Source organism: Bacillus salacetis (genome assembly GCF_049177075.1).
Classification (GTDB): Bacteria; Bacillota; Bacilli; order Bacillales; family Bacillaceae_B; genus Rossellomorea; species Rossellomorea salacetis_A.
In genome coordinates this window covers 330,001-387,671 of the sequence record NZ_CP185377.1, presented here as the reverse complement: position 1 = coordinate 387,671, position 57,671 = coordinate 330,001, and the positions used below count along the sequence as shown (strand labels likewise).

Sequence of the window (57,671 nt, the reverse complement as noted above, 5' to 3'; positions counted from 1 at the left end):
AACGACTTCATTCAGCGTTCCGTCGCCGCCTGCTGCCACCACAAGGTCGTATTTACGTTGAACGGCTGTACGGGCAGCTTCTGTTGCATCGCCTTCGCAAACAGTCGCATGACAGGAAGTTTCATAACCAGCCTGTTCCAATTTAATCAGTACTTCCGGCAGATGCTTTTTGAAAAGCTCGCGGCCTGAAGTCGGATTATAAATGATTCTTGCTCTTTTCATTCCCCATCATCCTATCTTAATATTTCAAAAGCCTTGAACAGCTCAACAATCGATTTTAATAACTATACTACTACCCCCGAGGCGGTACTACAAACCCGTCCTCTTTTCAATGAAAATAGATGCCTTAATATATTAACGCATCCACCGAAAATATCATACCTCTTTTTAACAAAAAAAGCTAATAGCGAATGACAACCCTTTACCCCTCTAAAGCAATGGGGGACAGTCCCCCGCCGCTTTAACGCGTTACCTCGCGATAGGGGACTGTCCCTTTTAGTGATTTAGTGTGCGAAAGTGACGGTAAGCCATCATAAGAAAAGAGGAACCCGCTTGTGCCGGGTTCCCCTCCTTCTCTCTTTTATTCTGCTGCTTTATTGTTTTTGGTTAACACTTTAAGGCCTTGGCCCATGTCGGATGCCAGGACATAGTTTTTGTCAACGAACACTCCCCAAACATAGCCCCGGTCAGGTGTGTACTGCCCGATTTGCACAGGCTTGCTTGGATTCGTGATGTCTACCATGTAAACACCGCCTGCATAATGTGACAGGTAAAGTGTATTGCCTCTTACTTTCGGATCGTGAACAGTGTTTGCAAATGTCACTCCGTCTTCAACATTGTCTACTAAGTCGGTCTTGAACTCGCTTAATAGTTTTGGGTTCGCCTTATCCTTGATATCGAAAATGCGAGTGTATCCATAAGATTGTTCATAACCAGGTTTTACAGGTACATACACCTCACGAGTTTCAATCAGGAGGTTGCCTCCTTGAGCCAGTGTCGAAGAGTGTGCAGAGCCCTGCTGGTCAGATGCAAATTCCGTACGTCCAAGATACACAGGATTTTCAGGATCTTTAATATCCAAGATGACCGTCCCCAGGTCCCACATGGATACATATGCGTATTGAGCATTGTCATCCACCATCACACTATGGTTGAACACAGCTCTTGATTTTCCTTGAGGATCTTTCCAATTGTAGCCGTTGAAGTCATCAGGAACTCCCTCTACCATTCTCGGATCGAACTCCCACAGCGTTTCCGGTTCTGCCGGGTTGGATACATCAACGATTTGGAAGTCCTTCTCCTCCCCGTGGCTGTAATAGTCAGCATAAGGATTGGATGCGAATACTAAAGCTTTGTCTCCCTGTGTTTCCAGATATAGCTCATGGGTACCCGGTGTTTCACTGTATACTTCCCAGAAGCCGAGCTTTTTCGGGCTATATGGATCTGTCACATCATAAAGAAGGAAACCTCCTGAAGTATCTGCTGTACGGCTCAACTGCTGGACACTTACAACCGCCAGATCCCCTTTAAAATGTGGTGTATTGACTGTTTTCACAATGACTTTTTCCTGCCAGGTCCCCGGCACATCGTCATTCGCAAAAACAGACACCTCAACAGGATTGGATGGATCTTTCAAATCAAACACACGAACTCCGCCATTGCCTCCGTTTGCGGTATGTGTCCCCATGTAGGCGAACCCTTTGTGCGCATAGACATCTGCCGTATTATTCTGCACACCTTCACGAATCTGCTTGATCTGAACCTGGGCTGCTTCCGTCAGGTTGCTGACATTTTTCGAACCTTCCACTTTCGGAAGGGCAAGCGACTCCAGCTGTTCATTCGTGAAGACGGTCACCTCTCCTTTTTCAAGTCCGGAAGTATCTAAATCATCATGGGCAAAGCCGGTTGGTGCAAACGCAGAAAAAACAAGGGCACTGACTAGTGTCGTTGTAACGAACAGATTCTTTTTTTTCAAAATAAAGATCCCTCCAATTTTTTTATAACAAAGCTTTTATGGCAACTTGACGTGAAGGTATTATTCTTCTCCCATCCACTCTTGTTCAGGAAGTGTGTCCCAGAAGCTGGTATCTGCGGTTTCAACGGATCCGTCCGCAAGTGCTTCAACCGTTGCGCTCAATGTTTCAACCGTCTGCTTGATCAGGTAGCCATTGCTCTTCTGACCAAGAATATACGGCTCGTAATAATGGTCGGACATTCCTCTCATTTCAAAAAGAAGAGTCGAGATATCATATCGAACAGCTGCACCATTCCGGCCGATATTTTCACCTGTGCCGCCGCCATATTTTCCAATCAAGCCCCAGCCTTTTGAATTGACAGCATCATAAACGATGGACCCTAATTTTTTCGAGCCTTCGAGAACTTCAGGATTTACATTAGGGTTTGTCGGATATAGCATGGAACCTGACACCAACTCACCGTTGATTCCGCTTAAAGTCCCCTGGTGATGAAGGTCAATCATATAATCAATGTCATATTTCATGAACACCTGCTCATGAAGCGCTCTGGCTTCCGGCTCCATCTCGGAAGTCTCTTTGGCATGCTCCCGGTTCAAATCCACTTCATTGGCGTTATAGCGTGTAAGATGTCTATCCCCATCTGCAAGGTAATCCTCCAGCGAGAAGTTCACGTCTCCCATCGCACCATCTGCGTTAAGCATCGGGATGACAAGAATATTCACATTGTCGAGGACACCTTTTAACTTGTTCGTCCCAAGATGTTTGATGAATTCCAGAGCCCCTTCAGTTGTCAGCTGCTCATTGCCATGCTGCTGGGTCAGGAACAAAATGGTCGGGTTGTCCGGGTTGGACATATACTTTGCCATATGAATGTCCTTGCCTTTAACCGTCTGGCCGATGACTTCGAGTTCCATTGCCTCTTGCTTTGCATCCTGGACCTTCAGGAATTCAGTAAGTTCCGCATATGTAGTTAAGATGGAAGTCTGAACAGAACCGTCTCCTGGGTTAGGCCCGTTCCCCACTGCACCTGCAGGAATTGCCGTCGCTGCAAAACCACCCAAAGCAAGCATGCCTGAGAGTGAAACACTAATTAGCTTTTTCTTCATCTTCTTCCTCCTCCAATGTTTTTAATAGTAAGAATTTTTGTACATGTCCAATATAAATGGTTTTAAAATGGAAGTTAATAGGAGGAATGATTGAATATTTCGGCTGTCTAAATAAGCAAGGGAGCAAATAGTTAGATTGACTCAGCGAAAAACTGTTGTCATAAATCAGGAGAAATGAAGAGGAATCGTGGATATTTCCGGGGAAATTTGTCTTTTATTGTTCTATTATCAGGAATTAATGAACTCTATTTTTTCACTTCCAATTCGGCATCAGTAAAAATTACCTAATTACGTATTGAGAAATAATTACCATTATATTCCTAAAAGAATATTTGATTTGAAGCCTCTTCAAACAAAAAAACACCGGGAGTCCCGGTGTTAGTCTGTAATTCTATCTGCTCTCCATGACAGAGAGTCCAAAGGCATTGCTGACAATGAGTTTATACGTCCCCTTGCCGATGGAATAGCTTCCGTTTTCATTGTACTCCTTAACGTAACCTTCATCGCCGGATTCTGTTACTTCTTTTTGATTCAGCTTCCAATTCTCGTTATCTTTTATATCTCCAACATTCTGTGCCAAAAGGTTAATATCACTTCCTTGTGACAACATGACATTCACCTCGGAGCTTTCTGTCACTGACCAATCACTCAGCAATTGTCTCGGTTTCATTGTAATCGACCCATTGTTCCCTAAAACCTCCAGACCCACTTTTGTCGGAACTACCAGCGTTGCGTTCATTTCGGTATATCTGCTGCCAAATGGATTAGAATCCACAGGAAGCTGCTTAAGCGTGATATACAGACTGTCGCCTTTCACTTCGTAGTGCAGGTAATCTTGCGGGGAATTCAATTTATTTTCTCCTTTTATAAAAGTGGAGCGATAGGTTCCGAACATACTTACTTCATCGCCGGTCCCTCCTTCAATGGTCAGATCCTGCTGGCCGGTATCCAAAACGACCCGCTTGATGCCTTCCTCAATACTTTGATTAAATGTCGGAATCTCCACTGTTTTTTCTTCAGCTGTCATCCAGTTCTGCATAGCTCCCATCACACCGGTCGCCTGCAGAATGGTAAGCCCAATCCCGGCAGTACCGATTACTGCAACAAAGAGGATACTTAACAGGTCGTATTTCACCCTTCCATTCTCTTGATTGGTAAAAAATATAAAGAATAGCATTTCTCCGCCCAATACCACTAGTATGAACGGCCACCACCCTGTCAAAATATATGCTGCATCCCATTCCATAATCTGTGTCAGAAGGGCATTACTCCGAGGAAAATCAATGCCGCCCCCATTGAAATCGATCCTACTCTCCATACTCTCATTGAGAAGCCTCCCCCTTCTTCTTGCTTCCTGTCAACAGCTTGATTCCGCCTCCTATTAGCACAATGCAGACAATAGCCGTCTGAATGTACCGTTCGAACCAGAAGTAAGCATCGACATTCATATATTCATAAATGATGGGCTGAAGGACCGGCAGCGCAATATTGGTCAGCAAGTAATAGACTCCCAACACAACCAGGCCGATTCCGACCCACTTTTGGTGATTCACGAGATAGGAAATGAGGGGTACATCTTCTACCGGTTCCTTTCCATAACGGGATGCCTTTTGCAGGCCATCAAAAAAGCTGTAAAACCAAATGATTGGAACTAGGAAAAGGAAGATTCCCAACCGCATCACATCCATAATGTAAATCGAGAACAGGAAGGCTGCCATCAATTGAATCCCTCTGCGCTGGTACCCCAGGTATAGATGTCCCGCTCCTGGAAAAATGGAAAGCATCGTTGCCAATGATTTTGACTTTTTTCCATCTTCCCGACGGTTCTCGAACTCTTCCAGAATCGATTGATCGACCAGCGTTTCTCCGCGCTGTTTCTTCGCAAGCTGCTGCATGCTGTCAAAAAAGCTGTATACCCACAAGACTGGAAGGAAAGCCAAAAAGACGAGAAATTCTCCGCGGGATGATAGGACCGTCACAAAAATGATCATGACTGCCATGCCCAGGAAGGCCGCCAGTAACGTCACTCCTCTGTTCATCAGTCCTAGCTGGAAGTGTCCGAGTCCAGGGACTGTTGATAGAATGATGGTAAAGAACCTTTCTGATTCGGGAGTACTTGTATCTTCCCTGTCGGTATCTGACTTATTATATAATTTCGATGCTGTGACAGATGTATCAATGATGTTTATAAGATATAAAAGGAAGCCGCCCGCCACGATTAGCATGGCCATTTCATCTCCATTGTGTGTTATTAATATTAGCCATGCTGTAACAATGGCACCTAAGGTACTCCCAGAATAAAACAATCCCCTCAGCACCTTCCCAAGATAAATAAGGCCCCCTCCCGGAAAAAATGCTAATAGAAACGCAATAATTGGATTCTTTTTCATCAGTTTTGTTCCTCCCTAGTTTCTTTTTCGACGTTCTCTATAAAGTTAGTCGTTTTGTTCATCAATTCGTTTGTAATGGACGGGCGTGAGGAACGTTCGAACTCCTCTGTAAACCCGATCAGCTGCTGAAATACACCAGTGTACATCAGTAAAATCGTCATGGCAGCAGCTATTAAATAATGGAAAGCCGCCCGTTGATAAAATTTTTGTTTTTTTCCGGCATCCGGTTCAACAGGCTCTTTGTAACGCTGAATGTCAGCTATTATGCTATCGGTAAAGTGATCCTCAGAAAATCCCGGGAAGGAGGTTTCGCTCGCCTCAAGGGCTGTCAGATAGATTTCCATGCAATCATCACAAGAGTATAAGTGCTCTTCGTACTTTTCGCGGACTTTTTCACTAAGTTCATTCTCAACGTATTTCAGCCATTCTTCATAAGAAACATGCTTCATCGAAACTCTTCCTCCTTCCAGTGTTTTTTCATCCAGAGCCTGGCCCTATAGAGCTTGGTTTCTATCGTCTTCACTCCGACCTGCTGTTCTTCCGCCATTTGTTGATATGATTTCTCTTCTATGTAGTAGTCTTGAATGACTCTGCGATAATTCTCCGGCATCTCGCCAAGCCTCCTCCTGACTAGGAGCCTCAGCTGCTTTTCCTCGAATTTGGCTTCTACCGATTCATAGTCCTCCAACTGTATATCTGCTTTGGGAAGGGCAGCAGGATTATCAGCCATTTCTTCATTACGGCGGGCAGTCTTTCGCTTGGAGTCTATCGCATGATTGACTGCAATTCTGGTAATCCAGGTTTTCAACCCTTGATCCTCGTACTGAGGGAGAGAGGTATAAATTTTCACAAAAACCTCCTGCGACGCGTCTTCAGCATCCTTTTGATTGCGAAGGATGCTGAAGACTGTACGGAAAACATGGTGCTTATATTTTTCAATGAGGACACGGAACGCGTGGTCGCTTCCGTTTCTCACCTTTTCAACAAGCGCTTGCTCCAATACTCTCTCCCCCCCTTTCACCTGGCTCTATATTAATAGACGAACGAACTCCCCCTTTCCCCTACACTTTTTCCGAAAAAATTTTTTCACCCTAATAAAGCCTTGGATTTCTGCATTTTCCAAACAAAAAAACCTGCCAAAGGCGAAAATCCTTTTGACAGGTCTATGTAAATATCTTTATATCCCTTTGTTCCAGGAAGTCGACACTCTCCTGAATGGATTCTTTATCAAAGTGATAAATCTCATTAACGGTATTGATCCATTTATCCATATCCCGCATTTGATACTCGCGGATGTTACGGTAGGTCATGGCTTTAATCGTACCGTTGCGCAAAAAGTAACAAGTGTTGCCGTGAAAACGCACAGCCGTGATTCTCCTCATAACAACATTATTTTCACTGTCCTGATAGGAAGAACTGATGTCTTCCGCCAAGTCCTCTTCTTCAAGCGGGACCCAGACTATTTCTTTTTTCACAAAGGACTTACCGTTGGCTTTGCGGTCAATTTCATACAGTGCCTGATCTTTCTGGGTGAACGTTATTTCCTCGCCAAACCCGTGCAGGATATGCTTCCTGCGGGTTTCAAGTTCCACCGGTTTCATGATCGGGGATCCGTAGCCGACATCAACGTAAAGCTTCCTGTCCTGGATGTTCACCATGATGCCCAAGTGTCCGGGTTTCACACGTACAAATTTGATGTCAAAGCCCAGTTCCCGGAGCAGGCGTCCAAAATTGATGTTCAGGGTGTAACAGGTTCCGCCCCATCCCCTGTTTTGGAGATTATGTACAAATTGCTCCAGGCTTGGAACAAACTCTTTATTCTGGTTAAAGTAATGAAACTTGCTGAATGTTTCATATGGAATCCTAATTAGATGATGCTGGATGAGCCGCTGCAAGTAGTTGATGCTCGGCCGTTCAAGGGTCAGGTTTAAATACGAAAGATATTGCTCTTTGATTTCTCCCACATTATCACTCTTTCATTATTTCCTTATTGAATGCCATAAGGAGGTTACGTACTCTTGTTTCCCTTTATAACTCAGGTTCAATCCTTTGATGTCCTATCTCGGTTATTTTCCTGCTATTTTACCATCTATTTTTAACAGATTCATTGCCTATGCTTTAAATTCTGGATGCAGAGGCCCATTTCCTTTATTTCTTTTTACTTTATCCTGTAAAAAAGAAAAAACGGCCATCAGCGGGCCGTTTACATATATGAGTATTGTTATTGATTCATACGCTCGAAGTTTGTCTCTAAGGTCTTCTTCATGTCTGATGTGAAGCCGTCTTTCATCTGCTGGCGTTCACTGCGGAAATAATCTACCACTTCTTCATCAAACTCGATTTCAATCAGTTCGCGAAGGTCCCAAATTCTCAGGGCAGCCATGATAGATATCAAGTGAGCGACTGTTAATGATTTCTTTTTGAAGTTTACAAGTTCATTGATTGTCGCAACACGCAGGCCGGTGAGGCGGTGCAGGTCACCTTGAGTCATTCCGCGTTCTTTCAGGATCTTCCCCAGCTTGATATTGACTTTGTGAGGAAACTTTTCGAGGGTTTCAATAACAATGGTGTTTGTCTTTTGATGGATCATGCTGTTGCCCCCTAACAGTATTCCTTAATAGAATACCGTGATTTCCGTAATTCGTGAAGAGGGAAACAGTTCCATTTACACACGCACTTTACCCCTTTAAAGCAGCGGGGGACTGTCCCCCACCGCTTTAAAGCACTAAAAGGGACAGTCCCTCTTAGCGCGGTGATGCGTTAATGCATAAAAAGGACCGTCGCCAGATTGGGAACGGTCCTCGCCAATATTACATTTGGACTTGGTTCATAAGGGTGGTCTTGATACTTTGGAAGACTTCGTACCAGATTGTTTCATTTTCTTTGTACTGTGCAGTAAGTCTGCCAATCATCTCTTTTTGTGCTTCCGGGAATGATTCATGATCGCGAGGCGGCAGTTTCGCTTTTTCTTCATCCACCAGCTGCTGAACAACCGGAGCTCTCGGACCCCACACGGCTTCTTCGTTGAAATCATTGTCCAGGAAAATGAAGATCGGGATTGCACGGGATGTACCATTCGTTAAGTACTGATCCATCAACTCCAGGTTTTCATCCCTGTTCAGAGTCCGCACTTCCATGTCGGCTGCTTCGGCCATCTTCAACAAAATCGGAAGGTTCACCATGGCATCGCCGCACCAATCCTCTGTCAATACAATGACTTTCAGCTTCTGTGCTGCAAGCTGCTTCAGGTTTTCCTTCTCATTTTCAGGTATGGAAAAGCCCTCATAGACTCTCTTTAAATTATCTTGGTGGGTGTCCATCGAATTTATATACTCTTCAGGGGTCTGCCCCTTTTCAAACCATTGCTTCAGTTCCATTGATTTCCTCCTTGTGGCTGATCCTGCTGCGAGCGTACTCTTAGCTTATTTCTCTTTTGTCTATTTAACAAGAAATTATACTTTATTTTAAAGTATTGTTTGTAAAAAATATGCCTAGAGGCATATAATTAATTAAAGACCGATTTACATATCCATTGCAACTAAAAACATCCGCGAAAGAACCATACACAAAAAAAGAGACTGCTGCTGCTGCGACAGCCTCCTTGCTATTAACATTTCTGGGAGCTCTCAATTATACTCTTGAATTTCGCGTAATAGTACTTCAGCTCGGTTACGCTATCTGCCTCCTTTATTTTTCCCAAATAGTTCTCTGCTTTGGAATATTGCTCGGGGGGCAATTTAACCGTTGTTTTCTTCTCTTTCTTGGACTTCGCCAACAGGTTTCACCTCATTATTCATTGAAGATCCTCCTACAGAAGAGGTCGTCTCGAGCTGATATTTTGAAAGCTCTTGAAGGTATTCCCATTTTGTTCTTTCCAGGTTTTGCTCGATTTTTCTCGTGATTACCGAACTTCCACCAATGCCAGATAATAAACTGATATAAATCACATACCAGACGGGTACAGTTTCCACGACAGGCAACACTGACAAATAACCGGCCAACACCCCAATAATGATATCTTTTGAGGATCCAAAGACATAGTGCTTCTCTCCATCTTCATCAACGAAAATACGGGGAAATGTAAAGCGGCCACCTTTGAAAACCAAAATATGTCCTAAGCCACCAATACCTCCCATTAACATCGGTAACAGTATCAATTCAATTAAGGACATTACATTCACCCTCTGGAATGATTTACTAATAGTATACATTATTTACAGAATTTTCTGAATAGAGAATTGGACGCAATTTTGTCCCGTACCGAGGAGTGTGCCCTATGCGTAAAATTGTGCTGAAAGTCTCGTCAGTCGACAAGCTTCGATTTCAAAATTACCTCGTCTTAATGCAAAAGGCGGAGAGCAAGGCCGAAGCGGACATGTATTTTCGCCTAGCCAAAAAAATCATCCAAAAAGGCAGGATGAAAAAAAATTAAAATGATTTTTGTACAAAGAAGCCTCTATAAGACATCAAATAGGGTTGTTGTCGCTCTGTTTCATGTACCATAGGAGCACTCTATAAGACATCCAAGCCTCAAATCCCCATGTTCATGCTCCATAGAAGCTTTTCATAAGAACCTCCCTGCGCTCCTTTACTCTCACGAATGATCCATGCCCAATCGAATGGGCAGCCACAATAGCAACCCTATAACCCAGTCACGCTACGGTCAATCGCTGCTTTTGCGCCAGTTCCTCAAGCTTGCGGATGATCGCTTCTTCACAGTCTCCCTGAAGTGCGATCGTTTCGGCCGCATACTCCGACAGCTCCTCATGATAGCCGATCATCACAGCATGGCTTGCATGTTGAAATAACGAAATATCATTGGCATCATTCCCAAACGCAATATACTCAGACTCCTGTACGCCAATTGCTTTCAGTGCGTTCCATTTATCAATGCCCTTCGGAGAAATATCAATCACTTTTTCATTTCTGTGGGTGTGCAGAGTGACATCCAGTTCAGCAAGCTCTTCAGCCATTTTGTCAATGTCCGCCGCTGTCAGGATCAGTACTTTTAGAATTGCGTACAGACTTTCAACCGATACTGAGTTGGCCAGGTTTGCCTGATCGAGGTTGCCAAGGATCGGATGATTCGCAGGGCCCGTATAACTGTAATCCCAGTCCCCATCGATTAAATAAGACGCTTCATGCTTTTCAATCAACTCTTTGATCCGTATAATGTGATCTTCGTGGAAAGCCTGGGAGAAAATCAGGTCTCCGTCTCGGTAGATCATCGAGCCATTCCCGCCAATCAGAATGTTGGTATGAAAACGCGGGTGAAGCACAGGAAGCATGTCGCGAATCGGTCTCGCGGAAGCAAAAATGACCTCATGTCCCTCCTCCGTCAATTTTTCAAGCATCTCCATAATCCGTTCTGACACCGGCTGACCTTTAAAACAAATCGTACCATCCAAATCAAACACGAATTTCATTGAGCAATCCCCTTTGTGCGATTATTATCTGTAAGTATTTTGAGCTTCGTCCGATGAAGTTTGAGCATCTCCAGGATTTCCGGTTTGCTTTTTTTCTCAAACTGATCATTCCATTGATACATTTTTTTCAGCATACTCCATGTCTGCTTGTAGTTCCCTTTCTGAAACCCGAGCTTTTGCACAGTGAATCGTTTAAGGATACGCCACTTCCTCACCGCCATTGGCGTATCCAGGAAAATGATGATATCCGCCTCCCGAAATCCCCGTTCAGTCCAGGTATGATGCACCCCTTCGATGATCCATTTCTCGTGGTCAATGATTCTATTAAACTCTTTGTCCCGGATTTCCGGGCTGTTCCGGATATCTCCATTTTCATGCCTATGCCAGACAACATTGTCCAATTCATATACGGGAATGTCCAATTCTGAGGACAACTTCCTTCCCAGCGTGGATTTCCCGCTGCCGACTGAGCCGATAATATGTATTTTCATTTTCTCACCTTTGAAAAATTCCTTCTCTTCTATTTCGTCTTTCGGTGAAAGAATTCCTTCTTTAATTTTATGTTAACCAATTTAGATAATTAGGTTGACACAAAATGCGATTTTAATATATTCTATTTTCAGAATACATTTAGGGGGATACATACTATGAAACTCAAAGCAATCGACATCACAATGGCTGCCATGTTTGCTGCTCTTATGGCAATCGGCGCCAATCTAACATCCATGCTTGTCATCGGCGGTGTTCCTATTACACTGCAAACATTTTTCTGTGTTTTGGCCGGATTGATCCTCGGCAGCAGACTGGGAGCCATTTCCATGACTGTTTATGCGCTGATCGGTTTAGTCGGTGCTCCTGTATTTGCAGGATTCTCAGGCGGTCCTGGCGTTCTATTGAAACCAACATTCGGATTCATTCTTTCTTATATTCTTGTAGCCTATATTGTCGGCAAAATGGCAGAGGCGAAGCCTGGAAAGAATACCTTCATTATCGCCGCTCTTGTCGGTATGGCTGTGAACTATATCCTGGGCACGAACTGGATGTACGCTGCTTATATCTTCTGGGCAGATGCACCTGAAGGATTTTCTTATGGCATGGCTTGGGCCTGGATGCTTGCTCCGCTGCCAAAAGATATCATTTTATCCGCTTTCGCGGGCGCAGTCGCCCCTCGATTCATGGCAGCCATCCGAAAAAATACCAATACGCTCAATAGAAAAGTTGCATAGTAACTTACATCCGGAAAGCTTGTTTCCGGATTTTTTTATCAAAAGAAGGAGTGGATAAATATGGTTAATTGGAATGAACTTGCCAAACGTGTGATCAATGGAGCTGAATTGACGGACGAGGAAGCCTTATCGATTCTGGACTGCCCAGATGATGATTTCTTGTTATTGCTTCACGGGGCGTTTCAAATCCGGAAACATTATTATGGTAAAAAAGTTAAGTTGAACATGATCATGAATGCAAAATCAGGACTTTGCCCGGAAAACTGCGGCTACTGTGCCCAGTCATCAATTTCCAATGCCCCGATCGAGTCCTACCGGATGGTCAATAAAGAGACATTGCTGCAAGGAGCCGAACAAGCCCATAAGATGAATGTCGGGACCTACTGCATCGTTGCAAGCGGACGGGGCCCAAGCAGCCGTGATGTCAATACGGTCATCAGCGCGGTTGAAGAAATCAAACAGAACTATGACCTGAAGATTTGCGCATGCCTTGGCATCTTGAAGCCTGAACAGGCCAGACGTTTGAAAGAGGCGGGGGTCGACCGCTATAACCATAATTTAAATACTTCTAAAGGACATCACGATAACATCACGACTTCCCATACATACGATGACCGGGTTACGACGGTCAATACGGCAAAAGAAGCAGGCATCTCCCCCTGCTCAGGCGTCATCATCGGGATGAAGGAAACGAAGGAAGACGTCATCGATATGGCGCGGAGCCTGAAAGCTTTGGATGCCGATTCCATCCCTGTGAACTTCCTTCATGCGATTGATGGGACCCCGCTTGAGGGAACCGATGAGCTGGATCCACGTTACTGCTTGAAAGCACTGGCGCTCTTCCGTTATATCAATCCTACAAAAGAAATCCGGATTTCAGGCGGCCGAGAAGTCAACCTGCGAAGCCTGCAGCCTCTTGGACTCTATGCTGCCAACTCCATCTTTGTCGGCGACTATCTCACAACCGCAGGCCAGGAAAGCACAAAAGACCATGAAATGCTTGAAGATTTAGGCTTTGAGATTGATTATGCCACAGAACCAGAAGGAGCACTTTAACACTCTAAAGCAGCGGGGGACAGTCCCCCGCTGCTTTAGAGCGTTAACGCAAAAAAATGCCTGGAGAAGACGAAAGCCCTCTCCAGGCATTTTTTTTAGTGCGGCAGTGTCAGCTGCCAGGATACGCCAAACTTATCATTGATCCATCCAAACTTTTTGCTGAAACCATAATCACCCATAGGCATCAACACGCCCCCGCCTTCTGATAACTTCTCATAAAGCCGGTCGATTTCCTCTTCTGTGTCGCATGTCAGAAATAAAGAAAATGAAGGTGTAAAGGTGAAGTCATGCTGGATGTTGCTGTCTATGCACATAATCTCCTGGCCGTTCAGATTAAAAACAGCCTGCATCACACTGCCTTCCTCGCCTGGTTCACCCGGACCATATCTGGTGATGCGGGTTACTTCAGACTTATCAATTAGTGAGGTGTAGTAATTCATTGCCTCTTCCGCATTTCCTTGGAACATTAAAAACGGTGTCACCTTTGCCATTCAGCTCAACTCCTTTATTTTTCCAGTTGGCGTTCATACCGTATGTAAGAGTACAGCCTGTATGCCACTGGCCAAGTAATAACAATGATACCATTCATAAAAGCAATTCGCCGAACCACACTGAGATTCCTGCCGGCCGGGGCTTTAACGCTTCACCGCGCGAAGAGGGACTGTCCCTCTTCGCGCGGTAGTGCATTAAAGGATATGGTGCGGTGTACAGACTTGGAGGTGTCTATCGTCGAGTTTTATGCTTCTATCGACGAGTTTGGTCTTTCTATCAACGAGTTCAACCAATCTATCGACGAGTTCTGGTATTCTATCAATCACTTTCCTTGTTCTATCGACCATTCGACAAATTTCGGGGCGTAACTGGCACAACCCGAATAGCATAACGCAAAGAGCACCATTCCCCTGAAGGGAATGGTGCTTCCTGCTATGAATATGAATTGCTTATTTCACGCCGACTGCGTCAAAGGCCGCGTTGACGCTTCCCACTTCCGCACTTCCAGCCCCGTATAGGTCAGTCGCGGATTGGACTGCCGCCGAACGAAGTTGGCTGAAGGTTGAAGATGGTGTCAGGTATTGTGTCAGGGCACGGTAATAGATTTTACCGACTTTATCAGTGCCGATTCCTGTTACTTTTACACCATAGTGAGTGCCGCCCTGACTTAACAGATAGGCCGCTTTGTTTCCGATACCACTGTTGATATGGACTCCGCCATTATCTCCGGTTCCAGTGTATCGGATGGAATAGTGGTCAGGATCCCCTTCTACTGTCGGATCTGACATGGATCTTAAGCCATCTCCATTTTTATTAGGAGTGTAGATGTCCTCACCCACCAGCCAGTCTGGATTATTGTTGGCATGGTGTTCCACCAGCGTTCCGAATACATCGGACATCGACTCGTTGATCGCGCCGGATTCGTTCTGATAGATCAAGTCAGCGGTTGTATCTGTCACGGCATGCGTCAGCTCATGGGCAACGACATCCAATGCTCCTGATAGCGGGATGAATGTGGATCCGTCCCCGTCACCATAGACCATTTGCTGGCCGTTCCAGAAGGCATTGTTATAGCTGCGGCTGTAATGGACAGTTGATTTCAAAGCTGCCCCATTCCCATCATAGCTGTTGCGGTTATGGACATTTTTATAGTAATCATAAGTCTCTCCCGCATAGGCATGAGCATCAACTGCCGCTCCGTCATAGGAAGCATTCAGCACATTGTCAGCATCGGCCCATAGATTCCCAGGGAGTCTTGTGCGAGTCTGCGCATCATACGTGAATACCCCGCTGCCCCTTGTATTATCCTGCAGATAATACGTTGAAGAAGAGAGATATGTGTTGATGGATTTCGTATCACCTAATACCCCTTTTCCTGTTCCAACGGTGTTAGAGCCGGCAGTTGGCTCTCCACCGCCTCCTGGCTTGCCTCCATTGCCTTTTCCAGTATGGATTTCATTTATTTTTGATAGAATTTCCCCTGTTGACGCATCAACAAAGTAGTTCCAATTTCCCGGCTCAGGCGCAAGGAAGTTATAGTTTACCAGATAGGCATAATTGGCTTTTCCACCTTCTACAAATACGACCATCTCACTTGTCGGTTCATATTCGTATGATGGCTGGCTGCCTACCGTATCGATAAGATCTTGTTCACCGATTGTGACAGCTTCTTTTTTCTTCAGTTTCTTTTCGCCTTTTACTTTTTTATCAAGCTCTGGAAGCGCTGCTCCGGAAAGCGCGGTCAGCACACCATCTTTATTGACATGGGCCGTTACTACTGAACCGTAAACAGGAGTCCCTTTATAAACCTGCTGCAGCTTAAGGTATGTAAACCCGAGGTTGTCCTTCTTTTTCTCTTTCACTTCAAAGGAAGTTTTGGCATCACCAGTAAACTTTAAATCTTTCTTTTTGGAATTGAGATAGTTATAGACAATAGTTTCTGCATCACTTTTAGAAGGGGCGGTCAATTTTCCGGAAATAAATTCAGGGGTACCTGCTTTCTCGCTCCAATTGATTTTTTCTGATAAATCAGGAGCACCAAAAGCTGTTGAGGAAAGGGCCGGACTCACCATCAGTCCTGCGGTCAAACCTAGAGCCATCATCTTTTTCTTCATTAATAACACCACTCCATTCTGATTTTTCTAAAAATTTAGATTACATATCAAATATAGGTGATATCCCTCGCATTTAATATAGGACAAAGTACCCTAAAACAAAGCCATTTCAGGTTTCCCAACTTTGGGCAGTAAGACTTATAAAGAATGGAGGTATTCAACGAAAATCAGTTCAAGTTGAACTGAAAATCAGCTGAAAACCGTAATTATTATTGGGCGCTGACACTTCTGGTTTGTTCTATCAACGAGTTTTGTTCTCCTATCGACGAGTTTGGCCTTTCTATCAACCACTTTGCCCATTCTATCAACGAATTCACCTGTTCTATCAACCACTTTCCTGGTTCTATCGACGATTCGACAAAAACCGGGGCGTGACTGTCACGATCACAAAAAACCCCCGCCGGCGTCAGCCGGTCGGGGGTCCAATTAGAAACCTTATTAACGCTTGTTCATTTCCTCGATCAGGAGTTTGTTGACCATTGGCGGGTTTGCTTGGCCTTTGGTCTTTTTCATGATCTGGCCGACAAGGAATCCAAGGGCACGGTCTTTACCGTTCTTGAAATCTTCGATGGATTGCGGGTTGTCATCCAGTGTTGCTGTGACGATTTTCAACAGCTCGCCTTCGTCAGAAATCTGGACAAGTCCTTTTTCCTTAACGATCTGTGCCGGGTCGCCGCCTTTTTCAACAAGCTCTTTGAAGACCTTCTTCGCCATCTTGGATGACAGTGTGCCGTCCTGGATCAGCTTGATCATGCCGGCAAGGCCGTCCGGTGTCATCGGCAGGTCATGAAGCTCCTTCTGCTCTGAATTCATGTAGGCAGACACTTCACCCATGAGCCAGTTGGATGCCTGTTTGATATCGGCACCGGCTGCAACCGTCTCTTCGAAGTAATCGGACATTTCCTTAGTGAGAGTCAGTACCATTGCGTCATACGCAGGCAGTCCCATATCTTCTACATAACGCTTTTTACGGGCGTCAGGAAGCTCTGGGATTTCCGCACGGACGCGTTCTTTCCACTCTTCATCAATGCGAAGAAGGACAAGATCCGGTTCAGGGAAGTAACGGTAATCATCTGAACCTTCTTTTACACGCATAAGGATCGTTTTGCCTGTCGCTTCATCAAAGCGGCGTGTTTCCTGCTCGATGATGCCTCCGGAAAGCAATACTTTTTCCTGGCGCACGATTTCATGCTCAAGGCCTTTGCGCACGAAGTTGAAGGAGTTCAGGTTCTTCAGTTCAGCTTTTGTACCGAATTTCTCCTGGCCGATCGGGCGAAGTGAGATATTCGCATCACAACGAAGGGATCCTTCTTCCATTTTACAGTCGGATACACCAGTGTATTGGATGATCGACTTTAATTTTTCCAGGTAAGCATAGGCTTCAGCCGGGGTACGCAGATCAGGCTCCGATACGATTTCAATCAACGGCGTACCTTGGCGGTTGTAGTCAACCAGTGAATAGCCGTCACCGGAGTGATTCAGTTTACCCGCATCTTCTTCAAGGTGAAGGCGTGTGATCCCGATGCGTTTCTTGTAACCATCAACCTCGATCTCGATCCAGCCGTTTTCGCCGATTGGCTGGTCAAACTGTGAAATCTGGTAGGCTTTAGGGTTATCAGGATAGAAATAGTTTTTACGGTCAAACTTCGTATCTGTGGCGATTTCACAGTTGAGGGCCATTGCCGCTTTCATACCGAAGTCGATCGCGCGTTTGTTGACCACTGGAAGAACGCCCGGATACCCAAGGTCGATGACGTTTGTGTTCGTGTTTGGCTCTGCGCCGAAATGGTTCGGGGCAGGCGAGAACATTTTCGAATCTGTTTTTAGCTCAACGTGGACTTCAAGTCCGATAATCGTTTCAAAGTTCATTGATTTCACCCCTTACAATTGTGGTTTCTGTTTATGGAAGTCTGTAGCTTGCTCATAAGCGTGTGCTACGCGGTAGATTGTGCTTTCATCAAAGTGCTTTCCGATGATTTGCAGCCCAAGAGGAAGACCCTCTTTTGAGAAGCCGCATGGAACTGAGATTCCCGGTACGCCCGCAAGGTTCACAGGTATTGTTAAAATATCATTCGCATACATTGTAAGCGGATCATCGATTTTTTCACCGATTTTGAACGCCGGAGTCGGAGTTGTCGGTCCGATGATGACATCATAATTTTCGAATACATCTTCAAAGTCTTTTTTGATCAGCGTACGGGCCTGCTGTCCTTTTTTATAATAAGCATCATAGAACCCGGAGCTCAGCGCAAATGTCCCAAGCATGATACGGCGCTTCACTTCATCCCCGAATCCTTCTGCACGGGTCTTTTTGTAAAGATCAAGAAGGTTTTCCGCATTAGGTGTACGGTAGCCGTAACGAATTCCGTCGAAACGGCTCAGGTTGGATGAAGCTTCGGAGGAAGCAAGGATATAGTAAGTAGCCACCCCGTATTTTGAGTGAGGCAGGGAAACTTCATCGACTGTTGCTCCCATGCTTTCAAGCAGCTTCAATGCCGCCATTACGGATTGACGGGCCTCTTCGCCGACACCTTCAGCAAGATATTCCTTCGGCACTGCGATTCTTAATCCTTTCACGTCACCAGTCAGAGCTGAAGCATAGTTTGGCACCTCAACGTTTGCTGATGTTGTATCATTTTCATCCACACCGGCAATGGCTTGTAAAAGGTAGGCATTGTCTTCAACATTGCGTGTGATCGGTCCGATCTGGTCAAGAGAAGAGCCGAAAGCCACTAGTCCAAAACGGGAAACACGTCCATATGTAGGTTTCAATCCGACTGTTCCTGTGAATGCTGCCGGCTGGCGGATGGAACCGCCTGTATCAGATCCTAGTGAAAATGGAACTTCGCCCGCCGCAACAGATGCTGCCGAACCGCCTGAAGAACCGCCTGGAACTGTTTCAAGATTCCATGGGTTGCTTGTTTTCTGGAAAGCGGAGTTTTCAGTAGAAGAACCCATTGCGAATTCATCCATGTTCAGTTTTCCGATTGTGATGGTTTCTGCATCGCGAAGCTTGTTTACAACGGTTGCGTCGTAAATCGGATTGAAGTTTTCAAGGATTTTACTCGCACAAGTGGTACGAAGGCCTTTTGTCACGATGTTATCCTTGACACCGATCGGCATTCCGAACAGAAGGCCTTTTGCTTCGTCCGTACCGATTTTGTTATCCAGTTCTTTTGCTTTTGCACGCGCATTCTCTTCATCCAGCGTCAAAAATGCTTTTACTTTCCCTTCAACCTCGCCGATTCTTTTATAAGACTCATCGACTAAGTCGCTGACAGATACTTCTTTCTTCTGCATCAGCTCATGAAGTTCTGCTAATTTATGGTCGAATAATGACATCGATTTTCCCTCCTATTCTAAAACAGATGGCACACGGACTTGTCCATCTTGGTGGTCTGGTGCGTTTTTCAAGACTTCTTCCTGCGGCAGACCTTTTACAGGCTTATCTTCACGCATGATATTTTTCATTTCCAGAACGTGTGATGTCGGGTTGACATTCTGTGTATCTAGTTCATTCAACTGTTCCGCAAAACCGATGATAGCATCCAGTTGAGTCGTGAACTTTTGTACTTCTTCTTCTGTTATCGCAAGACGGGCAAGGTGAGCCACATGCTTTACTTGATCTTCTGAGATTCTTGACATTCTCTTTCACCTCCGCAAAATTTCGAACACTAGCAATACTATTGATAATATCAAAATTTCAGCCAAAATGGCAACTAAGTCCCGCCATTTCGGTGTTAAATCTATTGGACAGTCTTGTTCTTCATTCTACCATGATGTTCTTTTTTGAAGAAAAGTATAAGTTGGTGATGAGTTTCTTCATTAATATAGAAAGATAAGCAGACGGTTTCTTTTTTCCATTCTTTATGTGGTAAGCTTAATTTCATCAAAGCGATGTTCACAAAGAAGGGATTTTATGTTTGTAAAACTTATATATACACTGCTGATCGGCATTGCCGGGGGCTGGGTCTTCAGCGCTCTCCATATTCCATTGGCATGGATGCTCGGTTCCATGACTGCCGTGTACACTGCAGAGAAACTGACGAAATTTCAGGTCTATTGGCCGCCGGTCTTCCGGAATATCGGCCTGATTATCGTCGGGTATACGATTGGACAGTCGTTTTCGCGGGATACCGCTATTGAGATCATTCAACAGCTGCCTTGGATGTTGTTTCTGACCATTCTGCTTCTTTTATTCAGCAGCGCGCTGGCGCTTATGATTACGAAACTGACCGGGGTTAATTTAAAGTCCACCATAACGGGATGCATTCCAGGCGGACTGTCACAGATGGTTGTACTGGGGGAAGAGTTGGAGGATATTGATGTCACAGTCGTCACCATCATCCAGGTTATCCGGCTGCTTTCGGTTATTTTTATCGTCCCCTTCATGGCCTTCAGCCCCATCTTTCAAGGAGATAAGGACGGGGCGGCTGCAGGACCTGCAGCAGTGGAGCTTTACTTAAGCTGGCCGCTGCTGATCTTATTTGCCGTTGCGGTTGTCTCTGCCCTTTTGGCAGTGAAGCTGAAACTGCCTACACCCACTCTGCTGGGTCCCATCCTGGGAATCGGCATATTGTCTGCCTCCGGGGTTGCAGCACCTCACATGCCGGACGCCGCCATTATCGCAGCCCAGATTTTCTTGGGAGTTTATTTCAGTAAGATGATGAAATTCGAGGGCTCCGGTTCACTTTCAAAATTCATCGGCCTGACCGCGGCGACTTCCGTAATACTCGTCGCCTTCACCTTTGGACTGGGAGCGGTCTTGATGGCCTCCCATCACATCTCGTTCATTACTTCGTTCCTGAGCATGGCTCCAGGGGGAATGGCAGAGATGGCCCTTGTCGGCCAGGCGCTTCACGCGGACCTGTCGATCATAACGGGATATCACCTTTTTCGGATATTGTTCATCCTGTTTATCGTTCCGCTCTTCCTGAAGTGGCTCTTTAAGCAGAAAATGTTTGCCGGGGATTCGACAAAAACCGGGGCGTGACTGTCACGCCCCGGTTTTTATTTGAATAGTTTTGCGAAGAAGGATTTCTTCTTGGTTTTGGCTTTTGGTATATCCGGCTTTATTACTTCATCTTCATCAATATAGATTTCTTCTTTATCAATCGCATGACCGTAGGCGAGCACCAGGCCGATGTCCGTATTATGCTCTTTGTTCGTCACCATTGTATATTGAATATCATACTTCCCTGCCAGTTTGATATATTTCGACAGGTACGTATAACTCATATTCCCATTCAGGAAGAGGTGCGCTCCCTTATTTTCTTTCATCAGGGAATCGATCTGCGGGAGTGTCCCTTTTCTTCTTACTTGCTTCTGTGTCAGGGCAAACACAATTCTCTCCCTTATGGTCCCCAAAAACTTCCGCCGCTCATCCGGTTTTGTCTGCTTTTGGCCGTACATTCCCTGCTGTAAATAATCATCTACGCCGGGTCTTTCCACTTTCATCCACCTCCGTATGTTCCTCTCGAATTCCCTACACTATATGTCACCTGTTCAAAAAATGCAATTACAAGGGATTTCTCTGAACCATTAGTATCTCCTCTGTCCTCGAAATGATTTCCTCCCCGATTCGTTTATACCCTTCATCATTGGGGTGAAAGAGATCTTCAGACAAATATAGATTGGTATCCTTCTCAAATAAATGCTGAATGGAGATGAATGTTGTATTAGGATACATTTCCAGCAGGCCCTTTGTTGAAACATTCCAGGAGCTGATGATTTCATCAAATTCTTTCACCTCTCCCAGGGATTCGAATACCGGATTGAAAATGCCTATGAAGTAAACAGGGGCATCTTCATTAAGGAGACGGATGGTGGACATGATTTTACGCAGATCAGCCTTGAAGTTCTCTTCTCCTTTCGTAAAATCCCCGATTGTCAAATCGGTAAAGTTACGGTTGAAAACAGAGACCAGATCATTTCCACCGAGTGTCATAAAAAGGACATCCGCCTGTTCAATATCTCTTTGCAAATCCGGATCATCAAGCATCTTGATCAAATGATGGGCCTGTGCCCCATAGACACCGTGGTTAACCAAAACGACATCGTCATTTTGATTCTCATAGTACGATTTTATTTGCTCTAAATAACCTTTCGTTTTCTTGCTGCCTGTTCCAAGTGTCAGCGAGTCCCCTATCCCGACTATCGCAAAACTGTCACTGTTTATCTCACTTGGATTGATTTCGATATCCGGCGTCAGATAATCGAACGCTACTTTTTCCAAATAGTGTGTCGTTTCCTCTTCTGAAAATTTCTTTTCTGATTCAATGACTTCTGAAAAAACGGCTGCCTCATCGATGAGAACTTCCTCTTTTTGAGAGGGACCGGGAGAACTGATATATGATGGATAAATGCTGAACACAACGAGTGTTACGGTTATCGCGGAAATGAGGAGTAATACTACCTTCTTCATGCTGATTCCTTCCTTTTTCTTTTTTGACCATGGAAGCTTCCTTTTCAGTAGCATTATCGGCATGTCTGAAACCCTTAATACATTAAAATCAAAAAACGCCTGCCGGATGACAGACGCTTGTTATATTAACCTTTATTATTCGTCTTCGTTCAATTCTTCTTCCGCTTCATCAAGTGCTTCATTAGCTTCATCTTCTAGTTCCTCTTCTGTTGAATCCGCAGCATCATCAATGGCATCACCAGTATCTTCCGCTGCTTCTTCAATGTCGTCGCCAGCTTCCTCGGCGTCTTGTTCGATATCATTTGCTTCTTCCTCTACTTCATTGACGCCTTCTTCTGCTTCTTGTTCAATTTCGTTAGCATCCTGTTCTGCTTCCTGTTCAATCACTTCTTCGTTTTCCGATGCATCATCATCCGCACAACCAGCTAATAAAAGACCTGCTGTGAGTGGAACTGCTGCAAATAAATTACGTTTTTTCATTTTCCATTCCTCCAGTCTTATTATTTATTTCTATTAAATTCTTACCCGGCACCCGAAAGCTGTAAACATGCGTTAATGCTTTACCGCACGAAGAGGGACTGTCCCTTTTCGCGCGGTAAAGCATTAAAGTTTCTTCACAATAAAAAACCGCCGGTCGCATTGAAAACACGACCGGCGGTTTCATTTCAATTATTATTTTGTTACATCGTTAGCTACAGCTGCATCGTATTCAGCTTTCATCTCTTCAGTTGGCTGTGGTCCAACTTTAGAGAAGATGAAGACAGCGATTGTAGCAAGGATGAAGCCCGGAACCATTTCGTAAAGATCCGTACCAAGCATCGGCCATACAACAACTGTTACGGCACCAACAATCATACCAGCTAAAGCACCATTGCGTGTCATGCCTTTCCAGAATAGTGCCAGCACGATGACCGGTCCAAATGCTGATCCGAATCCAGCCCATGCGTAACTTACAAGATCCAGGATACTTGAAGCATTTTCATTTGCAGGATTACCTCCAAGAGCCAGAAGTACAGCAATGACAGCGATAAGGATTACCCCTGCACGGCCAACCCATACAAGCTCTTTATCAGAAGCATCTTTACGGATGATTGCTTTGTAGAAATCCTCCGCAAGAGCACTTGATGAAACAAGAAGCTGGGAATCGATTGTACTCATGATAGCAGACAAGATAGCTGCCAGCAGGATACCTGAAACCCAAGGGTTGAACAGTACATCTGTAAACAAGATGAATACTTTCTCGGAATTATCGGCCGCATCTGTGATTAGTGGTGCATCTGCAAAGTAAGCAATACCTGCAAGACCAACCAATACAGCACCTGCAACCGCAAGGATCATCCAAGTCATACCGATCCAGCGTGCTTTCGGTACATCTTTTGTAGATTTCAATGCCATAAAACGAGTGATGATATGCGGCTGGCCAAAGTAGCCAAGACCCCATGCAAGCAATGAGATGACACCGATCGCTGAAGCTCCAGCGAAAAGGTTAAGTCCGTCAGCGTTAACCGCTGTTACTTGATCCATCGTTTCTCCCCAGCCGCCAAGCTCTGTAATCGCAACGATCGGCGCTACGATTAAAGCAAGGAACATCAGGATACCCTGGATGAAGTCAGTCCAGCTGACCGCAAGGAATCCGCCAAGGAATGTGTAAGAAATAATAACGATCGCACCGATTAGAAGTGCAGTAGTATAGCTCATGTCAAATGATTCCTGGAACAGGATCGCTCCACCAACAAGACCTGATGAAGTATAGAAAGTGAAGAAAACCAGGATTACAAGTGCAGAAATTACACGAAGTAAACGGGAACCGTCTTTAAAACGGTTTTCAAAAAAGTCAGGCACAGTGATTGAATCGTTTGCAATCTCTGTGTAAGAGCGCAGTCTGGAAGCAACAAATTTCCAGTTCAGGTAAGCACCGATGATAAGTCCAATCGCGAGCCATGTAGATCCAAGTCCGGATGCATAAGCAGCTCCCGGCAGACCCAGCAGTAACCATGAACTCATATCAGATGCTCCGGCACTAAGTGCGGCAACACCCGGCCCCAAGCTGCGTCCTCCTAAAACGTAATCAGATAAATTGCTTGTTAATCTGTAAGAAATAATACCAATTGCTAACATACCGACTAAATAAACTATAAACGTAACTAAAGTAGCAGTATCCATGTGTAGTCTGCATTCTCCTTCCAATTTTTTATTAATGTTCTTTGTTATTGAAACTCTAAGGTGATTTGCTGCTTTTTACATCTGACGCTCTTTTTTACCCTATGCATCACACTTGTAAACTTATTCATAAAGATTCCTTCCCGTAAAGGATATGAATAAGCCCGATGAGCCAGGAATAACTCTACAACATTAACAATCGTAACATAGATTAAACCCATTATCATTTAGAATGTTCTGAATATAATTTCGTAACTGATTATTTATACAGCTAATTTGCATAAATAATTCTATGAAAGCGCTTTAATACATATATATATTCAGAAAAATTTATAAAATTAAATTCAAAATTTGTTCAAATATACCTATTGCAAATTGTAATTCGGTTAGATTTCTTCCTGTTTTTCACCTCTCTTCTCTAATTAAAAACCCTTCTCGTATTCATTGTTGCTATTCGGATGGGGTAGTTGATTTCCGCTCCAGGTGTGCGACTCCGCGGGGCGGGCGTTGAGCCTCCTCGGCTTCATAAAAAGCGTAAGCGGCCGGTTAGCGACGTACAGATTGGAGGGCTCCTGGATGAGATAAAGGAATCACAACGAACAAAGTGAGTTGATGATGACTTATCGCAAGGAAGGAGACCGAAATCTGCTAGTCGCTGGCCGCTGGAGCTGGATTTGCCTGCGGGGTCTCACCTGTCCCGCTATTCCCGCAGGAGGTCACACACCCTCCGCTCCAATCAACCTTTCGTAATAAATGCCGAGAAACTACTTAAAAAAAAACATTTTTTAAAGTACAGCTAATTTCTTAAAAAACAATAAATTATTTTTGAATAATGTAATCCTTCCTGCCAGCTGACGTCCAAGCTTGCATTGGCGAGTAATGACGAACTTATTTTTCTCCAAGTTAAATCCCCCTATGCATCCAGGAATTTTTTCGAAACAAAAAAAGAGACTGACCTGTAAAAGTCAGTCTCCACCATTATTCATAAATATGGACAAACGGCTCACCCTGCTGGTTCAGGACGATCAACGCTTCTGCCCCATCAGCTGAGGTGATTTCGATTTCAACATTCATTTCCTTTGGAAACAGTTCAGCGGCAAGCTCCGCTGTGTACTGCGTGAAGCCGATCGTTTCGGCTTTTCCGTTGAATTGAATGGGTATATCTATCTCCATGTTCTCCATCTTTCCGTCTTTAAAAAAGGCATATCCGACCACACCGACATAATTCGGGAAGTAGGATTCAATTTTATCTTTGAAATCATTGAACACTTTCAAGTATTTTGGATGATTTTGTTCAGCCTGTACTGACGGGAAAAAGTAGTGTTCTTCATTCACACCCTGCCACTCGCCGATCGACGCACTCCCCGCATCTACTGTCGCATAGGCAAAATAACTCCCTGGAGTGACGGTATCTTTGCTCGATTGTTCGAATAGCGCAATGGTAATCGGAATTCCATCAAGCTCCGGTTTCTCCCGCAGCCTCTTGATGACTTCCTGGGCTATTTGCTCCCCCTGCTGCCGGACTTCATCGTGGCTGATGTTTGTCTGGCGTGTTTCACCGGTATTCTGGTCCTGATAATAAGAAACTGAATTCAACGCGAGGCCTACCACCACTCCAGCCAATTGAATCTTGTTATCTTCGACTTTTTCCAAGTAGTTATGTTCAATCACATGGGCGAGATAGATAGGCGTATCCTTCCCTTCCCCTGGGGTATTTTCTACTGGATTAAGGCCGACGTTCTGCTCTTCTTTCAACCCTTTTTCTTCTAACTGCTCGCTTGTAAACTTCCTGTTCAACCAGGATTGAATCGTTGCTTTATCTAGAACCTGTCCTTCTTTGAACAAGTACTGATCAGTCGAGAAAGCATTTTTGGCCATCCTGACCAGGCCTGATTCAAATACGTCTATATCATAGCGGGATTGCAGGTTGTTGACGACCATCCCTCTGGTATCCGTTGATTCATATGGCAGCAATGTTTTATAGTATTTATCGGAAATCTGGTAATTAGGGATGATCGCTTTTTCCGATTGCTGATTTTCATCTTCTTCCACCACTTGTTCCTGTTTTTCAATTTCAAAAGCAGGAGTACAGCCGCCCAGCAAAAGAGCAGCAGCGGCTGCAGCCAACCATTTCTTCATGTATTTCTCCACCTTTAACGGTTAAGTTCTCCAATCAGCTTCTCTTCGTCCCATATTTCAATTTCAAGCTCCTCGGCTTTCGCCAGCTTCGAACCGGCATCCTCCCCGGCAATGAGAAGGTCTGTTTTCTTACTGACAGAACCGGTCACTTTCCCGCCGAGCTCTTCTATTTTCTGTTTTGCTTCATTACGGCCGAGCTGTTCAAGCTTTCCGGTAAGGACAATCGTTTTCCCTGCAAAATAAGAGTCGATTTCTTCCGCTTTCACCGGTTTAGGTCCCTTGTATTCCGTGTTGACTCCCGCTGTTTGAAGCTCGTTGATAAGCTCGGACACTTCTTCTTTTTCAAAATATGCAACAACCGCGTCTGCCATCTTATCACCGATTTCATTGATGGCTGTCAATTGATCTTTTGAGGCATTCTTGAGGTTGTCGATGTTTTCGAATTCCTGCGCCAGTGTTTTGGCTGCTTTTGCTCCGACATGGCGGATGCCCAAACCGAACAGCAGCCTTTCCAGCGAGTTGGATTTTGATGCTTCAATGGCATTCAGCAAGTTGTCGACCGACTTCTCGCCCATCCTTTCCAGCTGTAAAAGCTGTTCTCTTTGGAGCCGGTAGATATCGGCGACGTCGACAATCAACCCTTCTTTAAACAGCTGGCTGATGACTTTTTCACCAAGTCCGTCGATATTCATCGCATTCCGTGAAACGAAATGGATCAGTCCCTCCCTGATTTGAGCAGGACACTTTGGATTGATGCAGCGAAGAGCCACTTCTTCTTCAAGTCTGACAAGACCGCTTCCGCATTCCGGACAATTCTCAGGCATGCGGAAATCCTGCTCGTCTCCCGTACGCCTTTCTTCAAGGACATTCACCACTTCCGGGATGATGTCCCCTGCTTTTTTCACAACGACATAGTCACCGATTTTGATATCCTTTTCCCTGATCAGGTCTTCATTATGCAGGGATGCACGCTGTACCGTTGTACCGGCTACTTTCACCGGCTCAAGGAGTGCAGTAGGGGTGACGACTCCCGTCCTGCCGACACTCAACTCAATATCCTTCAGCAGTGTGACTACTTCCTCTGCAGGGAACTTGTATGCAATCGCCCATCTTGGACTCTTAGCAGTCGTACCAAGCTCCTGCTGCAATTGGAGGGAATCCGCTTTAATGACGATGCCATCGATGTCATACGGAAGGTCCGGGCGTTTCTCGACCCATCCTTCAACATATTGGATGACTTCATCAATGTTACTGCATCTTTTTCTTTCTTTATTGGTTTTGAAACCCAGCTTATCCAATAGGTCCAGGCCTTCGCTGTGTGAATCGACACCCGTTTCGCCGACATCAGCAATGGAGTATAGAAAGATGTCCAGGTTGCGTGATGCCGCAACGCGTGGATCAAGCTGGCGCAATGAACCGGCCGCTGCATTACGTGGGTTGGCGAACGGCTCTTCCTCCCGTTCTTCCTTCGCCTTATTCAGAGCCTCGAAGGACCTCTTCGGCATGAAGGCTTCCCCTCTCACCTCCATTGTGAGGGACTCCGGAATCCGGAGCGGGATCGATTTGATGGTCTTGAGATTGGCGGTGATATCCTCGCCGGTCGTTCCATCTCCCCTTGTCGCCCCCTGGATGAACAGGCCGTCTTCATACCGCAGGGAAACCGCCAGTCCGTCAATTTTCAATTCACATACATAAGCATAGTCTTCACCTGCAGCCTGGCGGACTTTGCGGTCAAAATCCCTGAGATCATCTTCGTTAAAAGCATTTCCGAGACTGAGCATGGGAGTTCTGTGCTCAACTTTTTCAAAAGCCTCCAATATGCTTCCGCCCACCCGCTGTGTAGGTGAATCGGCCGTCCGCAGCTCCGGGAATTCATTTTCAATGGCAATAAGTTCATTCATCACCCGGTCGTATTCGGCATCGGGAACTGATGGCTTGTCCAGCACATGGTATTCATAATTATATTGATTTAACAGATTATGAAGTTCGGTAACTTTTTGCTCTGCGCTTTTGATATCCACAATAACAGCCCTTTCTCGTCAAATTATACTTTTTCAACAGGAGCAAACTTCGCCAATAGGCGTTTGATGCCTGTTGGACTCGGGAATGCGATATCAAGCTCCATTCCATCTCCGCTGCCTTTCACGCTGACAACCGTTCCTGTGCCCCACTTTTTGTGTGCGGCTTTGTCACCAACCTGCCAGGAGATCCCTTCTCCGCCTGTAGTCGTTGGAACAGGACGTGAAACAGGTTTTCTCCGTGCCGGCTGCTGGGTTCTTGAAGCAGTTGCTGCACCGGCTTTACCTCCGGATGAGAACGGGCTTCTTTTTTCCGGTTCAAAGTTATCAATGAGATCTTCCGGAATCTCTGCAATGAACCTGGAGACCGGATTCATTTTCGTCTGCCCGAATAGCGTCCTCATCTGGGCATTTGTCATGAATAGCTCTTCTTCAGCCCTCGTGATGCCCACATACGCCAGTCGGCGCTCTTCTTCCATCTCTTCTTCATCCATAAGCGACCTGCTGTGAGGGAATACCCCTTCTTCAAGTCCCATCAGGAAGACAACAGGGAACTCAAGCCCTTTGGCAGCATGTAGTGTCATCAAAATGACCGCATCTTTCGGCTGTTCATCATCATCAAGCTTATCGATATCCGCCACAAGGGCAAGATCTGTCAGGAAGGCGACCAAAGATTTATCATCGTTGCTCTCTTCAAAGCTCTTTGTAACAGATAAAAACTCGTCGATGTTTTCCAGGCGGCTCTGCGCCTCAATGGATTTCTCGGCTTTCAGCATCTCCCTGTAACCGGACTTTTCAAGGATTTCTTCCACAAGTTCCGTGACAGATAGATATTCCTGCATTTGTGTATAGCCTTTCACAAGGTCCTTGAATTCAATGACGGATTTGGTGATTTTCGGGCTGAGGCCGATAAAATCAGCTTCCTCCAAGGCCTGCATCATTGAAAGGTCATTCATCGCAGCGTAATTGGCGATTTTATCAAGCGATGTCGATCCGATACCCCTTTTCGGGACATTGATGACGCGTCGCAGGCTGATATCATCATCGGGATTGGCTATCAGTCTCAGATAGGCAAGGATGTCCTTGATCTCTTTACGGTCGTAGAACTTTACGCCTCCTACGATGCTGTATTCAATATTGGATTTCAGCAGGATTTCCTCCATTACACGCGACTGTGCATTTGTACGGTAAAGGATGGCAAAATCAGAGAATTTCCGCTTGCCGCTGTCTGTCATTTCTTTGATTTTACCGGCAACGAACTGAGCTTCCGACTGCTCGCTGTCCCCTCTGTAATAGGTGATCTTTTCACCCTGGTTATTTTCAGTCCAAAGGTTCTTGGGTTTTCGGTTCATGTTCTTTTGGATGACATCATTGGCCGCATGCAGGATCGTCTTCGTTGAGCGGTAATTCTGCTCCAATAGGATGACATTTGCTCTTGGATAATCTTTTTCAAAAGAAAGGATGTTGGCAATATCCGCTCCGCGCCAGCGATAGATCGACTGGTCGGAATCCCCTACGACACAGAGGTTCTGAAAACGGGAAGCCATCATTTTTACGAGCATATACTGCGCTCTGTTGGTATCCTGATACTCATCCACGTGGATGTATTGGAATTTCCGTTGGTAAAATTCCAGTACTTCCGGAACACGCTGGAACAATTGGATCGTGGTCATGATCAGATCATCAAAATCAAGCGCCTGGTTTTTACGGAGACGCTTTTGATACTCTTCATATACGTCCGATACGACATTGTCATAATAGCTTCCGGCTTCTTTCGAAAATTCCTCGGGTGTTTTCAGTTCATTTTTTGCTGAAGAAATGGAACCGAGGACAGATCTAGGATCAAATTTTTTCGGATCAATATTCTTATCTTTAAGGATGGACTTGATGACGGATAGCTGGTCTGTTGAATCCAGGATTGTAAAGTTGCGGTTGAAACCGATACGGTCAATGTCACGTCTGAGGATGCGGACACACATGGAGTGGAATGTGGAAATCCAGATTTCTTCCGCTACTCCTCCGAGGATGTTGCCGATCCTGTCTTTCATTTCTCTTGCTGCTTTGTTTGTAAAGGTGATCGCCAGGATGTTGTAAGGGTTGACTCCTTTTTCTACCATCAGGTAGGCGATGCGGTGTGTGAGCACACGGGTTTTCCCGGAGCCGGCACCTGCCATGATCAAGAGCGGGCCTTCAGTTGCTTTGACGGCTTCGGCCTGCTGGGGGTTCATTCCATTCAGTAATCGATCTGTTAAAAATTGCATTTTTATTTTCCACCACCATAACGAACATTTGTTCTTATTATATCAAGTACTGTTGTTTATATGAAGACTATATATTTGTGTGCTGGTTGTTTTCCGCTCCAGGGGGCACTACTCCGCGGGGCTGGCGGTGAGCCTCCTCGGCTGCGCCTGCGGGGTCTCACCTGTCCAGCTTATCCCGCAGGAGTAGCACCCCCTTCCGCTCCAAACAACACTGAGTCTTTAGTAAGACAATAAATATAAGATAAATTCCCTGGACAGTCCTTCATGCTAGGAACATAAATATATTAGTTAAACTTCTTTACTTCACTGCCTCAACGGTCTTCAAGGCTGCCTTTAAATCGTCGTAGAGGATATTCCCGACGACGATGACGTCTGCGTGTTCTGCGATTTCTTTTGCCTGCTGCGGTGTTTTGATTCCGCCGCCGTAGAAGAGTGTTGTGTTTTCCAGCACTCTTGCTGTTTCGCGGACGTATTCAATGTCCCCGTACGTTCCGCTGTATTCCAGGTAGAAGATGGGCAGGTGAAACATTTTTTCGGCCATCATTGCATAGGCAGCAACATCCTCTTTTGAGATATCTGTCTTGGCACCTGTCAGTTTTGCTGCTTTGCAATCTCCGTTCAATATGCAGTAGCCTTCCACCAGGATCTCGTCCCAGTTCATGATCTCCCCGTATTCTTTCACCGCCTGATGATGGAGGCCTTTCAGCCACATTGGATCATCGCTGTTCAATACGGTCGGGATAAAATAAAAGTCAAAGCCCGGTGTAAGAGATTCCATATTGCTGACCTCGAGAGCGCACGGCACTGTATACCTTCGGACTCTCGCCATCAGATCCAGGACACCTTCAAGGGTGATATCATCCGTCCCGCCTATTATCACCGCATCCGTTCCAGATTCACAGATTTTCTCCAAATCATCATCGCTGATCTCCTTGGCAGGGTCGAGCTTAAACACATGGCGCCACTCTCTGACATCGTACATCCTTACATCCTCCAATTCTTTCAATTCCATTAAAACATTATACCATTCCTATCGACAATTAACGAGGGAGCCGTAGAGGGTTGAAGTGGGTTCTATTTCCAATTATTGTTCTTGCTTTACCCCATTAAAGCAGTGGGGGACTGTCCCCCGCTGCGGTAGTGCGGTAAAGTGCTACAACATAAAAAGGACCGGCACAGTGTTCTGTGACGGTCCTTTAACCGGATGGCCGGCGGGTTATTCTTCTTCTTCCTTTTGGCTGCCGACACGATCCAGCACCATTTGATAGGCGTCGTTTCCGTAGTTCAAGCAGCGTTTCACGCGGGAGATTGTTGCTGTACTTGCACCTGTTTCCGCTTCAATCTTATGATAGGTTTTACCTTCTTCAAGCATCCTTGCCACTTCCAGGCGCTGAGCAAGAGATTGGATTTCATTGATTGTCGCAAGATCATCAAAGAAACGATAGCACTCATCGATATCTTGGAGGGATAAAATCGCATTGAAAAGCTGGTCCAATTCCTTACCTTTAATTTTATTGATTTGCATGATCATTTCTCCTTCTATTCAATTATTGTACTGTGACGAATTCTTCTAACCCTGGATTTTCAGGTATGATATTGATCCATGTCTTTCCGGGAATGAAGCTTGCATCCCCGGCAGGCACGATTCTTCCATTCTTGTTTTCCCACTGCACTTTCAACAGCTTTCCGCGCTGAAGGAGATACGCATTTCCGCCGGATTCAAAATCGATGCTCCTGCGGCCGTAATCATCAATGATTTTATGGGGAGCTTCAATAATGAAGATGTTATCCAAAAGAACGGGATCACCGGATTCATAATCCGCTGTCTTTTCTCCTCCGGACATCCTGCTGTACTTCTTCGCTTTCTGGTCATACTCATAAACCGGCGAGAATGAAGGATTGCCGTAGTAGGAAACTTCAACAGATGATGCCTCATCCCCTGATACCTCTTCCTTTTTCACAAAATCCAAAGGTTCCGGAGGGGTATCCATTTCAGCTCCGACCTTCTCCGCGCCTTTTTCGATATTTTCAAAGGTAATATAAGAATTATGAGGGGCCACGCGGAAATCCGCCCGCTTAAATAATGAACCATCGTATTCCATTCCGTTAATATTGTCGATCACACCGCTCGTCAGCATTTCTTTTGCTTCCGGGCTGTAGCCGTGTGCTACAAAAAAGCTGTCATAGCCCTCTGCCAATTCAATGAAATAATCACGCGCGCTTCTTACAGGACCTACCTTTTCAGGCTGTTCACTTTGGAACACAGCAACCAACCGGGTGATATCGCCCTCAGCAAGCACCTCATGAATGATGTCCGCTTTATTCAGCCCGGACTGTGGACGCGCTTTAGGATGATTATTGACCACCACAGCCACCGCTCTCTGTTCCGCTTCCTCTTCTGTTCCGAACCCTGTCAGCGGATACTGATATGGTGCTTCTGCTGATTCTTCATTTGTATCCTGATTGGCAGTCTCATTTTGTTCTGTATTATTTTCTGCCGTGTTATCATTGGTTTCAGTTGTTTCGTTGTCAGAACTGCATGCTGTCAGCAGTAAAGCGGTCATTGCCGCTATCGCAGTTTTTTTCCACATCTAAAAAATACACCCCTAAACCAAAACTTTTATCCTTACTTTAACATTTTAACGCATTATCGTGGGAAAGAGTACCGTTTTCTTCATAACATCATATATTCCCCGCTGTGTAACCCTGATGTAAGGCAGATGTGTAGACTGGAGGAACAGCAGCGTATAGACAGGATCATTGAAGCTGTAGCCCCTGGCAAACAGGAGTTCCTTCATTTCCTTTTCTTCTTCAATCAGGTCCTCCATTTTTTTATCAGACATGATCCCGCCGACAGGAAGAGGAACTTCATGCAGGATTTCCTGGTTTTCACTCAGGACGATCCCCCCGCCGATTTCCTTCATCCTATTGAAGGCATGCATCATATCTCTCTTGTCTTTTCCGATTAAAATGATATCGCCGGTATTAGAAAAAGAAGAGACAAATCCCTTGATGCTGGCGGCAAAGCCTTTCAACATCGTGCTGATCCGCCACTTTCCGTTTCGGTCGATCAGCATCAGGAAACATTCATCGTGATTTTCAGAAAGAGCCGTTTCCGAAGCATCGATTCCCACTGAATACGGTTTTGTGATGACTTCATTGACCATTTCGATCCCAAAAGGCATGGAAAACTGCAAGTCATGGTTGGTCAACTCCCACTCAATGTTCAACGGTGCGAGACCAAACTTTTTCCAATCCGGGGCAGGAACATCAGCCTGTTCGCCTTGGAAGGTCTTCACCCATTCCCCTTTGGCCATGACGCCTGCAGGAGTCGGATTTTCTTTGCTTTCAAGGAAGTTGATGTTTGCCACTCTTCCCGCCGCAATCATTCCATGGTGATGAGAAATGCGGTAGTGTCTTGCCACATTGTAGCTCGCCATATGATAGGCATCAATCAACGGAATGCCGCTTTCAATCGCTTTGGAAATCAGGTCGTCGAGTACCCCGTTCTCATAAAATCCCGGAGTTGAACCATCTGTCGTCAGCATCATTTCGCTGTAATTTTCTATCTCATATTCCTTCATTTCGTCCAGAAGTTTATCTAAATCAGGCCGAATGGATGAATTTCTTAAAGTCACGGCCAATCCCTGCATCAGCCTCATATAGACATCTTTCCCTGTCATGGCTTCATGGTCGCCATCTATGCCGAGGAGGGCCAGTTTTGCAAGAGTCTTTTCAGACGCCCCCGGCAGGTGCCCTTCGACTACTTTGTTGACTCTTTTCGCTTCCTGCATCAAATGAAGGATCATATCATCTCCATCCAGCAGCCTCGGCCAGGAGGTCAACTCTCCTCCCTGCACTACATCCTCATGGTTGATCCATGATTTCACTTCATTATGGGAAAAGACAGTCTCTTCTCTCTGCATCTCCGTCTGTGAATCGAACCGGGCCCACCAGAACATTGAAAACGGCAGTTTCTTCAGTTCATCCAATAAAGAAAACGCTTTCTTTTTATTCATCAATAAAAACAGCATAAGGTTGTCATTGATGAAAGTCGTTGTTCCAGTTTGGGATGCATAATGGGCAAAAGAATGGGGATTATAAAGTTGAAACGGGTGAACATGAGGTTCTATATAGCCAGGGACCAGGAAGTAATGACGGCAGTCCGTCACTTCACACCCATCGAGATTTTCAGGAAGTTGCTCGCCGCAGTATATGATGCGGTCTTGGTAGATCCATATATGGGAAGTGACCCATTTCTTTAATACCGAGTGCAGGTATACGGCATTTTTCAAGATCTTTGTCGGCTTCAAATCGCCGTTTAAAACATCTATATGTTCACGCAGCTGCTTGTTTTTCCATCTGTATCGTTGTACCAACAATGAACACTCCTCTAAGTTAGGAATTCAGCTTAACAAGTTATCAATTATTAATTATTTATGTTATCACAGATTGGACTTTAACGCATTAAAGGTTTACAGAAAAGATTGTTAAATTTTTGTAAGGAGGAAATCAAATGAAGGTTACTCAAAACATCGGCATCGTCAATGCCCTGATCAGGATAACAGTGGGCTTTACCGTCCTCTCATGGGCTACAGCAAAGCTTGTAAAAATGCCTTGGAGAGACTCATACCTATGGATGGCCCTGCTCGGCGGAATGAAAGTAGGAGAAGGAATCCTCCGATTCTGCCCGATCACAGCCATGTTTGAAAACCAGAATTCAGATTCCGGTCCAAAAGAAGGCAAAAGCATGCTGAACCTGGCATCCATGCTAAAAGGGAACAACGAAGAATCAAACCAGAAAACAGAAGACATCGACAGGGACGAAAAAGGAACGGACATGCCTGACCTTCCTTATAACCCATCCTAAGGACGCTTTAACGCACCACCGCAATGGGGGACAGTCCCCCGCTGCGGTAACGCGGTGAAGCACCACAGGGGACTGTCCCTTTTAGCGGTTTAAAGTGTTAAAGAAAGACAACAGGGTGTCCAAATGGGCACCCTGTTGTTACAAATCTTAATAGATTGGAGTGAAGACATATGTTCTGGGAATATGTCATGGATATCTCTTACGTTCTTATATCAGTGATCGGCGGAATTATCGCCATTCTTTATGTGTTTATTCGGAAAGGACGGAAGCGGCGCGTTCGATAGCCCGGCGGCCGATATCCTTCCTGTAAAACAGGCCCTGGATATCCAGTTGGCCGATCTCATTGTACACTTGGCCAAGGGAATCTTCCAACTCTTCCTGCACGGAAGCTATCAGCAGCACACGCCCGCCATTGGATACCAGACGGCCGCTGTCTTCTAGAACGGTTCCAGCATGGTAAACAAGCGTCTCTTCTTGCAGTTTCTCAAGCCCGCCAATCGGGACCGCTTTTTTATAAGATTCCGGATACCCTTCCGCGGCTAAGACAACACCGGCAACTCCGCGCTGATCCCATTCAAGCGTCACTTCTTCGCCTTCACAGATCTTGTAAAATACTTCACCAAGATCGGACTGCAGCCTTGGCAGGACCACCTGTGTTTCAGGGTCGCCGAAGCGCGCATTGAATTCAATCACCTTAGGGCCTTTGGCAGTCAAAATCAATCCTGCATAAAGCACACCTTTAAAGGATCTTCCTTGTGACTCCATCGCTTTTGCTGTCGGAATCAAGATGGTCTGCACAGCTTCACTGATCACATCAACGCTGATATGCGGAACCGGAGAATAAGCGCCCATCCCTCCAGTGTTCGGGCCCTGGTCCCCGTCAAAAGCACGCTTATGATCTTGTGCGGCTTCCATCGGATACACCTTTTCCCCATCGACAAAAGCCATCAAAGAAAACTCTTCTCCCTGTAAAAATTCCTCGATGACCACTTTCGCGGATGCTTCCCCAAACTTGGCCTCTAACAGCATTTCTTCCAAAGCCGTCAATGCTTCATCTTCAGACATGGCGACGACAACGCCTTTTCCAGCGGCAAGCCCGTCGGCTTTGATGACAATCGGGGCTCCCATTTTCAGAACGTATTCCCTGGCACTTTGGAAATCCGTGAACGTCTCGTATGCAGCCGTCGGAATGCTGTATTTTTTCATCAATTCTTTGGCAAATGACTTGCTTCCTTCGATGACGGCAGCCCGTTTGTCCGGACCGAATACTCTTAATCCTGAGCTCCTGAATTCATCAACGATCCCTTCAAAAAGGGGAACCTCCGGGCCGACTACTGTCAAATCGATGTTGTTTTCCTTCGCGAATCCGATGAGTCCTGCAAAATCAGATTCATCAATGTTCACTGTGTCTGCCATTTGTGCTATTCCGGCATTCCCGGGTGCACAGTACACCTTTTTGACGCTCTGGCTTTTTTGCAAGGCATCGCAAAGCGCATGCTCTCTTCCGCCCCGGCCGATGACAAGTACGTTCATTTTGACACCCCTTTTTTATGTATAGGTGCAGCTGGTGCACCATTTTCTTAAAATTATTTGACCTCTGATTTCCACTCTAGGTGCGCGACTCCGCGGGGCGGGAGGTGAGCCTCCTCGGCTTCGCCTGTGGGGTCTCACCTGTCCCGCTATTCCCGCAGGAGGTCGCACACCTTCCGTTCCAATCACTCTAGTAGCTTTTAAAATGCATCCTTCTTTAAAATCGGGAAACAGGATCATCTAGTTCTGTGTCGATAATTGTCGGTTAGTCGATAAATCATGCTAATCGCCGATAAGCTTTCAAGAATCGCTGATAAATGGCCATAAAGCCGATAAATTACGAAAACCGCTGATAAACCGCACGAAATCGCCGATAAGCCCATTCTCTCGAGCAAATTTCCCGGCCGGATTCATCTCCAGCCGCCCGCTCGCACGGTTCGGCCGATATTCGACAAGAATTGGCCGGTATCCGACACGGGTTGGTCGATATTCGACGGAGTTCGGCCGATATTCGACAAGAATCGGTCGTTATCCGACACCAAACCGCCGATAACTCGCCACTGCCCCGTTACAATTATCTCTTAATGCTTAAAATGACGAACTCCCGTCATGACCATCGTGATGCCGTACTCATCGGCTTTCTTGATGGAGTCTTCATCACGGATCGATCCGCCCGGCTGGATGATGGCTGTGATTCCTGCTTTGGCAGCCGCTTCTACGGTGTCGTCCATCGGGAAGAACGCATCGGAAGCCATCGCCGCTCCTTCTGCTTTCACACCAGCCTGTTCAAGGGCGATTTTGGCAGCACCGACACGGTTCATCTGCCCGGCACCGATGCCGAGTGTCATATCTTTATCCGCTACGACAATCGCGTTGGACTTCACATGCTTCACGACGTTCCAGCCCAGTTTCATTGCTTCCCATTCTGCTTCAGTCGGCTCGCGTTTGGTGGCGACTTTTAATTCGGCATCTTCAAGCGTGAACGTATCGTCTTCCTGGACAAGCAGGCCGCCTTCAATGGAAACGAGTTTGTCTTCGACTTTTTTAGCTGTATCAAATGGAACGGTCAACAGTCGGATATTCTTTTTGCCGCTCAAGATTTCCATTGCTCTGTCCGTGAATGCTGGGGCAATGATGATTTCAAGGAAAATCTCATGCAGGCGCTGAGCTGTTTCCTCATCCACAGCACGGTTCAACGCGATGATGCCGCCGAAGATGGAGGTAGAATCCGCTTCATAGGCTTTCGCAAAGGCCGCTTCAATGGTTTCACCCGTTCCGACTCCGCATGGATTCATATGTTTTACTGCTACTGCAGCCGGCTGATCGAATTCTTTGATGATCTGCAGGGCTGCGTTGGCATCATTGATATTGTTGTAGGATAGTTCTTTTCCGTGAAGCTGCCTTGCCATCGCCACGGAGTATTCAGATCCCAGCGGCTGCTTATAGAAAGCGGCCTTCTGGTGAGGATTCTCTCCGTATCTCAATGTTTGCTTCAGTTCATATGTCACCGTCAGTGCCTCAGGATTTTCTTCACCCGCAAGGTCTGTCATGAACTGTGAAATGTAGGCATCGTAAGCCGCTGTGTGGCGGAACACCTTTGCTGCCAGTTTTTTTCTCAGCAGTTCAGGGGCTTCTCCGTTTGCCTTGATTTCATTGATGATCATGTCGTAGTCCTGGGAATCGACGACAACGGTTACGTACTTGTGATTCTTGGCAGCCGCGCGGAGCATTGTCGGACCGCCGATGTCGATATTTTCAATGGCATCTTCTTCGGTTACATTCGGCTTGGCGATTGTCTGCTGAAATGGGTAGAGGTTTACGCAAACGAGGTCAATCGGGAAGATATCCTGTTCTTCCATCTGCTGGCGGTGTTCCTTCACGTCTCTTTTTGCCAGAAGGCCTCCATGGATCTTCGGATGAAGGGTCTTCACTCTGCCTTCCATGATTTCCGGAAAGCCGGTCACTTCTTCGACTCCCGTGACAAAAATGCCGTTATCAAGCAGGATATTTTTTGTGCCGCCTGTAGAGATAATATCGTAGCCAAGTTCCTGTAGCTGCTGTGCGAATTCTACAATCCCGCTCTTATCTGATACACTAATCAGCGCTCTTTTTTTCATTATGGTATTCCTCCCTGTGGTGCAGTATCGTCATTAAACTTTGTGTATCGATGTCATGAATAGATGTGTCAATGTCTCCGGATACAGATGGTGCTCGACATCCTGGATCTTCTGCTGCAGTGTTTCCCTGTTATCAAAAGGGGAAATCCGGACTACCTCCTGAGCGATGATGGGACCGGTATCCATCCCTTCATCAACAAAATGGACGGTCACCCCTGTCACCTTCACACCGGCATCAATCGCCTGGCCGATGGCATCCTTCCCTGGAAAAGAGGGCAGGAGCGAGGGATGGATGTTCACGATTCTGCCGGGGAAATGCTCCAGCAGGACGTTTCCGATCAGTCTCATATAGCCGGCGAGCACAAGGAAATCAATGCCCCTGCTCACTAATTTCTCTGCAATTTCCCTTTCGAAATCCGGTTTTGACTTATATTCTTTTGGATTAAAGACAAAGGTCGCGATTCCTGCCGCTTTGGCCCTTTCAATGACAAAGGCATCGGGCTTGTCGCAAACAAGGATTTCCACCTTCGCCTGAAGTTTTCCGCTATGTACTGAGTCGACAATCGATTGAAAGTTCGTTCCGCTTCCAGAAGCGAATACTGCTATTTTCTTCATTTTTCGTCCCCATTTCTGCCGAAGCTTATTTTACGAAGGCGAAGGCAAAATGGGGAAGGCCTGCCAAAGCGGCATCAATCCCATTTTAATCCTGCTGCCCTTCTCCTTCAATGATTCGGACTCCATCGCCGGAAGTTACCTTGCCGATCAGATATGCCTCTTCACCGATTTCGTTGAAAAACCTTACTGCTTCTTCTGCCTCGGAGGCATCGACGGCAATGACGAATCCGATCCCCATATTAAAAATGTTGTACATTTCTGCGTGGGGAATGCATCCCAATTCTTCCAAGAGATTAAAAATTTCAGGCATTTCCCACTTTGCCGGATCGATATCCGCCCCTAAACCTTCAGGCAGCATCCTCGGGATGTTCTCAATGAATCCCCCTCCGGTAATGTGGGACATGCCTTTGATGGAGAATTTCTTCATGGCTGCCAAAACCGGTTTCACATAAATCTTTGTCGGCGCAAGCAAAGCTTCTCCAAGCGGCGAACCCAGCTGCGGTATATACGTATTCAAATCGTAAGAATGATCTTCAAAAAACACTTTTCTGACTAAAGAGTATCCATTACTATGTATACCACTGGAAGCCAGGCCGACTAACATATTTCCTTCAGAAATTTCATCGCCTGTAACGATTTGGCCTTTTTCGCATGCACCTACGGCAAAGCCGGCGATATCATACTCATCCGCTTCGTAAAGTCCCGGCATCTCGGCTGTTTCACCGCCAACAAGTCCGGCACCTGCCATTTCACATCCGTCCGCGACCCCTTTGACGATGTTCTCTATCTTTTCAGGAAGGGCTTTTCCGCAAGCAATGTAGTCCAGGAAATATAAAGGCTCCGCGCCCTGGACGACGATATCGTTCACACACATGGCCACGCAGTCGATTCCGATTGTGTCATGTTTATCGGCCATGAAGGCGAGCTTAAGTTTTGTCCCGACGCCATCTGTCCCCGAAACGAGTACAGGCTCTTTCAATCCGAGCTCTGAAAGGTCGAACATCCCGCCAAATCCGCCCAAGGAACCGAGCATTCCCTTGCGCTTCGTCCGTTCCACGTGCTTCTTGATCCGGTTCACCGATTCATAGCCGGCATCAATATCAACACCGGCATTTTTATAAGCATTAGCCATTTTCGTTCCTCCTAGCGTACAAGCTCTTTTTCATAAGGATGAAGGGTATCCGGGTAAATTTCTGTCGGGTATCTCCCTGTAAAACAGGCAAGGCAGTGCCCCCTGTTTTCAGAAGAATCCTTCCGGCCGACTGCTTCCACCATTCCTTCCGTACTTAAAAAGGTCAATGAATCAGCCCCGATGATTTCCCTGATTTCCTCCACTGAGCGGGTGCTGGCAATCAGTTCTTCATGGGTGCTGGTGTCAATTCCGTAGTAACAGGGGTTCTTGATCGGCGGCGAGCTGATGACCACATGGACTTCCGTCGCACCGGCTTCCTTCAGCATCGTCACGATCCTCCGGCTGGTCGTACCGCGGACAATCGAGTCATCCACCATCACGACACGCTTACCTTCAACAACGCCCCTTACCGGTGAAAGCTTCATCTTTACCCCCTGCTCCCTAAGTGACTGGGAAGGCTGGATGAATGTCCTGCCGACATAACGGTTCTTGATCAAACCCATTTCATAAGGGATGCCGGAAGCTTCCGCATAGCCGATTGCGCTTGAAATACTGGAGTCCGGGACACCTGTCACAACGTCTGCTTCAATCGGTGCTTCCTTCGCCAGCTGCATGCCCATGCGTTTTCTCGCACTGTGAACATTGATGCCGTGAATATTGCTGTCCGGTCTTGAAAAATAAACATATTCCATTGTGCAAATGGACGTTCCGCAAGAAATCGTAAATTTTTCGGAAGTAATGCCCTCATCATTGATGATCAGTAATTCCCCCGGCTCCACATCGCGGATGAACTCAGCACCTGTAATATCAAAAGCACATGTTTCCGATGCGACACAATAAGAATCACCGATCATACCGAGCGACAACGGCCTCAAGCCATTCGGATCCAGCGCCACCATCATTTCCGTTTCCGTCATGATGATGAAAGCATAGGCTCCCTTCAGCATCGTCAACGCATTCTTGACCCGATCCTTCAATGTCGGAAAACCGCTTCTTTTGATCAAGTGAGCCAGCACTTCTGTATCAGAACTTGTTTGAAAAATACTCCCTTGACTTTCAAGCTGATGCTTCAAAGCATTGGCATTCACAAGGTTTCCGTTATGGGCCAGCGCCAGGCTTCCGTTTCCGGAATGGAAAAGGAGAGGCTGGACATTCTCATATCCGCCGCCTCCTGCTGTTGCATAACGCACATGTCCGATGGCCGCTTTGCCAGTCAGACCGTCAATCGCACCTTGCTGGAATACTTCCGTGACAAGGCCTTCACCTTTCACACCAGTAAGCTTCTCACCATCTGTTACGACAATCCCCGCGCCTTCCTGCCCGCGGTGCTGCAGGCTGTGCAGTCCGTAATAGGTCAGTTGTGCCGCATTGCTGTTCCCCCAAATGCCAAAGACACCGCATTCTTCATTTAAGCCTTTGATTTCAGCAAGCATGGGATAGCTCCTTTCCAAGCTGTTTCCAATTCTTCCACTGTTGAAAGCAGGACAACTTTCCCGTCCTGATTTACGATTTTAAGATAAGATGACTCATTCACTTCACCAACCAGCTTCGCATCGGCAACCGCCTCTTCAAACTGTTCCTGGAATTCTTTTTTAACAGAAACGATAAAGCGGGACTGTGTCTCACTGAACAACTCAGCTGTCAGGTGATCACCGATTCTGATTGTCGCGCCCAGTCCTTCTGTTCCGAAAGTGGATTCCGCCATCGCTACTGCAAGGCCGCCCTCTGCAATATCGTGGGCAGATGCAACGTAACCGCTGCGGATTGCATTCAACAAAGCTTCCTGTCTCTGCTGTTCAAGGGCCAGATCCAGTTCAGGCGATTTACCGAAAATCTTTCCGTACATCATTTTCTGAAGCTCGCTTCCGCCAAACTCTTCACTTGCTTCACCGATCACATAGATTAAGTCCCCGGCAGCCTTGAACTGCTGAGTCGTAATATGTGAAAGGTCTTCAACAAGACCGACCATGCCGACAACCGGTGTCGGATAGACCGCTTTGCCTTTTGATTCATTATAAAGGGAAACATTTCCTCCGATGACCGGTGTAGAAAGCGTACGGCAAGCCTCGCTCATCCCATCAACGGCTTTCTCGATCTGCCAGAAAATCTCAGGCTTTTCAGGATTTCCGAAATTCAGGCAGTCTGTGATGGCCAGAGGCACACCGCCTGAGCAGACGATATTGCGCGCCGCTTCAGCCACAGCAATTTTACCGCCTACTTCAGGATCAAGATAAAGGTAGCGGGAGTTACAATCCGTCGTCATGGCAAGTGCTTTTTTCGTACCTCTGATGCGGATGACGGCTGCATCGGAACCCGGGCAGACGACTGTGTTTGTACGGACCTGGTGATCGTACTGGTCATACACCCATTCCTTGCTCGCAATCGTCGGCTGCGAAAGCAGTTCTTTTAATGTATCTTTATAATCAATCACACTTGGAACTTCAACATTCATTTCCTGGAACTCTTTATAATAAGCAGGCTCCTGGGAAGGCTTCTGATATACCGGTGCATCTTCAGCCAGGGCATCAACAGGCACATCCGCAACAACTTCGCCTTTATGAAGAAGCCTGAGCTTTTTATCATCTGTCACCCGGCCGATCGCCACTGCATCCAGGTCATATTTAGAAACGATCTCTTCGATTTCTGCTTCGCGTCCTTTTTCCACGACGATCAGCATTCTTTCCTGAGACTCGGAAAGCATCATTTCATATGGAGTCATATCTTTCTCTCGCTGCGGGACAAGGTCAAGGTCCATTTCGATACCGGAACCGGCTTTGCTCGCCATTTCTGCAGATGAACTTGTAATGCCGGCTGCCCCCATATCCTGAATGCCGATAAGAGCGTCTGATTTAATCAACTCAAGGCATGCTTCCAAAAGAAGTTTTTCCATGAACGGATCGCCCACCTGAACTGCAGGGCGTTTCTCTTCAGACTCTTCTCCAAGCTCTTCTGAAGCAAAAGTTGCCCCGTGGATACCGTCACGGCCTGTTTTAGCCCCAATGTACATCACTGTATTGCCTGTTCCATGTGCAACGCCCTTTTGAATATCCTCATGGTTGATTAACCCTACGCACATAGCGTTGACAAGAGGGTTGCCTTCATATGCGGAGTCGAACTGAACTTCCCCGCCGACAGTCGGAATCCCGATACAGTTTCCGTAGCCCGCAATCCCTGCGACTACTTCCTCAAAAAGGTACTTAACACGAGGAGAATCCAATTCTCCAAAGCGTAGAGAGTTGAGTAGTGCGACAGGTCGCGCCCCCATTGAAAATACATCGCGTATAATTCCGCCGACACCCGTTGCCGCCCCTTGATAAGGCTCAATCGCTGACGGGTGATTATGGCTTTCAATTTTGAAAACAACTGCTTGCTGGTCTCCGATGTCAACAATACCTGCTCCTTCCCCGGGCCCTTGAAGAACTTTTTCTCCAGTGACAGGGAATTTCTTCAGGACTGGTTTTGAGTTTTTGTAGCTGCAATGCTCCGACCACATAACCGAGAAAAGCCCAGTCTCTGTATAATTAGGTGTTCTTCCGAGGATGTTCTCCACCATCGTGAACTCTTCATCCGTCAGACCCATCTCGCGGTAGATTTTCTCAGTCTTGATTCTGGTTTCATTCGGTTCAAGCATTAACGGCATGTTGTTCCCTCCAGTGCTTTACAATTGATTGAAATAGTTTCCGTCCATCAGCGCTTCCAAGCAATTCATCCATCGCCCTCTCCGGGTGAGGCATCATTCCAAGGACATTTCCAGCTTTATTCGTAATCCCGGCAATATCGGAAATACTGCCGTTCGGATTGTTTCCTTCATAGGTAAAAACAATCTGGTTATGATTCTGCAATTCTTCCAAAGTCGCGTCATCACAATAATAATTCCCTTCACCATGGGCAACCGGGATGTTCAGGACTTCCCCATTCACATATCCGCCAGTGAACATTGTATTGTTGTTCTCCACTTTCAACGGGACAGTGCGGCAGATGAATTTCAAGCCGTCATTCCGCAGGAGAGCCCCCGGAAGTAGACCTGCTTCCAATAAAATCTGGAAGCCGTTGCAGACACCAAGTACAGGTTTTCCGGCTTCAGCTGCTTTCACCACTTCAGCCATTACATTTGAAAAGCGGGCAATGGAACCGCAGCGCAGGTAGTCTCCATAAGAGAATCCACCCGGCAGAAGGATAGCATCATAGTCTTCTAGATTATCTGCATCATGCCAAACGTATTCAACTTCTTCACCGATTTCGTCTTTGATGGCATGGTACATATCGATGTCACAGTTCGACCCTGGAAATACGATCACAGCGAACTTCATTGGCCGACCAACTCCTCGATTTCATAGCGGTAATCCTCGATGACCGGATTCGCCAAAAGCTTGCTGCACATTTCGTCTACAGCTTCTTCCACACTCTTGTCAGAAGGTGAGATTGTCAGTTCCATATACTTCCCGATGCGCACATCTTCCACCTGGTTGTAATCCATGCTGTGAAGCGAATTCTGGACAGCCTTTCCCTGCGGATCCAATACGCTCTCTCTTAATGTGATGAATACCTTTACTTTGTACATGCTTCTTTTCCTCCCAGTCTCTCAAGAATAATAGAATATACGTCTGTCAGATTGCCCAAGTCCCTGCGGAACACATCCTTATCAAGCTTCTCGTTCGTTTCGATATCCCAAAGCCTGCAGGTGTCGGGTGAAATCTCGTCAGCAAGCATAATGTTTCCTTCGCTGTCTTTCCCGAACTCCAATTTGAAATCGATCAGCTTCACACCGATTTCGGAAAAAATCCCTTGTAAAACCTCATTCACTTTTAACCCTTGAATTTTAAGGAACTCAACCTCTTCCCGGTCTGCCAGCTCAAGCAGTTCGATATGAGCTTCCGTCAGCAGCGGGTCGCCGAGATCGTCATCTTTAAAATAAAACTCGACGATGCTGTGCTTCAGAGCCGTTCCTTCTTCCAAACCAAGTCTTTTCGCTAAACTTCCGGCCGCAACATTTCTGACCACAACTTCCAGAGGAATGATCTCCACCCGTTTTACGAGCTGCTCATGCTCTGAAATCCTTTTGATGAAATGACTCCCGATCCCCTTGTCTTTCAGCTTTGAAAACAGCAGACTGCTAATCTCGTTATTCAAAACGCCTTTACCGCCGATTTCCGCTTTCTTTTCCCCATTGAAAGCAGTAGCCGAATCCTTGTATTCCACCCAAACCTCTTCGTTGTTTTCCGTACTGTAGATCCTCTTCGCTTTCCCTTCGTATAAAAGACCCTGTTTTTCCATCCCGAGATCCCCTTTTCTATACTGAAATCCACTCGCTTCACCGCTTTAAAGTACTAAGAGGGACAGTCCCTCTTAGCGCTTTAAAGCATTAAATAACTCCGAATATTAGCAATCTTCAGTCTATGTTTTGTAAAAAAAGGAAGAGACCCCTCTCTTCCTTTATCTAATTATTTCAAACCGCAGCGTTCAAAAATTGTATCCACGTGCTTCAGATGATGATTGTAGTCGAAGCAGTCATCGATCTCAGCTGGTGACAGCCTGGATGTGATCGCCTCTTCTTCTTCAATCAGCGAACGGAAAGGCACTTGTTTTTCCCATGCTTCCATCGCTTTTGGCTGTACCGTGTCATACGCTGCTTCACGCGCCATTCCCTTGTCGATCAAAGCAAGCAGGACACGCTGAGAATAAATCAGGCCGAGCGTACGGTCCATGTTGCGTTTCATATTCTCAGGATAAACAGTCAAGTTCTTCACGATATTGCTGAAACGGTTCAGCATATAGTTCAGCGCGATTGTCGCATCCGGAAGGATCACCCGCTCAGCAGAAGAATGAGAGATGTCACGCTCATGCCAAAGCGGTACATTTTCATAAGCTGTCATCATGTAACCGCGGATGACGCGCGCCATTCCCGTCATATTCTCAGATCCAATCGGGTTGCGCTTATGAGGCATTGCCGAAGATCCTTTTTGGCCTTTCGCGAAGAACTCTTCCACTTCACGCGTTTCACTCTTTTGCAGACCGCGGATTTCAACTGCGAATTTTTCAATCGATGTCGCGATCAATGCGATGGTACTCATGTAATGCGCATGGCGGTCACGCTGCAGGGTCTGTGTTGAAACCGGTGCCGGTGACAATCCAAGCTTTTCACACACGAAGGACTCAACAAACGGATCGATATTGGCGTATGTTCCGACTGCTCCGGAGATTTTGCCGAATTCAACACCAGCCGCAGCGTCCTTGAAACGTTCAAGGTTTCTCTTCATTTCTTCGTACCATAGAGCAAGCTTCAAGCCGAATGTCGTCGGCTCTGCATGGACACCATGCGTTCTGCCCATCATGACCGTATCTTTATGTTCAATTGCTTTATTTTTCAGTATTTCGATAAAGTTCTCAAGGTCCTTTAAGATAATCCCATTAGCCTGGCGCAGGACATAAGACAAAGCTGTGTCAACGACGTCCGTAGAAGTCAAACCGTAATGGACCCACTTACGCTCTTCCCCAAGTGTTTCAGAAACCGCTCTTGTAAAAGCAACCACATCATGACGTGTTTCTTCTTCGATTTCTTTGATGCGGTCCACATTGAAGCCCGCGTTTTCTCTTATTTTCGCGACATCTTCTTTCGGGATATCCCCAAGTTCCGCCCATGCCTCACATGCCAGGATTTCTACTTCAAGCCATGCCTGGAAGCGGTTCTCCTCTGTCCAAATCGCTCCCATTTCCGGGCGTGTATAACGTTCAATCATGATTGTTTTCCTCCGATCATTTCTTTACTGTTCCAGATATCTGTTTCGTTTAATTCGGTTAACGTCTTCTCTATATCGTTCGTCAGAACTGTGACATGCCCCATCTTGCGCTTGGCCTTTGCTTCATCTTTTCCATACAGATGAATGGACCAGTCCGGCTGGAGCGGGATGCTCTTCACGACACCATCAAGATGCTCTCCCAAGATATTGACCATGACTGCCGGCTTGATGATATCCGTGCCTTTCAAGGGCCAGTCGCAGATTGCGCGGATATGCTGGGCAAACTGTGAAGTCTCGCATGCCTCGATTGAGAAGTGTCCGGAGTTATGCGGGCGCGGTGCCAGTTCATTCACATAGATCTCACCTGTTTTGGTCAGGAACATTTCAACGGCCAGTGTACCCACCATATCCAGTGTCTCTGCCACTTTTTTCGCTGTATTAACAGCCTTCTCATTGGCCGCTTCACTTATTCTTGCCGGTGCAATTGTCTGGTGAAGAATATTGTCTTTGTGGATGTTCTCCACAGCCGGGAATACACTCAGCTCTCCGGAAGGGTTCCTCGTCACAATGACAGACACTTCTTTATCAAAGGACATCCATTTTTCTAAAACACATGGGCCGTTAGCCAGAAGGCCAGCTACTTTTTCAATATCAGCCGGTTCATAGAGCACGACCTGCCCTTTTCCATCGTAGCCTCCCCTGGCTGTCTTCAAGACAACAGGATAGCCGAGTTTCTCTGCTTTCTCTTCAATCTCTTGTTCACTTAGTATGACTTCATATGGAGCAACTTCCACACCGCCGTAGACAAGGGCTTCCTTCTCCGCAATCCGGTTCTGGGTGATGCGGATCAATTCCGCTCCCTGCGGGACATAGGCCTTTTCGGTAAGGTCTTTCAGTGCTTCATAATCTATATTTTCAAATTCATATGTAATGACGTCGCTGAGTTCAGCCAGCCTTTCCAGCGCTCCGCGGTCCTCGTAGTCCGCAATGATCACTTCATCTGCAACCTGGGCACATGGACCATCGCTTCCCGGGTCTAAAACCGCAACCCTGAAGCCCGATTCCTTTGCAGCCAGTGCCATCATCCTGCCAAGCTGTCCGCCGCCTATTATGCCGATTGTCTGTCCTGGATAAATCACTTTTTTATTCAAGGTCATCACTGCTTTCCATCACTTTTTGTCTGAGTGCTTCACGGTTATTGTCCAGTTTCAATGCCAGCTCCTCATCCCCCGTGGAAAGGATCTGTGCTGCCAGCAGTCCGGCATTCTTCGCACCCGCTTCCCCGATTGCCACCGTTGCAACCGGTACACCGCCAGGCATTTGAACGATGGATAAAAGTGAATCGAGGCCGTTCAATGCTTTCGATTGGACAGGGACCCCGATAACAGGAAGAGTTGTCTTGGCTGCCGCCATCCCCGGAAGATGTGCTGCCCCGCCGGCACCCGCGATGATGACCTTGAGCCCTCTTCCCCTGGCGCTTTCCGCAAAATCAAACATCAAATCAGGGGTTCTATGAGCAGAAACTACTTTTTTCTCGTAAGGAATACTATACTCATCAAGAATATCACAAGCATGCTTCATCGTTTTCCAATCAGAAGTACTTCCCATGATCACTCCAACTTTTGGCTGCATCTCGCTACCTCCTGAAATCTATTATTCTTTACCGCTTTAAAGCGGCGGGGGACAGTCCCCCATTGCTTTAAAGCGGTAAAGGCATTTATGTATATTTCAAAAAACAAAAGCCCGGATTAACGCTTCTCATGAGAGAAAGCAGTTAACCCGGGCACTACGGACAAGAAACCGGTCCCAAAAATGGATGGTCCTTGGCCGTGTTCTCCAGACAGCTACTTTCCCTCATAGTCCGATCATTTACGGTAACCGGGTAGATACTTATGGGCCATATTCCCAAGATTATATGAGGGTGTTTACTTGTTGATTTCATCATATCAACACTACAGCGTAACTGTCAACGAAAAATCGAACGATAATAAATTTCAGAAAATTAATGTTCGTATTTTAGTCGATTTTTCTTCCTTCGAATATTATTTTTTGCCGGACAGGTACATATTCAACCTGTCCATTTTTCTTTTCTTCATGAAAAACAGGCTTCTCCATCCTTTTGACAGGGGCAAATCCTTCCTGTTTCATCCGGTCCAAGCATGCTGCGATACTTTCATTTTCTTCCACTTCGAACATCTTTTTATTTTTACTCATTGGCAGGCAGGTTTTCCTTTCTGATTTTTCTCACGGTCTTCACCCAGAACCCTCCGTGGATCGTCTTCGGTTCATACGCAATGATGAATGCTTTGGGATCCAATTCCTTTATGGTCTGATACAGTTTCACTTCATTCTTTCTCGGCGTCAGGATCTGCATGGCCATCCGGTCCCCTTCAAGTCCGTGGGCAGCCCAGTTGGTCACCCCATATCCCTTCGTTCTCAATTTCTCCGGAAGGGCTTTATCATAGTCCGCCGTAATCACATTTACCGTGATGTAGCCCAGGGCAAGCTTCTCTTCGATTTTCATCCCGGCTATGACACCAAGCCCGTATCCGACTGCATAGGCGACCAGGTTCTGGATCTCATTCAGGTTATCAAGCACAAGGCCAAGCCCCACAACATAGATGACGACTTCAAACATGCTGACGAATGCGGCAATATACCGGTAACCCTTCAACGTCAGGATCATGCGGATCGTGAAAAATGAAACGTACACTATATTAATGATCAGGATGATGGCGACCATGATGTAACTGTTTTCCAGCAAACCTTTCTCCTCCTCTTCAAGTCCGGACAGCAGGTTTCTTTCCATTCAAACAGCCATCCGCGATTTCTACTTACTCTACTAGAAATTCCCCTTTTTGTGAACCGTTAACCGGCCATTCCTTAATTATGTAAAAAAGAGAGTGGGATTTCCTTAACTAGATTAGTTAGGAGAAAATATTTATTAAAAGTATCAATAGATGTCAATCCGTGTAGTGCTTTCCGCTGCAGGCGTCCGACTCCGCGGGGCGGGCGGTGAGCCTCCTCAGCTTCGCCTGCGGGGTCTCACCTGTCCCGCTAGTCCCGCAGGAGATCGAACACCTTCCGCTCCAATCACTATTAACATGAAAGTTAAAAGAATGAAGTGGATAAAGAACTATTCACTCTAGTCTTCTAACAAATAAAGAAAAGGACGAAATCATAAACATTTCGTCCTCCATCTATTGAACATTTCTATGAAAGCCATTTGATATAACACTCTGCCCCTATTTCTCCATCCCCAAAGGCAGGCTGACCTCAACAATCGTTCCTCTTCCCTGCACGCTTTTGATGACGAGCTTGCCTTTATGTTCATGGGCAATTTTTTTGCAAAGGAGGAGACCGAGCCCGGTCCCTTTCTCTTTAATGGAATAGAAAGGTTCTCCCAAATGTTTTAACCTGTCAGGGGCAATCCCTGTACCCGTATCCTTGATTCTCACCACAATGAACTGGTCTTCACGAATCACCGATACGTCAATATTCCCGCCGCCGGGCATCGCTTCAATACTATTTTTGAAGATGTTCAAGAACAACCGCTTGATCTGATCCTTCACCCCAACGATGAACTGCCGGGAAGGATTCAACAGAAAGTTGATCTTCACTTTTCTATCAGCTAGCTGTGATTCCAGTGAATCTATGATAGGAGTGAGGATATCATCCACTAGAGAAAGCTTCTCCCACTTGGCGGATTGCGGCTCGGCCAAAGTCAAAAATTCACTTGTCACCGTGTTGATGCTTTCCAATTCTTCTAACACGATTCCAAGATAATCATCATTAACCTTCTTTTCGTCCTTCATCAACTTTAGAAAACCAAGGCTGCTTGTCAGGGGATTCTTAACCTCATGCGCCACCCCTGCAGCCAGCTGTCCTGCCAAAGCGAGTTTTTCCTTCTCTCTCATGATTCTATCAAGTTCTACTTTTGCCGTAATATCATGAAAAGTCGCAATGACCTTTTCTTCAGAGTCTTCCTCAAGCACATTCCGTGTATCGACAATGATCCATCTTTTATCCTTGTATTTAGGGTGGTCAAAGCCCATGACAAAGTTGTTGATTTCTTTCCTGGTCCTGACCGTCTTTTTCCAGGGGTGGTCTTCGAGGCGGAGTTCTTCTCCACATTCATTAACCAACCGCCAATTGTGGCTGTCGGCGTTAATATGCTTGATCTCATCCTTCTCAAAACCAATAATATCAGCGGCATTTTGATTAGCATAAAGGATTCTGCCGTTTTGATCCTGTACCGTAATGCCGCACGCTATCGCTTCATAATACTTCTCCCTTTGCCTGTTGAGCAATACACGGTCGGTAATATCATACATTGTCATTAAAGCTCCCTCTTCAAACCCCAAAGGAACAACCTTTATCTCAAAGTACTTCCTTGTTTCATCTAAAAAAAGCAGTACCTCTTCTGTTTGATCTCCATATAGCAATTCTAAGAAATTGATTGGCTTCCGCTCTTTGCCTAACGCTGACAGCAAATCAAACAGCTGCTGTCCCGGCATGCCGATAAGCTCATTTTGTTCCATTGGCAGCAGCTTCACTAAAGAATGATTGACGAAGCTCACCCGCATATCCTTGCAAAGGCCGATGATGATTTCATCTGTTGAGCTCAGAACATTTTCCATCTGTCGATTCATCTTCAGCAGATTATTCTCTGCGTTCTTCTGTAAGCTTACATCCTTAATGACAAGATGGATACAGTTCTCCTTATGTGACTGACTGGTGATTCCCTTGACCTCCACAATCACTCTGGTTGAATCGGGTCGGATTATCTCCAGGTCAATAGTATGATGGGACAAAGATTCCCTGCTCAGCAAATCTTCAAAATAGGCGGCTGCCTTTTCTCTATCATATGGATGAATCCTTGAAACCAAAGAACTTCTCTCAGCCACTTTAGCGTGATAGCCCAAAATAGCTTGAGCTTCATTATTCAAATAGATTAAATTGTTCTCTCCCAAAAAAATAATTCCATCAGGGTTATCCTCGACAAGGCTGCGGTACTTTTCCGTACTCTCCAGTAAAGTCTTCTCATATACTTTTCGTTGTGAAATATCGATTCCTGTTCCGATTAAATATCCTCTGTCGTAACCGCCATCACTAATAGGGGATACAGACCACTGAACATAGAGATGCTCCCCACCTTTTGATACCCAGCAGTTTTCATAGGTTTCTCCCGGCTCCAAGCCGTTTTGGAAAATCCTTAAAAATGATTCCGTTTGAGAATCATCGATAAGCAAATTCCAAATCGGCTTGCCCTGCAATTCATCAGACGTATAGCCTGTCTTAGATTCAAAGTACTTGTTCATACTGACGATGTATCCACTTTGGTCCATAATGATGATATAGGCCTGAACACCATCCAGGAGTTCCACGGTCAGATTTTTCTCAGCAAGCCACTCATCCTACATCTCTTTTTTCAGTTCAATATCTTGAAGTGTACTAAGGACATATATCTCTCCTTGAAATTCAAGCATGGATGACTTGATTTCTACTAATACCTTTTGGCCATTGCTCGTCTTCATCTCCATTTCGTGTGATGCCTGCTTCGTTTCGATGAACTGTTCTTTCATGAAATTGAACAATCTTCTGCTTATATTGCCAAACAGCATCACTTCGGGATCCATTTCTAACAATTCTTCCTTTTCATACCCGAGGAGCCGGTAAGCAGCAGGGTTCGCATCCACAAAAAAAACAATCCTTGAAATTATCATCAAACCGTGAAATTAATATCGCATCTTCCAAATGAACATAAAAGGCGGCAAGAAGATCATGAACCTCTTTACTTGCTGCAGTCGGAGTATACATGTCTCCCACCCTTTCTAATGAATAAACAGTTTTTTGATAGAGTACATGATAAAGAAGTGAAGCCTTATGCAAGGAGAGATGAAGAGGAACTAGGGTGGAAGAGGTCTGAGGATTCCATATTTGCAAAGAAAGACTTACTATCCGGACTCTGAATACATAAAGTAAAGAGTATGCCAAAAAGACAGAAAAGTCAATCATATTTTTAGAGTTAAAACCGTGTTTCTCTTAACCTTTATAACTCTAACATCATGAATGTGCTGTTGGTATCTTCCTTATAATCCGCAAAAGGCTCACAATAGCTAAAGCCAAAACGCTCATACAACTTCCTTGCAGGCTCAAAAGCAGCCATGGATCCCGTTTCCAGACTGAGCCTTGTATATCCCCGTTTCCTTGACTCTTCAATAATGTGTAGAAGCACTCTTTTAGAAACCCCTTTCCTTAAATGGCGGGATGAGGTCTTCATCGATTTTATTTCCCCATGCCGTGAATCCAATTCTTTAAGAGCACCGCAGCCAACCAATTCCTTACCTTCCCAGGCACTCCAGAATGTAACCTCAGGCTTCCGCAAACCATCAAGATTAAGAGCATGCCTGCTCTCAGCCGGTGAATGGATTGCCATGTCCTGAAGATGGTCCATGATCAACTCCTTAACTTCACTTCCTGTCAAATCATCTATTCTTATTTCCATTCCTATATTCTCCTTTATAAAAAACATAATAAACTTCATTAATTCTATATCTTCAAAGATAATCCTTTATTTCAGAGGCTCATGAAACAAAAATAAAAAAAGAAAAACCTCTCCCCACCTGAACTCGTCTATAGTATAGGAGGGAAGACAGTGGAGGACATAATAGAGAGTATGGTAAATGAAATGACAATCGATGAAGTGATAGATCAATACGGTGCGGAAGTTTGGCGGCTGGTATTCTCCTATGTTCGTGATGAACAGCTTGCCGACGACCTTACACAAGAAATTTTTATCAAGGTGTTCCATAAGCTTGATACCTTTGCGGGTCAATCCTCCTTGCTCACCTGGATTTGGAGGATTGCGGCCAATCATTGCAAGGACTACCTGAAAAGCTGGTATAAAAGAAAAGTGTTCACCCGGGATGAATCAACATTCAACTACATGGTTTCGAGCACGTCAGTAGAGAAAGAAATTATTCAAAGCGAAGAGGACAGGGAACTGGAGACTGCAGTGATGAACCTGCCATTGAAGTATCGCGAGATTATCTACCTCTATTACTATGAAGAATTGCCAATCAAAGAAATCGCCCAGTTGCTCAATGTAAAAGAAAATACGGTAAAAACAAGATTAAGACGAGCGAAGCAGTTGATCAAAAAAAGGCTGGTGAATCCATAATGGAAGACCGTTTAAAGAGATTGCGGACAATCATGGAAGAAGGAACATTTAAACGACATCCGTTTACAGAAGAAAAGAAAGATAGGTTGAAAAAGACCATCCATCAAACTGCTGCACCAAAAGAACAATTAACTGATCATATTCTCCAAATTCTAACAACAGAGAAAACAGGACATGAAGTGTTCCAGCAACTTTGCACCCGGGGAATCAACAATTTTAAAGAAAACCAGGGCTTACTCTATACCAATCTTCACTCCCTAGAAAACAACAGACTCATTGTTTCCCAGTGGAGTGAAGAAAAAAAGCTGTACCGCTTAACTGAGCAGGGCAGGAAAAAGTTAAGAAACAAAGAAAAGAAGAAACACTCCTATAAAGCCCTATTGGAGGGAGAGTAGAACGGTGAAAAAACGAACAGGAGAATTTCTAGAAAGAGTCACCATGTATGTCAGATCGAAAGAAGCTAAAGTATATGTAAAAAAAGAGCTGGATTATCACATGGAAAAAGAAATAAAGCACTGGACTGCAAAAGGTTTAACAGAGCTCGAAGCAGAAGAGAAAGTAATCAAGGAAATGGGCAGCCCCGAACGGCTCGGCATGAAAATGAATGAGCTTCATCGTCCCAAGATAGATTGGCTGATGATCGGACTGCTCATCTTGATCTCTGGCATCGGAGTCCTTCCTACGTTAAATATAAATCAAGAGCTGTTTAATGATGGTGATTATTTTACAAAAAAATTGATTTACCTTTTCCTTGGGGCCATTATCGTGGCTGCGCTGATGTATCTGGATTACCGGAAACTCCAAAGATTTAAGTGGTGGATTTATTCTGTTACTGCGCTGATGATAACAGCGATAACCTTTTTTCCTAATACCACCATCAACGGTTCTGCTTATTTTCGTATCGCCAGTCTTACATTTGACAGCAATACCGTCATAACAGCCTTAGTTTTGTGCTGGGTTATTCTCCTTGGAGAAAAACAGTTGCACTTCTGGCTGACACCGATTTTATTCGGACTGAGTGTGCTGGTCTTGATGGCCATTCCAAGCGTACCAGGAGTAATCGTTTACTCTCTGACAGTATTCACTCTGCTTTGGTACCGCCTCAAGGCAAAAAGAAAAGTCATCAGCCTGGGGGCAGGAGGAATGATACTGCTGTTCTGCGGAATGCTCACCACCGCAAAACCGTATCAACTCGAAAGACTGTACGCCTTCATCAATCCGGAAAAATACAGCGGCTATATTTATTTACACCAGCGGGAGCTATTAATGGATGCTGGCTGGCTGGGCAACCCCAGAGGCAGCGCGGTCATACCCGAAGCACATACCGACTTTGCTTTCACAACCATTACCTACTACTACGGCTGGCTTGCCGGTATCAGCTTAATCCTTGTGGGCATCCTGATCATGAGCAGGATGATTAAAAGAGCAGCGGACTTCAAGGACCCTTTTGGAAAGCTGACCATCGTCGGGGGCGTCACCCTCTTTTCAGTCCAATTCCTTTATAATATCGGCATGAGCCTTGGACTTCTCCCTATCACAAGCGTCTTTCTTCCCTTTGTCAGTTACGGGCTCAACCCGACCATTCAACTATCACTCGTGATGGGTCTGTTTTTAAGTGTGTATAGAAGAAAAGATCTGGTTGTACTTCAGTAAGAGAAAAAGCAATGTGGTAAACATAACGCTTGGTGTTATATCCAAGCGTTTTTGTTTGTTCCATTTTTAAAAGAGGTGTCTGTGAAAGTTTTGGGCGGCTATGAAGGGAAATCAGGCACATGGGCAAGCTAAGGGGAGGAATATTTCCCTGAAAGAGGATTTATCACTCTGTAAGGGCACGATTAAGTGAGGATTGTTACCCTAGAAAGAGAAACATCTCTCTGTAGGGGTACGTTTACATATCAAAGAGTACCGTCCTTGACCTTCGTGCCCCTCCCCGACCTCGCTCCTGCTTTTGATGAATATTTAGGAAAGAATCTCTCCAAACCTTTCGGTTTCACCTCTCTTTAAACACAAAAAAGAGCACCCATCAGGGTACCCTCTTCATTTTGCTTGGCGACGTCCTACTCTCACAGGGGGAGGCCCAACTACCCTCACAGGGGGAGGCCCAACTACCATCGGCACTGAAGGCTCGGCCGGCGATGAGCGGCGAATCTCTTCGTCCGCTTCGCTCGTTCACATCCTCATGGGCAGAGCCCATTCCGGTGCTCTCTCCCTCACGTCCTCGACCTTCTTGCTCCTCCCCACCCTCGCTCCTGCTTTTGAGAAGTTTCCGGGTAAGTCCTCTCTAAACCTTTCGGTTTCATTTCTTTCAAAAACACATAAAAAAAGAGCACCCGTCAGGGTACCCTCTCATTTGCCTGGCGACGTCCTACTCTCACAGGGGGAGATCCCCCAACTACCATCGGCGCTGAAGAGCTTAACTTCCGTGTTCGGCATGGGAACGGGTGTGACCTCTTCGCCTTAATCACCAGACTATGTATGAAGTTGAAAGAACATCGTTCTCTCAAAACTAGATAAAGTTTCTGAAGAAAAGAAAGTATTCCGAGTTCGCTATAAATTGTGGTTAAGTCCTCGATCGATTAGTATCTGTCAGCTGCACGTGTCGCCACGCTTCCACCTCAGACCTATCTACCTGATCATCTTTCAGGGATCTTACTCACATAAAGTGATGGGAAATCTCATCTCGAGGGGGGCTTCATGCT

At 45.8% G+C, this 57,671-nt stretch carries 55 protein-coding genes, 2 rRNA genes and 1 riboswitch (2 of these 58 only partly in view); of the genes, 9 read left to right on the top strand and 48 right to left on the bottom strand.

Annotation, left to right across the window (positions count from 1 at the left end; all coding sequences use genetic code 11):
• The 11 genes from ACOJQI_RS02055 to ACOJQI_RS02005 form a co-directional block, all read right to left on the bottom strand.
• Positions 1–222 carry the start of a diacylglycerol kinase gene (locus ACOJQI_RS02055; protein WP_421383056.1) on the bottom strand. 702 nt of this gene lie to the left of the window's left edge, so only the first 222 of its 924 coding nucleotides appear in the window; the start codon lies at positions 220–222; the stop codon falls past the left edge of the window.
• Positions 223–580: 358 nt separating this feature from the next.
• Positions 581–1,975 carry an LVIVD repeat-containing protein gene (locus tag ACOJQI_RS02050; protein ID WP_421383054.1) on the bottom strand — a complete coding sequence of 465 codons (1,395 nt, stop codon included), beginning with the start codon at positions 1,973–1,975 and terminating at the stop codon, positions 581–583.
• 60 nt (positions 1,976–2,035) lie between these two features.
• Positions 2,036–3,082, bottom strand: a complete 1,047-nt coding sequence (locus ACOJQI_RS02045) for a M14 family zinc carboxypeptidase (RefSeq protein ID WP_421383052.1) — start codon at positions 3,080–3,082, stop codon at positions 2,036–2,038.
• 391 nt (positions 3,083–3,473) lie between these two features.
• Positions 3,474–4,400: a hypothetical protein gene (locus ACOJQI_RS02040; RefSeq protein WP_421383050.1), complete on the bottom strand. Its 927-nt coding sequence runs from the start codon at positions 4,398–4,400 to the stop codon at positions 3,474–3,476.
• A 4-nt stretch (positions 4,401–4,404) separates the two neighbouring features.
• Positions 4,405–5,472, bottom strand: coding sequence for a hypothetical protein (locus tag ACOJQI_RS02035; protein ID WP_421383048.1), 1,068 nt, complete (start codon positions 5,470–5,472; stop codon positions 4,405–4,407).
• Entirely contained in the window at positions 5,472–5,921 is a 450-nt protein-coding gene (locus tag ACOJQI_RS02030) for a hypothetical protein (RefSeq protein WP_421383046.1), read from the bottom strand. Before ACOJQI_RS02030 ends, ACOJQI_RS02035 begins: the two co-directional genes overlap by 1 nt.
• A complete protein-coding gene (locus ACOJQI_RS02025) occupies positions 5,918–6,472 on the bottom strand; it encodes a sigma-70 family RNA polymerase sigma factor (protein ID WP_421383044.1) in 555 nt (184 codons plus the stop codon). Before ACOJQI_RS02025 ends, ACOJQI_RS02030 begins: the two co-directional genes overlap by 4 nt.
• Positions 6,473–6,635: 163 nt before the next feature.
• Positions 6,636–7,436, bottom strand: a complete 801-nt coding sequence (locus tag ACOJQI_RS02020) for an arylamine N-acetyltransferase (RefSeq protein WP_421383042.1) — start codon at positions 7,434–7,436, stop codon at positions 6,636–6,638.
• 257 nt (positions 7,437–7,693) lie between these two features.
• A complete protein-coding gene (locus ACOJQI_RS02015; RefSeq protein ID WP_421383040.1) occupies positions 7,694–8,062 on the bottom strand; it encodes a helix-turn-helix domain-containing protein in 369 nt (122 codons plus the stop codon).
• 220 nt (positions 8,063–8,282) lie between these two features.
• Positions 8,283–8,849: a thioredoxin family protein gene (locus tag ACOJQI_RS02010; protein ID WP_421383038.1), complete on the bottom strand. Its 567-nt coding sequence runs from the start codon at positions 8,847–8,849 to the stop codon at positions 8,283–8,285.
• A gap of 360 nt (positions 8,850–9,209) precedes the next feature.
• The gene (locus ACOJQI_RS02005) at positions 9,210–9,644 is read right to left on the bottom strand and encodes a hypothetical protein (protein ID WP_421383036.1); all 435 of its coding nucleotides are present in this window, start codon (positions 9,642–9,644) and stop codon (positions 9,210–9,212) included.
• Between the two features lie 104 nt (positions 9,645–9,748).
• On the opposite strand from ACOJQI_RS02005, the gene ACOJQI_RS02000 reads away from it, so the two are divergent.
• Entirely contained in the window at positions 9,749–9,904 is a 156-nt protein-coding gene (locus ACOJQI_RS02000; RefSeq protein ID WP_421383034.1) for a hypothetical protein, read from the top strand.
• Positions 9,905–10,124: 220 nt separating this feature from the next.
• Here ACOJQI_RS02000 and ACOJQI_RS01995 read toward each other — a convergent pair whose 3' ends face one another.
• Both ACOJQI_RS01995 and ACOJQI_RS01990 read right to left on the bottom strand, forming a co-directional pair.
• Positions 10,125–10,898 (bottom strand): HAD-IIB family hydrolase, encoded by a 774-nt coding sequence (locus ACOJQI_RS01995; RefSeq protein WP_421383032.1) that lies wholly within the window; start codon positions 10,896–10,898, stop codon positions 10,125–10,127.
• On the bottom strand, positions 10,895–11,389 hold the full coding sequence (locus ACOJQI_RS01990) for an AAA family ATPase (RefSeq protein WP_421383030.1): 495 nt from the start codon (positions 11,387–11,389) through the stop codon (positions 10,895–10,897). The genes ACOJQI_RS01995 and ACOJQI_RS01990 overlap by 4 nt, the downstream gene beginning before the upstream one ends.
• 156 nt (positions 11,390–11,545) lie before the next feature.
• Between ACOJQI_RS01990 and ACOJQI_RS01985 the strand changes: the two genes are divergently transcribed.
• Together ACOJQI_RS01985 and bioB are read left to right on the top strand one after the other, a co-directional pair.
• Entirely contained in the window at positions 11,546–12,124 is a 579-nt protein-coding gene (locus ACOJQI_RS01985; protein ID WP_421383028.1) for a biotin transporter BioY, read from the top strand.
• Positions 12,125–12,184: 60 nt separating this feature from the next.
• The gene (gene bioB / locus ACOJQI_RS01980; RefSeq protein ID WP_421383026.1) at positions 12,185–13,180 is read left to right on the top strand and encodes a biotin synthase BioB; all 996 of its coding nucleotides are present in this window, start codon (positions 12,185–12,187) and stop codon (positions 13,178–13,180) included.
• Positions 13,181–13,275: 95 nt separating this feature from the next.
• Here bioB and ACOJQI_RS01975 read toward each other — a convergent pair whose 3' ends face one another.
• From ACOJQI_RS01975 to gatC, 5 genes are all read right to left on the bottom strand, one after another.
• Positions 13,276–13,671: a VOC family protein gene (locus ACOJQI_RS01975; protein ID WP_421383024.1), complete on the bottom strand. Its 396-nt coding sequence runs from the start codon at positions 13,669–13,671 to the stop codon at positions 13,276–13,278.
• A gap of 450 nt (positions 13,672–14,121) precedes the next feature.
• Positions 14,122–15,786 carry a M4 family metallopeptidase gene (locus ACOJQI_RS01970; protein ID WP_421383022.1) on the bottom strand — a complete coding sequence of 555 codons (1,665 nt, stop codon included), beginning with the start codon at positions 15,784–15,786 and terminating at the stop codon, positions 14,122–14,124.
• A 438-nt stretch (positions 15,787–16,224) separates the two neighbouring features.
• Complete coding sequence (gatB, locus tag ACOJQI_RS01965; protein WP_421383020.1) at positions 16,225–17,655, bottom strand: Asp-tRNA(Asn)/Glu-tRNA(Gln) amidotransferase subunit GatB; 1,431 nt, start codon at positions 17,653–17,655, stop codon at positions 16,225–16,227.
• A gap of 12 nt (positions 17,656–17,667) precedes the next feature.
• Positions 17,668–19,128, bottom strand: coding sequence for an Asp-tRNA(Asn)/Glu-tRNA(Gln) amidotransferase subunit GatA (gene gatA, locus ACOJQI_RS01960; protein ID WP_421383018.1), 1,461 nt, complete (start codon positions 19,126–19,128; stop codon positions 17,668–17,670).
• Between the two features lie 12 nt (positions 19,129–19,140).
• On the bottom strand, positions 19,141–19,431 hold the full coding sequence (gene gatC, locus ACOJQI_RS01955) for an Asp-tRNA(Asn)/Glu-tRNA(Gln) amidotransferase subunit GatC (RefSeq protein ID WP_421383016.1): 291 nt from the start codon (positions 19,429–19,431) through the stop codon (positions 19,141–19,143).
• A gap of 274 nt (positions 19,432–19,705) precedes the next feature.
• Here gatC and ACOJQI_RS01950 point away from each other — a divergent pair, with 274 nt between their 5' ends.
• The gene (locus ACOJQI_RS01950; RefSeq protein WP_421383014.1) at positions 19,706–20,779 is read left to right on the top strand and encodes an AbrB family transcriptional regulator; all 1,074 of its coding nucleotides are present in this window, start codon (positions 19,706–19,708) and stop codon (positions 20,777–20,779) included.
• Between the two features lie 17 nt (positions 20,780–20,796).
• Here ACOJQI_RS01950 and ACOJQI_RS01945 read toward each other — a convergent pair whose 3' ends face one another.
• From ACOJQI_RS01945 to ACOJQI_RS01895, 11 genes are all read right to left on the bottom strand, one after another.
• The gene (locus ACOJQI_RS01945) at positions 20,797–21,243 is read right to left on the bottom strand and encodes a YueI family protein (protein ID WP_421383013.1); all 447 of its coding nucleotides are present in this window, start codon (positions 21,241–21,243) and stop codon (positions 20,797–20,799) included.
• A gap of 61 nt (positions 21,244–21,304) precedes the next feature.
• Positions 21,305–22,210 carry a GDSL-type esterase/lipase family protein gene (locus ACOJQI_RS01940; RefSeq protein WP_421383011.1) on the bottom strand — a complete coding sequence of 302 codons (906 nt, stop codon included), beginning with the start codon at positions 22,208–22,210 and terminating at the stop codon, positions 21,305–21,307.
• Positions 22,211–22,345: 135 nt separating this feature from the next.
• Complete coding sequence (locus tag ACOJQI_RS01935; protein WP_421383009.1) at positions 22,346–22,690, bottom strand: hypothetical protein; 345 nt, start codon at positions 22,688–22,690, stop codon at positions 22,346–22,348.
• Between the two features lie 192 nt (positions 22,691–22,882).
• Positions 22,883–24,373, bottom strand: coding sequence for a sodium/proline symporter PutP (gene putP / locus ACOJQI_RS01930; RefSeq protein WP_421383007.1), 1,491 nt, complete (start codon positions 24,371–24,373; stop codon positions 22,883–22,885).
• A 975-nt stretch (positions 24,374–25,348) separates the two neighbouring features.
• Positions 25,349–26,509, bottom strand: a complete 1,161-nt coding sequence (locus tag ACOJQI_RS01925; protein ID WP_421383005.1) for a CamS family sex pheromone protein — start codon at positions 26,507–26,509, stop codon at positions 25,349–25,351.
• A 14-nt stretch (positions 26,510–26,523) separates the two neighbouring features.
• Positions 26,524–28,530 carry an NAD-dependent DNA ligase LigA gene (ligA, locus tag ACOJQI_RS01920; protein ID WP_421383003.1) on the bottom strand — a complete coding sequence of 669 codons (2,007 nt, stop codon included), beginning with the start codon at positions 28,528–28,530 and terminating at the stop codon, positions 26,524–26,526.
• 23 nt (positions 28,531–28,553) lie between these two features.
• Positions 28,554–30,788 carry a DNA helicase PcrA gene (pcrA, locus tag ACOJQI_RS01915; RefSeq protein WP_421383001.1) on the bottom strand — a complete coding sequence of 745 codons (2,235 nt, stop codon included), beginning with the start codon at positions 30,786–30,788 and terminating at the stop codon, positions 28,554–28,556.
• Between the two features lie 298 nt (positions 30,789–31,086).
• Entirely contained in the window at positions 31,087–31,770 is a 684-nt protein-coding gene (locus tag ACOJQI_RS01910) for a heptaprenylglyceryl phosphate synthase (RefSeq protein WP_421382999.1), read from the bottom strand.
• A gap of 234 nt (positions 31,771–32,004) precedes the next feature.
• Positions 32,005–32,313, bottom strand: a complete 309-nt coding sequence (locus ACOJQI_RS01905; RefSeq protein WP_421382997.1) for a YerC/YecD family TrpR-related protein — start codon at positions 32,311–32,313, stop codon at positions 32,005–32,007.
• 22 nt (positions 32,314–32,335) lie between these two features.
• Positions 32,336–33,379 (bottom strand): DUF3048 domain-containing protein, encoded by a 1,044-nt coding sequence (locus ACOJQI_RS01900; protein ID WP_421382995.1) that lies wholly within the window; start codon positions 33,377–33,379, stop codon positions 32,336–32,338.
• A 48-nt stretch (positions 33,380–33,427) separates the two neighbouring features.
• A complete protein-coding gene (locus tag ACOJQI_RS01895) occupies positions 33,428–35,170 on the bottom strand; it encodes an adenine deaminase C-terminal domain-containing protein (RefSeq protein WP_421382993.1) in 1,743 nt (580 codons plus the stop codon).
• 134 nt (positions 35,171–35,304) lie between these two features.
• On the opposite strand from ACOJQI_RS01895, the gene ACOJQI_RS01890 reads away from it, so the two are divergent.
• The gene (locus ACOJQI_RS01890; protein ID WP_421382991.1) at positions 35,305–35,658 is read left to right on the top strand and encodes a YgaP family membrane protein; all 354 of its coding nucleotides are present in this window, start codon (positions 35,305–35,307) and stop codon (positions 35,656–35,658) included.
• Between the two features lie 170 nt (positions 35,659–35,828).
• Positions 35,829–35,942 carry an EYxxD motif small membrane protein gene (locus ACOJQI_RS01885; protein WP_421382989.1) on the top strand — a complete coding sequence of 38 codons (114 nt, stop codon included), beginning with the start codon at positions 35,829–35,831 and terminating at the stop codon, positions 35,940–35,942.
• Here the strand turns inward: ACOJQI_RS01885 and purD are convergent.
• The 17 genes from purD to ACOJQI_RS01800 all read right to left on the bottom strand — a co-directional run bounded on the left by purD (position 35,908) and on the right by ACOJQI_RS01800 (position 54,297).
• The gene (gene purD / locus ACOJQI_RS01880; RefSeq protein WP_421382987.1) at positions 35,908–37,191 is read right to left on the bottom strand and encodes a phosphoribosylamine--glycine ligase; all 1,284 of its coding nucleotides are present in this window, start codon (positions 37,189–37,191) and stop codon (positions 35,908–35,910) included. The genes ACOJQI_RS01885 and purD overlap by 35 nt on opposite strands.
• Before the next feature lie 578 nt (positions 37,192–37,769).
• Positions 37,770–39,305, bottom strand: coding sequence for a bifunctional phosphoribosylaminoimidazolecarboxamide formyltransferase/IMP cyclohydrolase (gene purH, locus ACOJQI_RS01875; protein WP_421382985.1), 1,536 nt, complete (start codon positions 39,303–39,305; stop codon positions 37,770–37,772).
• A 33-nt stretch (positions 39,306–39,338) separates the two neighbouring features.
• Positions 39,339–39,920: a phosphoribosylglycinamide formyltransferase gene (gene purN, locus ACOJQI_RS01870; protein WP_421382983.1), complete on the bottom strand. Its 582-nt coding sequence runs from the start codon at positions 39,918–39,920 to the stop codon at positions 39,339–39,341.
• A gap of 85 nt (positions 39,921–40,005) precedes the next feature.
• The gene (gene purM / locus ACOJQI_RS01865; RefSeq protein ID WP_421382981.1) at positions 40,006–41,052 is read right to left on the bottom strand and encodes a phosphoribosylformylglycinamidine cyclo-ligase; all 1,047 of its coding nucleotides are present in this window, start codon (positions 41,050–41,052) and stop codon (positions 40,006–40,008) included.
• Between the two features lie 11 nt (positions 41,053–41,063).
• Positions 41,064–42,485 (bottom strand): amidophosphoribosyltransferase, encoded by a 1,422-nt coding sequence (gene purF, locus ACOJQI_RS01860; protein ID WP_421382979.1) that lies wholly within the window; start codon positions 42,483–42,485, stop codon positions 41,064–41,066.
• Positions 42,461–44,692 carry a phosphoribosylformylglycinamidine synthase subunit PurL gene (gene purL, locus ACOJQI_RS01855; protein ID WP_421382977.1) on the bottom strand — a complete coding sequence of 744 codons (2,232 nt, stop codon included), beginning with the start codon at positions 44,690–44,692 and terminating at the stop codon, positions 42,461–42,463. Before purL ends, purF begins: the two co-directional genes overlap by 25 nt.
• Positions 44,676–45,362 carry a phosphoribosylformylglycinamidine synthase subunit PurQ gene (gene purQ / locus ACOJQI_RS01850; protein WP_421382975.1) on the bottom strand — a complete coding sequence of 229 codons (687 nt, stop codon included), beginning with the start codon at positions 45,360–45,362 and terminating at the stop codon, positions 44,676–44,678. Before purQ ends, purL begins: the two co-directional genes overlap by 17 nt.
• Positions 45,359–45,613 carry a phosphoribosylformylglycinamidine synthase subunit PurS gene (gene purS / locus ACOJQI_RS01845; RefSeq protein ID WP_421382973.1) on the bottom strand — a complete coding sequence of 85 codons (255 nt, stop codon included), beginning with the start codon at positions 45,611–45,613 and terminating at the stop codon, positions 45,359–45,361. Before purS ends, purQ begins: the two co-directional genes overlap by 4 nt.
• Positions 45,601–46,326 (bottom strand): phosphoribosylaminoimidazolesuccinocarboxamide synthase, encoded by a 726-nt coding sequence (purC, locus tag ACOJQI_RS01840; protein ID WP_421382971.1) that lies wholly within the window; start codon positions 46,324–46,326, stop codon positions 45,601–45,603. Before purC ends, purS begins: the two co-directional genes overlap by 13 nt.
• 167 nt (positions 46,327–46,493) lie before the next feature.
• Positions 46,494–47,789 (bottom strand): adenylosuccinate lyase, encoded by a 1,296-nt coding sequence (purB, locus tag ACOJQI_RS01835; protein ID WP_421382969.1) that lies wholly within the window; start codon positions 47,787–47,789, stop codon positions 46,494–46,496.
• Positions 47,786–48,946, bottom strand: coding sequence for a 5-(carboxyamino)imidazole ribonucleotide synthase (gene purK, locus ACOJQI_RS01830; protein ID WP_421382967.1), 1,161 nt, complete (start codon positions 48,944–48,946; stop codon positions 47,786–47,788). Before purK ends, purB begins: the two co-directional genes overlap by 4 nt.
• Complete coding sequence (gene purE / locus ACOJQI_RS01825) at positions 48,933–49,421, bottom strand: 5-(carboxyamino)imidazole ribonucleotide mutase (RefSeq protein ID WP_421382965.1); 489 nt, start codon at positions 49,419–49,421, stop codon at positions 48,933–48,935. The genes purK and purE overlap by 14 nt, the downstream gene beginning before the upstream one ends.
• A gap of 205 nt (positions 49,422–49,626) precedes the next feature.
• Positions 49,627–49,728, bottom strand: a riboswitch (purine riboswitch).
• A gap of 77 nt (positions 49,729–49,805) precedes the next feature.
• Positions 49,806–50,003, bottom strand: coding sequence for an NETI motif-containing protein (locus ACOJQI_RS01820; protein ID WP_421382963.1), 198 nt, complete (start codon positions 50,001–50,003; stop codon positions 49,806–49,808).
• Positions 49,996–50,532, bottom strand: a complete 537-nt coding sequence (locus ACOJQI_RS01815; RefSeq protein ID WP_421385373.1) for a DUF2179 domain-containing protein — start codon at positions 50,530–50,532, stop codon at positions 49,996–49,998. Before ACOJQI_RS01815 ends, ACOJQI_RS01820 begins: the two co-directional genes overlap by 8 nt.
• A 502-nt stretch (positions 50,533–51,034) precedes the next feature.
• Positions 51,035–53,176 (bottom strand): PAS domain S-box protein, encoded by a 2,142-nt coding sequence (locus ACOJQI_RS01810; protein ID WP_421382961.1) that lies wholly within the window; start codon positions 53,174–53,176, stop codon positions 51,035–51,037.
• A gap of 30 nt (positions 53,177–53,206) precedes the next feature.
• Complete coding sequence (locus tag ACOJQI_RS01805) at positions 53,207–53,515, bottom strand: PAS domain S-box protein (RefSeq protein ID WP_421385372.1); 309 nt, start codon at positions 53,513–53,515, stop codon at positions 53,207–53,209.
• A gap of 326 nt (positions 53,516–53,841) precedes the next feature.
• On the bottom strand, positions 53,842–54,297 hold the full coding sequence (locus ACOJQI_RS01800) for a GNAT family N-acetyltransferase (RefSeq protein ID WP_421382959.1): 456 nt from the start codon (positions 54,295–54,297) through the stop codon (positions 53,842–53,844).
• A gap of 171 nt (positions 54,298–54,468) precedes the next feature.
• Here ACOJQI_RS01800 and ACOJQI_RS01795 point away from each other — a divergent pair, with 171 nt between their 5' ends.
• The 3 genes from ACOJQI_RS01795 to ACOJQI_RS01785 are packed head-to-tail and all read left to right on the top strand — an operon-like array spanning position 54,469 to position 56,625.
• Positions 54,469–54,972 (top strand): sigma-70 family RNA polymerase sigma factor, encoded by a 504-nt coding sequence (locus ACOJQI_RS01795; protein WP_421385371.1) that lies wholly within the window; start codon positions 54,469–54,471, stop codon positions 54,970–54,972.
• Positions 54,972–55,367: a PadR family transcriptional regulator gene (locus tag ACOJQI_RS01790; protein ID WP_421382957.1), complete on the top strand. Its 396-nt coding sequence runs from the start codon at positions 54,972–54,974 to the stop codon at positions 55,365–55,367. The genes ACOJQI_RS01795 and ACOJQI_RS01790 overlap by 1 nt, the downstream gene beginning before the upstream one ends.
• 4 nt (positions 55,368–55,371) lie before the next feature.
• Positions 55,372–56,625, top strand: coding sequence for an FtsW/RodA/SpoVE family cell cycle protein (locus tag ACOJQI_RS01785; RefSeq protein WP_421382955.1), 1,254 nt, complete (start codon positions 55,372–55,374; stop codon positions 56,623–56,625).
• A 699-nt stretch (positions 56,626–57,324) separates the two neighbouring features.
• Here the strand turns inward: ACOJQI_RS01785 and rrf are convergent.
• Positions 57,325–57,441, bottom strand: a 5S ribosomal RNA gene (gene rrf, locus ACOJQI_RS01780).
• An 87-nt stretch (positions 57,442–57,528) separates the two neighbouring features.
• Positions 57,529–57,671 (bottom strand): 23S ribosomal RNA (locus ACOJQI_RS01775) (it continues 2,793 nt past the right edge of the window).

What these genes read in the sequence shown, in the direction of transcription:
- purC (WP_421382971.1), bottom strand. Translation starts at nt 46,326, where the DNA reads ATGGAAAAACAGGGTCTTTTATACGAAGGGAAAGCGAAGAGGATCTAC.
- ACOJQI_RS01940 (WP_421383011.1), bottom strand. Translation starts at nt 22,210, where the DNA reads ATGAAGAAGGTAGTATTACTCCTCATTTCCGCGATAACCGTAACACTC.
- gatB (WP_421383020.1), bottom strand. Translation starts at nt 17,655, where the DNA reads ATGAACTTTGAAACGATTATCGGACTTGAAGTCCACGTTGAGCTAAAA.
- ACOJQI_RS01900 (WP_421382995.1), bottom strand. Translation starts at nt 33,379, where the DNA reads ATGTGGAAAAAAACTGCGATAGCGGCAATGACCGCTTTACTGCTGACA.
- gatC (WP_421383016.1), bottom strand. Translation starts at nt 19,431, where the DNA reads ATGTCAAGAATCTCAGAAGATCAAGTAAAGCATGTGGCTCACCTTGCC.
- ACOJQI_RS01945 (WP_421383013.1), bottom strand. Translation starts at nt 21,243, where the DNA reads ATGAAAGTGGAAAGACCCGGCGTAGATGATTATTTACAGCAGGGAATG.
- bioB (WP_421383026.1), top strand. Translation starts at nt 12,185, where the DNA reads ATGGTTAATTGGAATGAACTTGCCAAACGTGTGATCAATGGAGCTGAA.
- ACOJQI_RS02015 (WP_421383040.1), bottom strand. Translation starts at nt 8,062, where the DNA reads ATGATCCATCAAAAGACAAACACCATTGTTATTGAAACCCTCGAAAAG.
- ACOJQI_RS01935 (WP_421383009.1), bottom strand. Translation starts at nt 22,690, where the DNA reads ATGAAAAAACGTAATTTATTTGCAGCAGTTCCACTCACAGCAGGTCTT.
- pcrA (WP_421383001.1), bottom strand. Translation starts at nt 30,788, where the DNA reads ATGCAATTTTTAACAGATCGATTACTGAATGGAATGAACCCCCAGCAG.
- purB (WP_421382969.1), bottom strand. Translation starts at nt 47,789, where the DNA reads ATGATTGAACGTTATACACGCCCGGAAATGGGAGCGATTTGGACAGAG.
- purS (WP_421382973.1), bottom strand. Translation starts at nt 45,613, where the DNA reads ATGTACAAAGTAAAGGTATTCATCACATTAAGAGAGAGCGTATTGGAT.
- ACOJQI_RS01985 (WP_421383028.1), top strand. Translation starts at nt 11,546, where the DNA reads ATGAAACTCAAAGCAATCGACATCACAATGGCTGCCATGTTTGCTGCT.
- ACOJQI_RS01805 (WP_421385372.1), bottom strand. Translation starts at nt 53,515, where the DNA reads ATGATAATTTCAAGGATTGTTTTTTTTGTGGATGCGAACCCTGCTGCT.
- purH (WP_421382985.1), bottom strand. Translation starts at nt 39,305, where the DNA reads ATGAAAAAAAGAGCGCTGATTAGTGTATCAGATAAGAGCGGGATTGTA.
- ACOJQI_RS01885 (WP_421382989.1), top strand. Translation starts at nt 35,829, where the DNA reads ATGTTCTGGGAATATGTCATGGATATCTCTTACGTTCTTATATCAGTG.
- ACOJQI_RS01970 (WP_421383022.1), bottom strand. Translation starts at nt 15,786, where the DNA reads ATGAAGAAAAAGATGATGGCTCTAGGTTTGACCGCAGGACTGATGGTG.
- ACOJQI_RS02005 (WP_421383036.1), bottom strand. Translation starts at nt 9,644, where the DNA reads ATGTCCTTAATTGAATTGATACTGTTACCGATGTTAATGGGAGGTATT.
- ACOJQI_RS01950 (WP_421383014.1), top strand. Translation starts at nt 19,706, where the DNA reads ATGTTTGTAAAACTTATATATACACTGCTGATCGGCATTGCCGGGGGC.
- ACOJQI_RS01890 (WP_421382991.1), top strand. Translation starts at nt 35,305, where the DNA reads ATGAAGGTTACTCAAAACATCGGCATCGTCAATGCCCTGATCAGGATA.
- purF (WP_421382979.1), bottom strand. Translation starts at nt 42,485, where the DNA reads ATGCTTGCTGAAATCAAAGGCTTAAATGAAGAATGCGGTGTCTTTGGC.
- purM (WP_421382981.1), bottom strand. Translation starts at nt 41,052, where the DNA reads ATGGCTAATGCTTATAAAAATGCCGGTGTTGATATTGATGCCGGCTAT.
- ACOJQI_RS01795 (WP_421385371.1), top strand. Translation starts at nt 54,469, where the DNA reads ATGGTAAATGAAATGACAATCGATGAAGTGATAGATCAATACGGTGCG.
- ACOJQI_RS02045 (WP_421383052.1), bottom strand. Translation starts at nt 3,082, where the DNA reads ATGAAGAAAAAGCTAATTAGTGTTTCACTCTCAGGCATGCTTGCTTTG.
- gatA (WP_421383018.1), bottom strand. Translation starts at nt 19,128, where the DNA reads ATGTCATTATTCGACCATAAATTAGCAGAACTTCATGAGCTGATGCAG.
- ACOJQI_RS01905 (WP_421382997.1), bottom strand. Translation starts at nt 32,313, where the DNA reads ATGCAAATCAATAAAATTAAAGGTAAGGAATTGGACCAGCTTTTCAAT.
- ACOJQI_RS01820 (WP_421382963.1), bottom strand. Translation starts at nt 50,003, where the DNA reads ATGAGTAAAAATAAAAAGATGTTCGAAGTGGAAGAAAATGAAAGTATC.
- ACOJQI_RS01800 (WP_421382959.1), bottom strand. Translation starts at nt 54,297, where the DNA reads ATGGAAATAAGAATAGATGATTTGACAGGAAGTGAAGTTAAGGAGTTG.
- ACOJQI_RS02010 (WP_421383038.1), bottom strand. Translation starts at nt 8,849, where the DNA reads ATGGAACTGAAGCAATGGTTTGAAAAGGGGCAGACCCCTGAAGAGTAT.
- ACOJQI_RS01995 (WP_421383032.1), bottom strand. Translation starts at nt 10,898, where the DNA reads ATGAAATTCGTGTTTGATTTGGATGGTACGATTTGTTTTAAAGGTCAG.
- ACOJQI_RS02035 (WP_421383048.1), bottom strand. Translation starts at nt 5,472, where the DNA reads ATGAAAAAGAATCCAATTATTGCGTTTCTATTAGCATTTTTTCCGGGA.
- putP (WP_421383007.1), bottom strand. Translation starts at nt 24,373, where the DNA reads ATGGATACTGCTACTTTAGTTACGTTTATAGTTTATTTAGTCGGTATG.
- ACOJQI_RS01790 (WP_421382957.1), top strand. Translation starts at nt 54,972, where the DNA reads ATGGAAGACCGTTTAAAGAGATTGCGGACAATCATGGAAGAAGGAACA.
- ACOJQI_RS01925 (WP_421383005.1), bottom strand. Translation starts at nt 26,509, where the DNA reads ATGAAGAAATGGTTGGCTGCAGCCGCTGCTGCTCTTTTGCTGGGCGGC.
- purQ (WP_421382975.1), bottom strand. Translation starts at nt 45,362, where the DNA reads ATGAAGTTCGCTGTGATCGTATTTCCAGGGTCGAACTGTGACATCGAT.
- purE (WP_421382965.1), bottom strand. Translation starts at nt 49,421, where the DNA reads ATGCAGCCAAAAGTTGGAGTGATCATGGGAAGTACTTCTGATTGGAAA.
- purN (WP_421382983.1), bottom strand. Translation starts at nt 39,920, where the DNA reads ATGAAGAAAATAGCAGTATTCGCTTCTGGAAGCGGAACGAACTTTCAA.
- ACOJQI_RS02040 (WP_421383050.1), bottom strand. Translation starts at nt 4,400, where the DNA reads ATGGAGAGTAGGATCGATTTCAATGGGGGCGGCATTGATTTTCCTCGG.
- ACOJQI_RS01910 (WP_421382999.1), bottom strand. Translation starts at nt 31,770, where the DNA reads ATGTACGATGTCAGAGAGTGGCGCCATGTGTTTAAGCTCGACCCTGCC.
- ACOJQI_RS01815 (WP_421385373.1), bottom strand. Translation starts at nt 50,532, where the DNA reads ATGGTCGCCATCATCCTGATCATTAATATAGTGTACGTTTCATTTTTC.
- ACOJQI_RS01990 (WP_421383030.1), bottom strand. Translation starts at nt 11,389, where the DNA reads ATGAAAATACATATTATCGGCTCAGTCGGCAGCGGGAAATCCACGCTG.
- purK (WP_421382967.1), bottom strand. Translation starts at nt 48,946, where the DNA reads ATGACCTTGAATAAAAAAGTGATTTATCCAGGACAGACAATCGGCATA.
- ACOJQI_RS02000 (WP_421383034.1), top strand. Translation starts at nt 9,749, where the DNA reads ATGCGTAAAATTGTGCTGAAAGTCTCGTCAGTCGACAAGCTTCGATTT.
- ACOJQI_RS01975 (WP_421383024.1), bottom strand. Translation starts at nt 13,671, where the DNA reads ATGGCAAAGGTGACACCGTTTTTAATGTTCCAAGGAAATGCGGAAGAG.
- purD (WP_421382987.1), bottom strand. Translation starts at nt 37,191, where the DNA reads ATGAACGTACTTGTCATCGGCCGGGGCGGAAGAGAGCATGCGCTTTGC.
- purL (WP_421382977.1), bottom strand. Translation starts at nt 44,692, where the DNA reads ATGCCGTTAATGCTTGAACCGAATGAAACCAGAATCAAGACTGAGAAA.
- ACOJQI_RS02030 (WP_421383046.1), bottom strand. Translation starts at nt 5,921, where the DNA reads ATGAAGCATGTTTCTTATGAAGAATGGCTGAAATACGTTGAGAATGAA.